This window comes from Streptomyces sp. NPDC059092 (assembly GCF_042756365.1).
GTDB lineage: Bacteria > Actinomycetota > Actinomycetes > Streptomycetales > Streptomycetaceae > Streptomyces.
The window spans coordinates 1-57,671 of the sequence record NZ_JBHZEJ010000045.1 but is presented as its reverse complement, the minus strand read 5'-3'; the positions used below and the strand labels follow the sequence as shown (position 1 = coordinate 57,671).

General features: G+C 70.9%; 40 protein-coding genes, 1 tRNA gene and 1 pseudogene (1 of these 42 running past the window's edge). 21 read left to right on the top strand and 21 right to left on the bottom strand.

Features of this window, described 5'->3' with window-relative positions:
* Positions 1-921: the 3' portion of a carbohydrate kinase family protein gene (locus tag ACFXPL_RS24220; protein ID WP_384923211.1), read on the top strand. Its footprint begins 12 nt before the window's first position; 921 of the gene's 933 nt are visible here — the last part of the coding sequence; the start codon falls outside the window, past its left edge; it ends in the stop codon at positions 919-921.
* Positions 922-938: 17 nt separating this feature from the next.
* On the opposite strand, the gene ACFXPL_RS24215 is transcribed toward ACFXPL_RS24220, so the two are convergent.
* Positions 939-1,583: a uridine kinase gene (locus tag ACFXPL_RS24215; RefSeq protein ID WP_384923208.1), complete on the bottom strand. Its 645-nt coding sequence runs from the start codon at positions 1,581-1,583 to the stop codon at positions 939-941.
* A gap of 116 nt (positions 1,584-1,699) precedes the next feature.
* On the bottom strand, positions 1,700-2,476 hold the full coding sequence (locus tag ACFXPL_RS24210; protein WP_384923205.1) for a winged helix-turn-helix transcriptional regulator: 777 nt from the start codon (positions 2,474-2,476) through the stop codon (positions 1,700-1,702).
* A 69-nt stretch (positions 2,477-2,545) separates the two neighbouring features.
* Here ACFXPL_RS24210 and ACFXPL_RS24205 point away from each other — a divergent pair, with 69 nt between their 5' ends.
* The gene (locus tag ACFXPL_RS24205; protein WP_384923202.1) at positions 2,546-3,757 is read left to right on the top strand and encodes a pyridoxal phosphate-dependent aminotransferase; all 1,212 of its coding nucleotides are present in this window, start codon (positions 2,546-2,548) and stop codon (positions 3,755-3,757) included.
* Between the two features lie 634 nt (positions 3,758-4,391).
* Here the strand turns inward: ACFXPL_RS24205 and ACFXPL_RS24200 are convergent.
* Positions 4,392-5,123: a hypothetical protein gene (locus ACFXPL_RS24200; RefSeq protein ID WP_384923199.1), complete on the bottom strand. Its 732-nt coding sequence runs from the start codon at positions 5,121-5,123 to the stop codon at positions 4,392-4,394.
* A gap of 204 nt (positions 5,124-5,327) precedes the next feature.
* On the opposite strand from ACFXPL_RS24200, the gene ACFXPL_RS24195 reads away from it, so the two are divergent.
* Entirely contained in the window at positions 5,328-6,485 is a 1,158-nt protein-coding gene (locus ACFXPL_RS24195) for a S1 family peptidase (RefSeq protein ID WP_384923196.1), read from the top strand.
* A 156-nt stretch (positions 6,486-6,641) separates the two neighbouring features.
* Positions 6,642-8,558: a translation initiation factor 2 gene (locus ACFXPL_RS24190; RefSeq protein WP_384923193.1), complete on the top strand. Its 1,917-nt coding sequence runs from the start codon at positions 6,642-6,644 to the stop codon at positions 8,556-8,558.
* A 16-nt stretch (positions 8,559-8,574) separates the two neighbouring features.
* On the opposite strand, the gene ACFXPL_RS24185 is transcribed toward ACFXPL_RS24190, so the two are convergent.
* The 5 genes from ACFXPL_RS24185 to ACFXPL_RS24165 all read right to left on the bottom strand — a co-directional run bounded on the left by ACFXPL_RS24185 (position 8,575) and on the right by ACFXPL_RS24165 (position 16,802).
* On the bottom strand, positions 8,575-10,719 hold the full coding sequence (locus ACFXPL_RS24185) for an NB-ARC domain-containing protein (protein ID WP_384923190.1): 2,145 nt from the start codon (positions 10,717-10,719) through the stop codon (positions 8,575-8,577).
* Positions 10,716-11,177, bottom strand: coding sequence for a hypothetical protein (locus ACFXPL_RS24180; protein WP_384923187.1), 462 nt, complete (start codon positions 11,175-11,177; stop codon positions 10,716-10,718). The genes ACFXPL_RS24185 and ACFXPL_RS24180 overlap by 4 nt, the downstream gene beginning before the upstream one ends.
* 66 nt (positions 11,178-11,243) lie before the next feature.
* A complete protein-coding gene (locus ACFXPL_RS24175) occupies positions 11,244-12,491 on the bottom strand; it encodes an SWIM zinc finger family protein (protein WP_384923184.1) in 1,248 nt (415 codons plus the stop codon).
* On the bottom strand, positions 12,488-15,472 hold the full coding sequence (locus ACFXPL_RS24170) for a DEAD/DEAH box helicase (protein WP_384923181.1): 2,985 nt from the start codon (positions 15,470-15,472) through the stop codon (positions 12,488-12,490). The genes ACFXPL_RS24175 and ACFXPL_RS24170 overlap by 4 nt, the downstream gene beginning before the upstream one ends.
* A 283-nt stretch (positions 15,473-15,755) precedes the next feature.
* Positions 15,756-16,802: a slipin family protein gene (locus ACFXPL_RS24165; RefSeq protein WP_384923178.1), complete on the bottom strand. Its 1,047-nt coding sequence runs from the start codon at positions 16,800-16,802 to the stop codon at positions 15,756-15,758.
* Positions 16,803-17,127: 325 nt separating this feature from the next.
* On the opposite strand from ACFXPL_RS24165, the gene ACFXPL_RS24160 reads away from it, so the two are divergent.
* Positions 17,128-17,469 (top strand): hypothetical protein, encoded by a 342-nt coding sequence (locus tag ACFXPL_RS24160; RefSeq protein WP_384923175.1) that lies wholly within the window; start codon positions 17,128-17,130, stop codon positions 17,467-17,469.
* A gap of 109 nt (positions 17,470-17,578) precedes the next feature.
* Positions 17,579-17,836: pseudogene (locus ACFXPL_RS24155) on the top strand (DUF6343 family protein); the annotation flags it as partial.
* A 165-nt stretch (positions 17,837-18,001) separates the two neighbouring features.
* On the opposite strand, the gene ACFXPL_RS24150 reads toward ACFXPL_RS24155, so the two are convergent.
* The 4 genes from ACFXPL_RS24150 to rpsA form a co-directional block, all read right to left on the bottom strand.
* The gene (locus ACFXPL_RS24150) at positions 18,002-18,376 is read right to left on the bottom strand and encodes a tetratricopeptide repeat protein (protein ID WP_384923172.1); all 375 of its coding nucleotides are present in this window, start codon (positions 18,374-18,376) and stop codon (positions 18,002-18,004) included.
* A gap of 106 nt (positions 18,377-18,482) precedes the next feature.
* Entirely contained in the window at positions 18,483-19,088 is a 606-nt protein-coding gene (coaE, locus tag ACFXPL_RS24145; RefSeq protein ID WP_384923169.1) for a dephospho-CoA kinase, read from the bottom strand.
* Positions 19,089-19,153: 65 nt separating this feature from the next.
* Positions 19,154-20,098, bottom strand: coding sequence for a PAC2 family protein (locus ACFXPL_RS24140; RefSeq protein ID WP_384923166.1), 945 nt, complete (start codon positions 20,096-20,098; stop codon positions 19,154-19,156).
* 376 nt (positions 20,099-20,474) lie between these two features.
* Positions 20,475-21,992: a 30S ribosomal protein S1 gene (rpsA, locus tag ACFXPL_RS24135; protein ID WP_384923163.1), complete on the bottom strand. Its 1,518-nt coding sequence runs from the start codon at positions 21,990-21,992 to the stop codon at positions 20,475-20,477.
* Between the two features lie 337 nt (positions 21,993-22,329).
* Here rpsA and ACFXPL_RS24130 point away from each other — a divergent pair, with 337 nt between their 5' ends.
* Together ACFXPL_RS24130 and hrpB are read left to right on the top strand one after the other, a co-directional pair.
* On the top strand, positions 22,330-23,196 hold the full coding sequence (locus tag ACFXPL_RS24130; protein WP_384923241.1) for a class I SAM-dependent methyltransferase: 867 nt from the start codon (positions 22,330-22,332) through the stop codon (positions 23,194-23,196).
* Positions 23,197-23,314: 118 nt separating this feature from the next.
* Positions 23,315-25,870 carry an ATP-dependent helicase HrpB gene (gene hrpB / locus ACFXPL_RS24125; RefSeq protein ID WP_384923160.1) on the top strand — a complete coding sequence of 852 codons (2,556 nt, stop codon included), beginning with the start codon at positions 23,315-23,317 and terminating at the stop codon, positions 25,868-25,870.
* 65 nt (positions 25,871-25,935) lie between these two features.
* Here hrpB and ACFXPL_RS24120 read toward each other — a convergent pair whose 3' ends face one another.
* Positions 25,936-27,687, bottom strand: coding sequence for a lytic murein transglycosylase (locus tag ACFXPL_RS24120; RefSeq protein WP_384923158.1), 1,752 nt, complete (start codon positions 27,685-27,687; stop codon positions 25,936-25,938).
* Between the two features lie 350 nt (positions 27,688-28,037).
* Positions 28,038-30,746, bottom strand: a complete 2,709-nt coding sequence (polA, locus tag ACFXPL_RS24115; protein ID WP_384923155.1) for a DNA polymerase I — start codon at positions 30,744-30,746, stop codon at positions 28,038-28,040.
* Between the two features lie 223 nt (positions 30,747-30,969).
* On the opposite strand from polA, the gene ACFXPL_RS24110 reads away from it, so the two are divergent.
* The 7 genes from ACFXPL_RS24110 (at position 30,970) to ACFXPL_RS24080 (ending at position 40,319) form a co-directional block, all read left to right on the top strand.
* Positions 30,970-33,249, top strand: coding sequence for an FdhF/YdeP family oxidoreductase (locus ACFXPL_RS24110; protein WP_384923152.1), 2,280 nt, complete (start codon positions 30,970-30,972; stop codon positions 33,247-33,249).
* 158 nt (positions 33,250-33,407) lie between these two features.
* The gene (locus tag ACFXPL_RS24105) at positions 33,408-33,902 is read left to right on the top strand and encodes a PaaI family thioesterase (protein WP_384923149.1); all 495 of its coding nucleotides are present in this window, start codon (positions 33,408-33,410) and stop codon (positions 33,900-33,902) included.
* A gap of 774 nt (positions 33,903-34,676) precedes the next feature.
* Positions 34,677-35,906, top strand: a complete 1,230-nt coding sequence (locus tag ACFXPL_RS24100) for a branched-chain amino acid ABC transporter substrate-binding protein (protein WP_384923146.1) — start codon at positions 34,677-34,679, stop codon at positions 35,904-35,906.
* 99 nt (positions 35,907-36,005) lie between these two features.
* On the top strand, positions 36,006-36,938 hold the full coding sequence (locus ACFXPL_RS24095; protein WP_384923143.1) for a branched-chain amino acid ABC transporter permease: 933 nt from the start codon (positions 36,006-36,008) through the stop codon (positions 36,936-36,938).
* A gap of 5 nt (positions 36,939-36,943) precedes the next feature.
* Positions 36,944-38,683: a branched-chain amino acid ABC transporter permease gene (locus tag ACFXPL_RS24090; protein ID WP_384923140.1), complete on the top strand. Its 1,740-nt coding sequence runs from the start codon at positions 36,944-36,946 to the stop codon at positions 38,681-38,683.
* A 5-nt stretch (positions 38,684-38,688) separates the two neighbouring features.
* Positions 38,689-39,606 (top strand): ABC transporter ATP-binding protein, encoded by a 918-nt coding sequence (locus ACFXPL_RS24085; RefSeq protein WP_384923238.1) that lies wholly within the window; start codon positions 38,689-38,691, stop codon positions 39,604-39,606.
* Positions 39,603-40,319 (top strand): ABC transporter ATP-binding protein, encoded by a 717-nt coding sequence (locus ACFXPL_RS24080; protein WP_384923137.1) that lies wholly within the window; start codon positions 39,603-39,605, stop codon positions 40,317-40,319. Before ACFXPL_RS24085 ends, ACFXPL_RS24080 begins: the two co-directional genes overlap by 4 nt.
* 73 nt (positions 40,320-40,392) lie before the next feature.
* Here ACFXPL_RS24080 and ACFXPL_RS24075 read toward each other — a convergent pair whose 3' ends face one another.
* Positions 40,393-41,046, bottom strand: coding sequence for an ANTAR domain-containing response regulator (locus ACFXPL_RS24075; protein WP_384923134.1), 654 nt, complete (start codon positions 41,044-41,046; stop codon positions 40,393-40,395).
* Between the two features lie 98 nt (positions 41,047-41,144).
* Between ACFXPL_RS24075 and ACFXPL_RS24070 the strand changes: the two genes are divergently transcribed.
* The 4 genes from ACFXPL_RS24070 (at position 41,145) to ACFXPL_RS24055 (ending at position 45,399) form a co-directional block, all read left to right on the top strand.
* Positions 41,145-41,219: transfer RNA gene (locus ACFXPL_RS24070), tRNA-Leu, on the top strand.
* A gap of 107 nt (positions 41,220-41,326) precedes the next feature.
* The gene (locus tag ACFXPL_RS24065; protein ID WP_384923131.1) at positions 41,327-42,106 is read left to right on the top strand and encodes a transcriptional regulator; all 780 of its coding nucleotides are present in this window, start codon (positions 41,327-41,329) and stop codon (positions 42,104-42,106) included.
* Positions 42,107-42,229: 123 nt separating this feature from the next.
* Entirely contained in the window at positions 42,230-44,248 is a 2,019-nt protein-coding gene (locus ACFXPL_RS24060; protein ID WP_384923235.1) for a LodA/GoxA family CTQ-dependent oxidase, read from the top strand.
* Positions 44,249-44,259: 11 nt separating this feature from the next.
* Positions 44,260-45,399, top strand: coding sequence for an NAD(P)/FAD-dependent oxidoreductase (locus tag ACFXPL_RS24055; RefSeq protein WP_384923128.1), 1,140 nt, complete (start codon positions 44,260-44,262; stop codon positions 45,397-45,399).
* A gap of 73 nt (positions 45,400-45,472) precedes the next feature.
* On the opposite strand, the gene pyk is transcribed toward ACFXPL_RS24055, so the two are convergent.
* Both pyk and ACFXPL_RS24045 read right to left on the bottom strand, forming a co-directional pair.
* Positions 45,473-46,906 (bottom strand): pyruvate kinase, encoded by a 1,434-nt coding sequence (pyk, locus tag ACFXPL_RS24050; protein ID WP_384923126.1) that lies wholly within the window; start codon positions 46,904-46,906, stop codon positions 45,473-45,475.
* A 137-nt stretch (positions 46,907-47,043) separates the two neighbouring features.
* The gene (locus tag ACFXPL_RS24045; RefSeq protein ID WP_384923123.1) at positions 47,044-47,760 is read right to left on the bottom strand and encodes an SIMPL domain-containing protein; all 717 of its coding nucleotides are present in this window, start codon (positions 47,758-47,760) and stop codon (positions 47,044-47,046) included.
* A 300-nt stretch (positions 47,761-48,060) separates the two neighbouring features.
* On the opposite strand from ACFXPL_RS24045, the gene ACFXPL_RS24040 reads away from it, so the two are divergent.
* Positions 48,061-49,872: a bifunctional metallophosphatase/5'-nucleotidase gene (locus tag ACFXPL_RS24040; RefSeq protein ID WP_384923120.1), complete on the top strand. Its 1,812-nt coding sequence runs from the start codon at positions 48,061-48,063 to the stop codon at positions 49,870-49,872.
* 22 nt (positions 49,873-49,894) lie between these two features.
* Here the strand turns inward: ACFXPL_RS24040 and ACFXPL_RS24035 are convergent, their stop codons facing one another.
* The 4 genes from ACFXPL_RS24035 to ACFXPL_RS24020 form a co-directional block, all read right to left on the bottom strand.
* A complete protein-coding gene (locus ACFXPL_RS24035; protein ID WP_384923117.1) occupies positions 49,895-51,322 on the bottom strand; it encodes a lysine N(6)-hydroxylase/L-ornithine N(5)-oxygenase family protein in 1,428 nt (475 codons plus the stop codon).
* 309 nt (positions 51,323-51,631) lie between these two features.
* Positions 51,632-54,283 (bottom strand): aminopeptidase N, encoded by a 2,652-nt coding sequence (pepN, locus tag ACFXPL_RS24030; RefSeq protein ID WP_384923114.1) that lies wholly within the window; start codon positions 54,281-54,283, stop codon positions 51,632-51,634.
* 87 nt (positions 54,284-54,370) lie between these two features.
* Positions 54,371-54,736, bottom strand: coding sequence for a chorismate mutase (locus ACFXPL_RS24025; protein ID WP_384923111.1), 366 nt, complete (start codon positions 54,734-54,736; stop codon positions 54,371-54,373).
* 45 nt (positions 54,737-54,781) lie between these two features.
* On the bottom strand, positions 54,782-55,663 hold the full coding sequence (locus tag ACFXPL_RS24020; RefSeq protein ID WP_384923108.1) for an AraC family transcriptional regulator: 882 nt from the start codon (positions 55,661-55,663) through the stop codon (positions 54,782-54,784).
* Positions 55,664-55,845: 182 nt separating this feature from the next.
* Here ACFXPL_RS24020 and ACFXPL_RS24015 point away from each other — a divergent pair, with 182 nt between their 5' ends.
* Positions 55,846-57,615, top strand: coding sequence for a beta-galactosidase family protein (locus ACFXPL_RS24015; protein ID WP_384923104.1), 1,770 nt, complete (start codon positions 55,846-55,848; stop codon positions 57,613-57,615).
* Positions 57,616-57,671: the final 56 nt, after the last annotated feature.

Here is a 57,671-nt window from a genome sequence, read left to right as displayed (position 1 = left end):
CACGACCGCCCGGGGGCGGCGCTGCTGGTGATCGGTGACGTGGTCACCGATGTGGTGGCGCGGCACCGCACCCCGCTCAACCACGGGACCGACACCACCGCCGAGATCCGTACGCTCCCGGGTGGCTCCGGGGCGAACGCCGCCTGCTGGGCGGCCCACTCCGGCTGCGCGGAGGTCCGGCTGCTGGCCGGGGTGGGCGCGGACGCCCGCGACTGGCACGCGGAACGGCTGCGGCGCGCGGGGGTACGGGCCCGCCTCGTCGTCGACGCGCGGGCGCCGACGGCCACGGTCGTCTGTCTGGTCGACGCGTCCGCCGAACGCACCCTGCTCACCGACAGCGGCGCCGCGCTGCGCCTGTCGCCCGCCGTCTGGTCGCCGGACCTGCTCGACGGGGTCGGCCGGCTGCATCTCTCCGGCTATCTGTTCTTCGCCGACACGAGCCGGCCGCTGGCTCTCACCGCGTTGGGCTCGGCGCTGGAACGTGGCGTTCCGGTGAGTGTGGACCCCGCCTCGGCCGGGTTCCTCAAGGAGCTGGGGGCGGATCGTTTCCTCGCGGCGGTCGAGGGCGCCGAGACCTTGCTCCCCAACGCGGACGAGGCCCGGCTGCTCACCGGTCTGCCGAACCCGGCGGACGCCGCGGCCGAGCTGAGCAGGCGGGTACCGGTCGCGGTGGTGACACTGGGTGGCGACGGGGCGCTCGTTGCCGAGCGGGGCGCGGTGACGGCCAGGGTCCCGGCGTTCCCGGCGCGGGCCGTGGACTCGACGGGGGCGGGGGACGCGTTCACCGGCGCGTTCCTGGCGGCGCGCCTCAGGGGAGCGAGCCCGGCGCGGGCGGCGGAGGCCGGCTGCCGGGCGGGCGCGCGGGCGGTGGAGATCCCGGGCGGGCGCCCGGAAACGGGGCGAGCGGAGCGAACGGAGTAAGCGGAGTCGCGCGCCGGTCACGCGGGGGCCAGACCGCTCCATGCCGGGTGGCGTGGGTCGTCGGCCCGTACGACCACATCGGCGGTCGCGGCCGGGTCCACCTCCGTCTCGTACCGTTCGTAGGCGGGGAGCGTCCAGCGCTCGTCCGGTTCCGTACGGCGCCGGAGCGCGCCCGGTGACAGCCGCAGATGCACCGTGAGGTCGAACGGGAACCAGTGCCCCAGCAGCAGGGGCCCGTGCACCACCAGCACCCCGCCCGGGGCGAGTTCGCGGCGCTGGGAGCGGGTCGCCCGGTCGGTGGCCGGGTCCCGGAGATCGGGCAGGACCCGCCCCGTGCCGCCGGGGTCCAGCGGTCCGAGCACCTCGCGCCAGATGGCGCCGGTGTCGAACCATCCGCTGTAGTACGTGTCGGGGTCCTCGCGCCCGTACTCGTACCGCAGCGACGCTGGGCGCAGGAAGCCGCCGGCGCCGACGACCAGCACCGAACGGCCGCGTACGCGCAGCGCTTGGGCGAGCGCGGCGGCCGACCGGTCCGGGCGGGCGGCCGGGGCGCCGTCGAAGGCGACGCGCAGCCAGGGGCCGCCGGCGGCCGGCGGGGTCTCCAGGAGCCGGTCGGCGACGGCCTCGGTCAGCCGTTCCCAGGTGATCGCTTCGAGTCGCACCGGTCCATCATCGTCCAGCCGCCGGGGAAGCGGAGCGGCGCGACGTCGACGTCACGCACCCGCCCCCTGGAGTCCGCCCGTCAGCACCCGGCCGCCGCGCCTCACTCCCTCCCCCCTCACGCCCCGCGCAGGACCTTCGCGAGGGTCCCCTCTCCCGTCACCTCGATCCGTCCGCCCCTCACCCCGTCCGCGACCGTCAGCGCACCCGTGCTCAGGGCGCGGCAGGTGTCGGCGTCCAGCGTGAGGCAGGCGTCAGGAGCCGGCGCGGGGCCGTCGCCGTACGCGGGTCGGCCGTACCCGGGTCGAGAGGCATCCCGTACCGCTTCGTCGTCCCCTAGGGCCTCTCGTTCGGATCTTGCCGGGCTCGCGGGGTCCAGCACCGCTCCCTGACGCGGCCAGATCCGAACGAAAGACCCTAGCCATACGTGGAACACGCCCTCGTCGAGCCGGACTTCCACCACTCCCGCGGCCCCCGCGGCGGCGACCGGCCCCGACAGCGCGCGCAGTAGTGGTACCGCGAACCAGTGCGCCCGTACCGCGTCCGTCGGGCGGCGCTCTTCCAGCGCCGGAGCGCCCCATTCCGCCAGCGCGGTGAGGACCGGTAGCAGTCCTCGTCCACGCTCCGTCAGTTCGTAGACGTACGCGGCGGCCGGCGGGGGCAGCCTGCGCCGCGTGGCCAGTTCGTCGCGTTCCATGTCCTTCAGCCGGGACGCGAGCACATCCGTGCTGACGCCGGGCAGATCCGCGTGCAGATCGGTGTAGCGGCGCGGACCCGCCAGCAGTTCACGGACGATCAGCAGAGTCCATCGGTCGCCCACGGCATCGAGGGCGCGGGCGGCGGCACAGTACTGGTCATAGCTTCGGCGACGTGGCATGCGACGCAGTCTAGACATGTCGTTGGACTTTCCAAGCTCGAACTTGGTAAAACCAAGTATCGCACTCAAGGTCGGGGAGGCCACCGCATGGAATTCCGGCAGTCGAGCAAGCTCAGTGAGGTCTGCTACGAGATCCGCGGCCCGGTGATCGAACACGCGGACGCGCTGGAGGAGGCGGGCCACAGCGTGCTGCGCCTCAACACCGGCAACCCCGCGCTCTTCGGGTTCGAGGCGCCGGACGAGATCCTCCAGGACATGATCCGGATGCTGCCGCAGGCGCACGGCTACACGGACTCGCGGGGCATCCTCTCCGCCCGTCGCGCCGTGGCCCAGCGCTACCAGGCCCTCGGGCTGAACGAGGTGACGGTCGACGACGTCTTCCTCGGCAACGGCGTCTCGGAGCTGGTCTCCATGGCCGTACAGGCGCTGCTGGAGAACGGCGACGAAGTCCTCATCCCCGCACCCGACTTCCCGCTCTGGACCGCCGTCACCACCCTGGCGGGCGGGCGGCCCGTGCACTACCTCTGCGACGAGTCGGCGGAGTGGTACCCGGATCTGGACGACATGGCGTCGAAGATCACCGACCGCACCAAGGCCGTGGTGATCATCAACCCCAACAACCCGACCGGCGCGGTCTATCCGCGGGAGATCGTCGAGGGCATCCTCGATCTCGCCCGCCGCCATCAGCTCATGGTGTTCGCCGACGAGATCTACGACCAGATCGTCTACGACGACGCGGTCCACCACACCGCCGCCTCCCTCGCCCCCGACCTGGTCGTCCTCACCTTCAGCGGGCTCTCGAAGACGTACCGCGTGGCCGGTTTCCGCTCCGGCTGGCTCCTCGTCACCGGCCCGAAGCAGCACGCGCGCAGCTATCTCGAAGGGCTCACGATGCTCGCCTCGATGCGCCTGTGCCCCAACGCGCCCGCCCAGTACGCCATTCAGGCCGCCCTCGGCGGCCGGCAGACCATCAAGGAGCTGACCGCGCCGGGCGGCAGGCTGTACGAGCAGCGCGACCGCGCGTGGGAGAAGCTCAACGAGATCCCCGGGGTGTCGTGCGTCCGGCCGAAGGGCGCGCTGTACGCGTTCCCCCGGCTCGACCCCAAGGTGCACAAGATCCACGACGACGAGCGGTTCGTCCTGGATCTGCTGCTGCGCGAGAAGATCCAGGTCGTCCAGGGGACGGGCTTCAACTGGCCGCGCCCCGACCACTTCCGGATCCTCACCCTCCCGTACGCGGACGATCTCGACGCCGCCATCAGCCGCATCGGACGCTTCCTGAGCGGATACCGCCAGTAAGGGGCTCGCGCGCATAGAGGGCGGGTTCACGGAATGCGGTGGGCTCGGCGAATACGGCGAATACCGCAGATTCGGCGAATACGGCGGATCGGCGGCATGTCACGGCTCAGCCGAATGCCACGGCTCGGCGGAATGCGGCGGCTCGGCGGAACGCGGCGGGAAAAGGAGCGGACCCGGGGGCATAGCCAACCTCCCGGGCCCTGAGATGCCACCCATCTGGCACGCCGGCACGTTTAAGGACCCAGGTCATTCATGAAGTCGCCGCGTCCTGCCTTTGGACCACCGCGCATCGAGCTGCGCAGGCCGGACTTGAACCGGCATTTCGACGTCAGGGGCCTGGGCCCGTTCGATCCGGCGATCGGCGGCGAATGCTGAGTCTGGAGCAATAGTCTGAGATTGATCGCGGTCTGCCTCTGCCCGTTGGGCTACCGCGGCCCGTCCATCCGTACGGATGTGCCGCGGGGAGGACTCGAACCTCCACTGGAACCGCGCCTTCACGACAAGCTTCAGCTTCAGCTTGCGCTCCTCGCGCACCCTGGCACACACCGGAAACGGGCTCAAGCCCGTGACCGACGGCCGGGGAATCTGGTGACTGCGTCCGCCGGATGGCCCGACGGAAATCACCCGGGCAACACTACCCGAACAGGTAGCCGAATACGGCGTCACCCACTCGTTCGTCGGTGACCTCGGCGCCGTTGGCCTCCTCGCGGGCGAACTTCACCGCCTGCTGAAGCTTCTCGACGCGGTCGAGCAGTTCGTTGACCCGGCGGGCCGGCAGCGCCCCGCTGAATTTCACCGTGGTCCAGTAACCGACCGGAATGTCCTCGTAGTACACCTCGACCTGCGCCGGGTGCTTCTCCGTGGCCTCCGCCTTCACATGGTTGCGCGGCACCTTCTTCGTACGGAGGGTGCGTACCGCCTCCGTCTTCCACGCGTCCGTGGACGGGTCCTGGCTCCAGGACTCCGCCGCGTCCAGCACCGGCAACTTGCGCACGAAGGTGTTGAGGTCGGCCAGTTGCTTCTCCAGGAAGAGCAGGTACGACACCGGCGCGTCGCTCACCAGCACCCGTCCGTCGACGGTGACATCGGCGCGCGCCGCACAGTTCGCCCAGTCCTTCGTGGCGGTCACGTCGAACAGGCGCGTCAGGGTCTTCGCGGTCTCGCGCAGCACGTCCTCGGCCTTGACCTGGACCCGGGTCGACTCGGGCGGAAGCTGCTCACCCTCCTCATCCTTCGTCTGGTACGTACGGGAGATCCCGGCCAGCAGCGCCGGTTTCTGGAGGCCGTGATGAGCCGCCGTCAGGTCCTGGTGAGCCTTGGACTTAACGCCCTTTTCCACCGCGATTATCTGATTGAGTTTCGCCACGTCGTCGACCCTAACAAGCCAACAACGCGCGATCGAAGAATTAAACGATCGCACGGGGAAACGATGGAACAGCTGCCGGGCGCACCAACCTTGGTATGGACCTGTCACGCATCCTCCGCTACGCTCCGGCTGGCATCGCCTGGAAGCGCTCTCAGGCGCTGCTGTTCCACCCCCACGCTGCTGGAACACAGAAGGGCAACTCCTTTGAGACGTACGACAGTTGTGCGCACCGGACTCTCCGCGCTCCTCATCCTCGGCACCTGGGTGACCGCCGGGGTCGCTCCCGCGGCCGCCACCCCCACCACGGCCTCCGACGCCAAGGCTCCCGCCTCCTCGGGCATGCTCACGGCGATGCAGAAGGACTTCGGCCTGACGAAGAGCCAGGCCGTGGCACGACTGGCCGCGGAGAAGACCGCGGCCGCCGTCGAGACCAAGGCGAAGCGCGCGGCGGGAGCGTCGTACGGCGGCTCCTGGTTCAACGCGGACAGCGGCACGCTGACCGTCGCCGTCACCGACGCGGCCAAGGCCGACGCGATACGGGCGACCGGAGCGACCGTACGCCTGGTCAAGCACAGCGAGCGGCAGCTCGACGCGGCGAAGGACCGGATCGACGCGTTCGCCGACGACGCGCCGGCCGGTGTCAGCAGTTGGCGCGTCGACACCAAGACCAACCAGGTCGTGGTGGACGTCGTGGCCGCGCGGAAGAACGACAACGATGTCCGCGCCTTCGTGGCCCAGGCCCGCGAGGCCGGCCCCGTCACGATCGCCGAGACCGCCGAGGCCCCGACGACCTTCGCGGCGGGCACGGTCGGCGGCGACCCGTACTACACGGGCAACGTCCGCTGTTCCATCGGCTTCTCGGTGCAGGGCGGCTTCGTCACCGCCGGGCACTGCGGCTCGGCCGGCGCCCAGGTCAGGGGCTGGGACAACTCGTACATCGGCAACTTCCAGGGCTCGACCTTCCCCGGCAACGACTACGCGTGGGTGAACGTCGGCAGCGGCTGGTGGACCGTTCCGGTCGTCCTCGGCTGGGGCACCGTCTCCGACCAGCTCGTGCGCGGCTCCAACGAGGCCGCGATCGGCGCCTCGATCTGCCGCTCCGGCTCCACGACGCACTGGCGCTGCGGCAACGTCCAGGCCAAGAACGTCACGGTCAACTACTCCCAGGGCGCCGTGTACTCCATGACGCAGACCAGCGTCTGCGCCGAGGGCGGCGACTCGGGCGGCTCCTACATCAGCGGTGACCAGGCCCAGGGTGTCACCTCGGGCGGTTCGGGCAACTGCACCAGCGGCGGTACGACGTTCTTCCAGCCGCTGAAGCCGATCCTCAACCGCTACGGCCTCACCCTGCACACCGCCTGACCGGAAGTCCGCCGCACGGACGCGGCTTCGGACACGGCATAGGACACGGAAGCCTGTCGCACGGACCGGGCCGGGAAGACCGCCCCGGCCACCGGCGGCAGGCTTTCCGGCGTGCTCCGAGGTGCGGGTGAGGCGCCGGAGGTAGAGTCTCCGACCATGCCGTCGTGCCGTCCCGGGCCCGGGGACCCCTCACAGCCCCCGGAGAGCGCCGTATCCGCGCACTCCGCACAGAGCGCGGGCACCGAACGAGGCAGCAGCGGTGCGGACGGCGCCACCGACAGCGGTCATGGTGCGGACGCCGGCAGCGGTCACGGTGCGGAGGGTGGTACGGCCCGGGCCCTGCGGACCGTTCTGTACGCCGTGCGCTCCGCCACCGCGCTCAACCGGCTGCTCGACACCCTCCCCGCCTTCGCCGGGGACCACCGCGTCCGCCCGGTCTTCACGCTCGTCCCCGGCTCCGACTTCAGTACGGACGCCCTCGCCGCGCTCGACGGGGCGGGTGCCCGGACGATCCCCTGGCCCGAGGCCGTGCGCGGCGGACACGACCTGGTAGTGGCGGCGAGCCCCAACGGACCGCTGCACGAGCTGCCAGGACCGCTGGTGCTGCTGCCGCACGGCGCCGGGTTCAACAAGCGGCTCCCCCACACCTCGACGGACGACTCGGCGTCCGGACTCCACACACGCCAGCTCCTGCGCGGCGGCACACCGCTCGCCGCCCTGCACGCCCTCGCGCACCCCGACCAGTTGGCCCGGCTCGCCCGCGAGGCACCGGCCGCGGCGCGCCGGGCCGTCGTGGTCGGGGATCCGACGCTCGACCGCATCCTGGCTTCCCGCACGCGCCGCGAGCGGTACCGGGACGCGCTCGGCACCGGTGGCCGGCGGCTGGTGGCCGTGGTGTCGACGTGGGGGCCCGAGTCGCTGCTCGCCCGCCGGCCCGGGCTGCCCCGGCTGCTGACCGCCGAGCTGCCGTACGACGCCTACCAGGTGGCCCTCGTCCTGCATCCCAATGTCCACAGCAGGCTGGGCGGTTTCACCCTGCGGCAGCAGCTGGCGCCCGCGCTCGCCGCCGGACTGCTGGTGGCGCGCCCCCACGAGGAGTGGGCCGCCGTGCTCAGCGCCGCGGACTGCGTACTGACCGACCACGGCTCGTCCGCGCTCTACCCGGCGGCCCTGGACCTGCCGTTGATCGGCTGCTACGACGGCGGTACGGAGCTGCTGGCGGCCAGTCCGATGGCCGGGCTCCTCGCCCGGGTACCGCGACTGGCGCCGGACGAACCGCCGGCCGCGGCGATCGACGCGGCCGTCACCGGCCACCGTACGGGGGACACAGGGGCTTTGGCTGCTGCCGCCTTTGACCAGCGGGAACGTTCGCTGGAACACCTCCGTACCCGCTGCTACGCGCTCCTCGGACTGGAACCGCCCCCCGGCCGTATCGTCCCCCGCCCGCTGTCCGTTCCCCGGATCACGGCGCAGCGTCCGACCGCGCTCGCGGTACGGGTCGACGTACGGGGGAACGTGGTGTCCGTGGCCCGGCATCCGCTGGACAGCGGCCCGCACGACGGCCATGTGGCCGCGGAGGACGGGATGTCCACGCTCGACGAGATGCGGAGCGCCGGGCTCATCCACCGGCGCCCTCGGGCCGCGACGCCTGACGCGGACCGTACGCGGGACACGGTGTGGCCGCGGGACAGCGTGTGGACGGCGGCCGGCTGGACGGCCCGTGCCCTGGACCGCCATCCCGCGTGCCGGACAGCGGCGGCCGTCCTGGCCCACGACCGCTGCGTCCTGCGCCACCGCGAACCGGCCGTTCCCCGGGCCGTTCCCGGAGCCCTTTCCGGGGCCGGGCCCTCCGTGCTTCTCGCGGTGCGTATCACCGCGGACACCTCGCGGGGCGAGCCCTGGGTACGGCCCGACCCCGCGGCCGTGGTCTCCTGCGTGCACGGCTGGCTGGAGGCGAACCCGGGCCTGGCCACCGCCGCCCTGCCGGTGACCCTCGACTGCGTGGTGGGCGGCCGGCGGGCAACGGCCCTGCTGACACGGGCGACGGACGAGGACACCCGCGCCGAACTGTGACCCGCCGGGCCCGGCCTCAGGTCCCGAGTTCAGGTCCCGGCTCCGCGCCCGCCCGGACGCGCAGTTCCTCGGCGCTGCTCCGGTGTTCGCGCGCCGTCTCCCGGTCGCCGGTCTCCACCGCGAGCGCGGCCAGCTCTTCGTGCAGTACGGCCTGGTCGTACGTGGACTTCCGCCGCCGCTCCTGTGTCAGCGCCTCCTCGTACGCGGCGACGGCTTGCTCGGGCCGGCCCGCGTCCCGGTGCGTACGGCCCAGCTCGGCCGCCGTCCGGCCGATCATGCGGGTGTGGTCCTGCTCCCGCGCCAGGCCGAGCGTGGTCTCCAGCTCCGCCCCGGCCTCGTCCGGCCGGCCGGCGGCCCGCAGCGTCCGGCCGAGCAGGAAGCCCTGGAGCAGCACACCGTAGGGGTTGCCGACCGCGTCATGGATGGCGCGGGACCGCTCGAAGTTCGACACGGCCTCGTCGGGCCTTCGCCGCGACGCGAGGAACTTGCCCCGGAACTCCAGTGCGGAGGCGTGCAGTTTTGTACCGGGAACGACCGATTCCGCCGACCGCAGCGCCTGGTGCGTCTCCGTGTCGGCCTCGTCGGGCCGGTCGGCCTTCCAGAGCGCCTGCGCGAGTTGGCAGCGCATCCGGATCAGCGCCTTGGCGGCGTCGGCCGACCCGTCGCGCCGCGCGGCGTCGCGGCCCGTCTCGAAGGCGCGGATCGCGTCCGCGTGATTGTGGTGGTCCTCGTAGTGCTTCCACAACGGATCGCAGAGGGACCAGGCGTGTGTGTCCTCCCCCAGGTCGCTCGCGGTCCGCACGAGTCCGTACAGGGCCTTGCGTTCCGTATCGAGCCAGGACCGGGCCTCCGCCCCGCTCGCGAACGGTATGTCGGGGGCGTACGCAAGCGCGGGGACGGGCTCGGCCACGCGCATCCTGGCGGGAGCGATCATCCGGTCGGCTCTCTCCGCCTGCCTGCGGTACCAGGCCACGAGCCGACGCAGGCCCTCCTCCGTCTCGGCCGGATCACCGTGCCGGTCCGCACGGCGGGTGGCGTGAGCGCGCAGGAGGTCGTGCAGCCGCTTACGGCCGGGGCGTGGGGAATCCGCCAGCAGGGACGCGTTCGCCAGGAGGTCGAGCGCGTCCTCCGCGTCGTCGCGCCCGGTGCCGAGCAGGGCCATGGCGGCTTCGAGGGTGATGTCGTAGCCGGAATACCGCGGCATGAGCCGGTAGAGCCGCTGGGCGGCTGCCACGTCCAGCGCGTCGTAGGCGGCGTTCCAGACGGCTTCGACCACGGACAGCCCTTTCTCGTGGAGGTCCGCCGTGAGGTCCGCGACGATGCGCTCCACCCGCCTGCTGGGATGCTCACGCAGGAGTCCGCCCGCGGTGTGCAAGGCGATGGGAAAGCCCGCGCAGAGCTGTTCGAGTTGGTTCACCGCGTGCGGGGAAACCTGACGTCCCGTGTTCCGGACGTACTCTCCGAGTACGTCGAGGGCGGGCTCCCGCAGCAGCGGCTCCAGCACGAGACCAACCGTCCTGGGCCCCTCCAGAGCGTGCAGTCGTCGCTGGCTGACGACCAGGACCACCGACCGGGCGGAGACCGGCAGCAGAGTGGTGATCTCGTCGGCGGACCACACGTTGTCGAGGACGAGCACCGTGCGGGCCCCGCCGGTCACCGTCTTGTACATGCCGACCAGTTCGCGGTACTCGGCCGGCAACCAGCTCTCCCGGGTACCGAGCCGACGGAGCAGGTGCTTGAGTACGGCTTCGACGTCGACGGAGCCGGCCGTGCGCCATTCGTCCAGATCAACGTAGGTGGACCAGGGGAACCGGCTCTTCAGCTCATGGGCGAGATGAACGGCCAGGGCGGTCTTGCCGATGCCGCTGATCCCACTGAGCGTGACGATCAGGGGGTGTGCGGGCCCGGAGGGCTCGTCGCGGTCGAGCGCCCGCAGCACATGGCCGGACTCGGCGTCCCTGTTCTTGAACGCCGCCTCCCCCAGCGGGAGCTGATGCCCCGTCGGCGAGGAGGACGGGAGTGGCTTGCCGCCCTCTTCCCCGCCGTGGAAGTGGAAGTGCTGCGACGTGTAGCTGCCGATCTCGCCCGCCTGGACGACGGGGCCGTGCTGCGTACCGCCGTTGACGCTGTTGCCCCAGCGGCCCCCGCCGTCACCTGTCATGGCGCGCCGCCCCGGCCGCCGGAACCGAAGTACCGGCCGCCGACCCTGTGGATCGTGTCGACCTTGCCTGCCTGGATAACCGGCTCATTGAACGTGCCGCCGCTGATCTCGTTGTAATTGTCGCCGACCTGCTGGGCGGGGACCTCCGGGGACAACTCGTCCAGCAGCGCTCGCAGTTCGGCCGCCGCCTGCGGGTCCGCGCGCAGGGTGCGGCGCAGTCGGCCGCGCCATTCCGCGCGGAGGTCATCGACGGCTTCCGTGTCGTCCTCCCGCTGGGCCACGGTCAGTTCGGCCCGGGTCACCTCCAGATCAGCGCCGACGGACTCCGCGGAGCCCCACCCTCTCGCGGCGAAGAAACGCGCCACCCGGTCGCGCGCCCCGCTCCAGCCGTCCGTCGCCATCTGCTGGACGAGCGCCGTCGCGCCGGCCGTCGCCAGTGCCACCAACTCGGCTTCCACCGGTCCCCCTTCAACCATGACGAATTGTGTCCGCTTACGAAGTACGGGAGTGAACGAGCTTACCCGTCACCGTCCCAGCAGGGCGGAGAGCGCGCCCACCGGATCGGTGTCGGGGGTGCCGCGCGGCCACCAGTCCTCCCGGCCACGGTCCGACTCGTAGCCGTACCAGAGGCCGTCACGGCCGAAGCGGAGTTGCAGTGCTTCCGTGGAGAGGTGGTTGCGCAGGGGGCGGAAGTGCGGGAAGTCGGCGGCTATGAGGGCGGGGCGGGCCCGGTCGAAGGGGCCGGCGGGCGGGTCCCAGGGCTCTTCCAGTACGGCCAGCCCCGACAGGCCGCCCTGACGCCAGGCGGCGACGGCTCGGGCCAGGTCGGTGGGGGCGCGGTGGAGTGCGGCGGCCAGGTCCCGGTAGAGGGCGCGGGTGGAGGCCGTCAGCCCGGAGCCGGGGTGGGCGGCGGCCAGGCGCACCGCGTCCTGCCAGGGGGTGAGGGCGCCGACGGGGTCGAGTCCCGTGGTGAGGAAGGTGTGGGCACGGGTCGCGGCCTCGGTGGCGAGGAGGTCGAGGGCGAGCGGGTCGGGAGCGCCGGGCGAGTGCGGGTAGACGGGCGGGCGGCCGGGGTGCGCGGGGACGGGGAACGGCGGCGGGAGCGGGGGCAGCGTGCGCGGGGCGAGGGCTGTCCGCGCGTCGACCGCGGGCATCGGCGGTGCGGTCGTGGTCCGTTCGGCCGCGGACCGGGTGGCGTTGCGGCGGGTCAGATCGGCGAGGACCTCCTGTTCGCCGCGGCCCCGGAGCAGGAAGAGGACGAACGGGTCCTCGTCGAGGAGCCGGGCCGTCTGGTAGCAGAGGGCCGCCGCGTGTTTGCAGGGGTAACCGTCGTCGGGGCAGGAGCAGTCGGGGGTGAGGTCACCCGCGGCGGGCAGCAGATCGGCGGAGGCCGCGAGGGTGTGCGGCATGGCCTTGTCGAGCAGGGCTGCGATGTGGTCCGGGCGGGCCGCGGCGGCGTCGAGAAGGTCCTCCCAGCCGGTGTCGTCGAGGGTGCGCAGACGGATCTCCGTACGGTACGGGCGCCGTCGGGAGCCGTGGACGTAGGCCATGACGCGGCCGGGGGTGACGGTGATCGCGTCGACATGGCCGCTGCCCGCGTACGTACGGCCCCGCTGGAGGCGCGCGGTGTCGAGGGCGGTGTCCTCCATGGACTCCACCCAGGCGTTGCCCCACCAGGTTTCGGCGAAGTCCCCGGTGTTACCGGGGCGAGGCGGCAGGGCGGGGAACGTCCGGCGGCGGTCGTCGTGCCGGGGTGCGCGGGGGGCGGTCATGACGGCCTCCGCAGGGAGACCAGATCGCCCAGCTCACGGTCGGTCAGCTCGGTGAGGGCCGTCTCCCCGGAGCCGAGGACGGCGTCGGCCAGGGCCTTCTTGGAGGCGAGCATCTCGGCGATCCGGTCCTCCACCGTGCCCTCGGCGATGAGCCGGTGGACCTGTACGGGCTGGGTCTGCCCGATGCGGTAGGCGCGGTCGGTGGCCTGCTCCTCCACCGCCGGGTTCCACCAGCGGTCGTAGTGGACGACATGGCCGGCCCTGGTCAGGTTGAGCCCCGTGCCCGCGGCCTTCAGCGAGAGGACGAAGACGGGCACCTCACCGGACTGGAACCGGTCGACCATGCGCTCGCGCTCCGCGACCGGTGTGCCGCCGTGGAGCAACTGGGACGGGATCGCGCGGGCCGCGAGATGGGCGGAGAGCAGCCGCGCCATCGACACGTACTGGGTGAAGATCAGGACCGAGCCGTCCTCCGTGAGGATCGTGTCGAGCAGTTCGTCGAGCAGGGCGAGCTTGCCGGAGCGGCCGGCCAGCCGGGCCGCGTCCTCCTTCAGGAACTGCGCGGGGTGGTTGCAGATCTGTTTGAGGGAGGTGAGCAGCTTCATCACCAGGCCGCGGCGGGCGATGCCCTCGGACTCCTCGATGGCCGCCATCGTCTCGCGTACGACCGCCTCGTACAGCGACGCCTGCTCCCGCGTGAGGGGGACGGGGTGGTCGCTCTCGGTCTTGGGCGGCAGCTCGGGCACGATCCCCGGGTCGGACTTCTTCCTGCGCAGCAGGAACGGCCTGACCAGGCGGGCCAGTCGCTCCACCGCTTCCTCGTTGCCGGCGTCCTTGATGTCGGCGCTCTTCGCGTTCTCCACATTCTCGACGATCCGCGCGTGGCGGGCCCGGAACGCCTTGAGGGGGCCGAGCAGCCCCGGAGTGGTCCAGTCGAGGAGGGCCCACAGCTCGGAGAGGTTGTTCTCCACGGGCGTGCCGGTCAGCGCGACCCTGGCGGGCGTGGGGATCGTGCGGAGCGCCTTGGCGGTGGACGAGAAGGGGTTCTTGACGTGCTGCGCCTCGTCGGCGACGACCATCCCCCAGGGGTGCACGGCGAGGGTCTCGGCGCTGCCGCGCATCGTGCCGTACGTGGTGAGGACGAAGCCGTCCGTCACCTCGTCCAGGGTGCGTCCCACTCCGTGGAAGCGGTGCACGGGGACGCCGGGGGCGAAGCGGGTGATCTCGCGCTGCCAGTTGCCGAGGAGCGAGGCGGGGCAGACGACCAGGGTCGGGGCGGGGCGGGCGCGGTGCAGATGGAGCGCGATGACCGTGACGGTCTTGCCGAGGCCCATGTCGTCCGCGAGGCAGCCGCCGAGGCCGAGCGAGGTCATCAGGTCCAGCCAGGCCAGGCCGCGCAGTTGGTAGTCGCGCAGGGTGGCGGCGAGCGCCGTGGGCTGGGGGACCGTCCCCGGGCCCGAGAGCAGCCGGTCGCGCAGCGCCGCCAGCGCGCCCGTCGGAACGGCCTCCACCGTCTCGCCGTCCACCTCGGCCGTGCCGGTGAGGGCGACGGCCAGCGCGTCGACGGGCTCCAGCAGGCCCAGCTCCCGCTTGCGCGCCTTGCGTACGAGCGCGGGATCGATGACGACCCACTGGTCGCGCAGGCGGACGATCGGCCGGTGCGACTCGGCGAGGGTGTTCATCTCCTGCTCGGAGAGCGGGTCGCCGTCGAGCGCCAACTGCCAGTTGAACTTGAGCAGTTCGGCACTGTCGAAGAACGGGGTGCCGTCGGTGGCCGAACCGGGCGCGGGGCGGACGACCGCGGCCGCCGTGAGCGTACGCGCCAGCTCCCGGGGCCAGTGCACCGCGACACCCGCTTCCGCGAGGCGGACCGCCCCGGGGCCGAGCAGCTCGTACAGCTCGTCCTCGGAGAGCGGCAACGCGTCGGGGACGTCGCGCTCCAGAAGCCGGGCGAGCGGCGTCCAGACCCGGGCGGCGCGGCGCAGCGCGAGCATGGCGTCGATACGGGCACGCGGTCCGAAGCTCTCGGCGCCGTCTCCCGCCCAGAGTCCGGTCGCGTCGATGACCAGCGTCGGGTCGGCCAGGCTGTGGATCTGGACGAGCGCCGCCCCGGCCCGGCGTACACGGCCGGCAGCGGTGTCGTGATCGGCGGTGGTTGCCTGGCCGGTCCGGCCCTGGGCGGTCCCCGCCGTGTCGGGCTCCGTGGCGGGCGCGGCCTCCGGGCGGTCGTGGTCGAACAGCTCGTACGCCGAGAGATCGAGGCGCAGCGAGACCCGCACCCCCGCGTCCATGCCGGCCGCCGCCTCGGCCGCCCAGGTCCTGGCACCCGGCAGATGCTGCGCGGCCCGCGCGGCGAACGGCGCCCCCGCCGCGTACGCCGCCGCCGGGGTACGCGGCAGGGAGTCGGCCACCGCGTCGAGGAAGGCACGGACGAGCGCTTCGGGTTCGGGCAGCAGGAACGGTCCGCCGCCGGGAAGCGGTACGGGGTGCGCCTCTGGCGGCATGGCCGCGGCGATGGCCCGCAACTGCGCGATGTCGTCGGCGTCGAGCGGGCCGGCCCGCCAGGCGTCGTGGTCGGAGGCGGTGAGTCCGGGGAGCAGCCGGCCACGCGCGGCCAACTGGAGCGCGTGCAGCGCCGCGGCGCCCCAGCAGGCCGACGCCGGGTGGGCGGTCCTGTCGCGCCGGGCGCGGACCAGCAGAGGGACCGCGTCGGCGACGGACATCAGCACCACGGGCACCGTGACCGCGCGGACACCGGCACCACCGACCTCGTCCCCGCCGTCACCATCCCCGCCATCACCATCCCCGGCGCCCTCGTTCCCTGCGCCCTCGTCGCGCCGTAGGACCGTCAGCTCGTCCCCCGGCTCCTCGGGCAGCTCCCCCTCGGGCGCCCAGAAGGCGACCCGGCCCTCACGCGGCAGCCCCGCGGGCAGGAAAACGGCCGCGTGGCGCACCAGCGCCGCGGTCCCGTACACGGTCATGGTCCTTCCCCTCCCGCTCCGCATCGGCCAGGATCCGATGACTCCACGAGTCTAGGCGGGGGGTCTGACACTGCCTCTCGTCAGAGCCTTTTCGCAGGTCAGCACCGCCCGTCCCAGAGTTCGCGCACGGGCACGGAGGCCACGCCGGGGCCACCGCCGAACACCATCGTCGTACGGGTGCCGCGGTCGCACGGTTCCCAGCCCGGGGCACCGGTCCGCGCGAACGCCACCCACGCCGGGTGCGTCGCGCCCGCGAGGCCGCTCGGCGGCCATGCCCCGCCGGTCAGACGTGCGGCTGGACGTGGGGCCTGGCCGGCGAAGACGGATCGGGAGAGGCGAGCCGCTCCCTCAGCGGGTCCGGCTCCAGCTCCGGCTCCGGTTCATCGGCCGATTCCGGACCTGGTCGCGGCCCCAGCTGCACGTCCCGCTCCGGTTCCGGCGCCTCGACGGACCGGTACGGCTCGGGGGAAGGAGCCGGATCCTGCCCGTGAGACGCCGGCGTCTCAGCGGCCGCGGGTGCGGATGCCTGGGCCACGCCGGAGACCGCCTTCACCGCCTGTGCTGCCTCGCCGGGCGTGGCGCGCTCCAGGAAGCGCAGCAGTTCGACGGGGAAGGGCAGGACGAGGGTGGAGTTCTTCTCCGCGGCGACGGCCACGACCGTCTGGAGCAGCCGGAGCTGCAGCGCCGCAGGCTGTCCGGACATCTGTTCGGCGGCCTCGGCGAGCTTCTTGGACGCCTGGAGCTCCGCGTCCGCGTTGATGACCCGCGCCCGCCGCTCCCGGTCGGCCTCCGCCTGACGTGCCATCGACCGCTTCATCGTCTCCGGCAGCGACACGTCCTTGATCTCGACCCGGTCGATCTGTACGCCCCAGCCGATCGACGGGCTGTCGATCATCAGTTCCAGGCCCTGGTTGAGCTTCTCCCTGTTCGACAGCAGGTCGTCCAGGTCGCTCTTGCCGATGATGGAGCGGAGCGAGGTCTGCGCCATCTGCGAGACCGCGAACCGGTAGTCCTCGACCCGGATCACCGCGTCGGCCGCGTCGACCACCTTGAAATAGATCACGGCGTCCACGCGCACGGTGACGTTGTCCCGCGTGATGCCGTCCTGGGCGGGCACCGGCATCGTCACGATCTGCATGTTGACCTTGTGGAGCTTGTCCACGAAGGGGACGACCGTGGTGAACCCGGGGCCCCTGACCCCTTCTCGCAGCCGGCCGAGGCGCAGGACCACGCCCCGCTCGTACTGCTTGACGACACGGGCCGCCGCCATGGCGTACAGCCCGCACGCGCAGATGACGGCTATGACCGCGATGACCAGTTCCTCGACCATGATGGGCCCCCTGACGCCAGACGCCGGACCGAGGTGCTGATTACCACGGTATGCCTTGTATGACCGGTGGTCGAGACACGCGGAGCAGGAAGATACCGGCGCGTAGCCCGACCGGCCGCGCTCGTGGTGCCGCGGCGGCGCCCATCCGGCAGGGTGACCAGCACATGCCCGCTTCCCGCCCGCATCCCGCCCGTTTCGCGACTTCCTCCCGCCCGCATCCCACCCCCCCCTTCCGCCCTCTTCCGCTCTCCCTCCGCTCTCCCTCCGCTCTCCCTCCGCTCTCCCTCCGCTCTCCCTCCGCAGCTTCCGAGACGAGGACCCGCCCATGTCCGTGACCGATCACCGGCGCCTCGGCATCGCCGCCGGGACCGCGCTCCTGACCCTCGCCGTCGCGGGCTGTTCCGGTCTCGGCCGGGCCGCGGTGGGCACCATCACGTACGACACCGGCCGCAAGCTCCAAGTCCAGGTGACCACCCCATCGGTCACCGGCTGTCACAAGCTGAAGCCTGTCGGTGCCGTGTTGATCAGGAACCGCACCGTGCTCGATCTCGTCGCGTATCCGACGGCCGACTGCACCGGCAAGAACACGACATACATCGCCACGACACTGTCCGATGTGATCGCCCCGGGCGCCGGGCCGTGGCGCAGCTACTCGATCGTGCACTGAGGTCCGGGCGCTGCGGCCCAGGAGCCGAGGCCCGGGCGCCGAAGACGTTCGCCGGTACGGGTTCCCGGGTACACCAGGGGTGAGGCCCGTAACGGGAGGTGTGAGAGGCATGCGCACCGGTAGTGAGCCCGTCACCGCGCGTAGCGCGCTGCGGATGCGGTTCTGGCTGAGCCTGTGGGGGCTGGTCTGGACGGCCGCCGGGACAGCGGCTTTCGTCGTGGCCGGGAGACCCGGGTGGGCGGCGGCCTGCGGCGTGCTGGTGCTGATCGTCGCGATCGATCTGACCGTGGTCCTGATACGGATCCGGCAGGGGGCGCGCTTCCAGCCGGGCCGGGATGTCCCTCCGTATCCGCCGGACCGCGGCCCCTACCCGCTGCTCACACAGGACCGGGAACGCGACCGGGACCTGGAGCGTCACCGGATGCGCCGACGGCACCGCATCGGCCATCACACCACGTGACCTCTGCGACCGGGCTGTTCCAGACCCGCCTGCTCCAGGGATCGCCTGCTCCAGGGCCTGTCTCGAAAGCCCCTAGCTGTCCGAAGCGTTCGAGTCGAAGCGCGCCGCCTGCAGATACTCCGGCTTGGGGTCGAGTGCGGCGGCGAGTCTGAAGTGCCGCTTCGCCTGCTCCGGCCGCCCCGACCGCTCGAACGTACGCGCGAGCGCGAAGTGCGCGAACGCGTTGTCCGGCTCCCGCTCCAGGACGAGTTCGAACTCCAGCTCGGCGGGGCGCAGTTGGGCGGCGGCGAAGAAGGCGCGAGCGCGCAGCAGCCGGGCCGCGGTGTTCTCCGGGTGGGACGCGATCACCGAGTCCAGCAGTTTGACCGCCCCGCGCGGATCACGCGCGGCGAGGAGCTGCTCCGCCGCGCGGTAGTCGATGATGTGGGTCTCCGGGCTCTCTGGCACGTTCGCATCCTTCCCTGACTTCGCGCTCTCAACGCCGCACACGGCGACGCTATTCCTCACACCATGTCCCCGGGCCCCGGCGCCCGCTCCCCTGTCCGTACCGGGGTCAGCCGTGCGCCGCGGCGCGTTCCTTCGCGGTCCGCCACACCGTGCGGACCTGAGGCTCCAACCGCTCCAGCGGGCCGTCGTTGTCGATGACGACGTCGGCGACGGCGCGGCGCGCCGCGCGGGTGGCCTGCGCCGCCATCCGCTCGCGCGCCTCGCGCTCCGTCATCCCACGCAGCCGTACGAGCCGGTCGAGCTGGGTCTCGGGGGTGGCGTCGACGACCACGACGAGGTCGTACAGCGCCGCCATGCCGTTCTCGACGAGCAGCGGTACGTCATGGACCACGATCGCGTCCGCGCCCGCCGCCGCCTCCAACTCGGCCGAGCGCGCCCGCACCAGTGGGTGCACGATCGCGTTCAGCGCCCGCAGCCGCTCGGGGTCGCCGAAGACGATCCGTCCGAGTCCCGGCCGGTCGAGGGCGCCGTCGGGAGTGCGGACGTCCGGGCCGAACTCGGCGATCACGGCTGTCAGCCCCGGCGTTCCGGGCGCCACCACCTCCCGGGCGATCCGGTCGGAGTCGATCAGTACTGCTCCGAATCCGGTCAGCAGACGGGAGACCTCACTCTTTCCCGAACCGATTCCGCCGGTAAGTCCCAACCTCAGCATGGAGTCAGCCTAGGGCCTCATGAGAGACCGCAGGCCGACTCCCCCGGCCAGGCGGGGGCGGGGCGTTACGCGCCGCCGTCGCCCTCCCGCTCCGCGAGGAACTTCTCGAACTCGCGCCCGATCTCATCGGCCGACGGCAACTCCGCCGGTTCGGCGACCAGGCTGCCCCGGGTCTCGGCGCCCGCCATCGCGTCGAACTGGTGCTCAAGGCCCTGCACCATCGTGACCAGTTCCTCGTCGCCCTCGCCGAGCTGCCGCTCGATCTCGGTCTGGGTGCGCTGCGCCTCCGTGCGCAGGGAGTGTGCGACGCTCGGCAGCACCAGCCCCGTCGCGGCCGTGATCGCCTCCAGGGCGGTCAGCGCCGCGTCCGGGTACGAGGACCTGGCGACGTAGTGCGGGACGTGCGCGGCGACGCCGAGCACGTCGTGCTCCGACTCCATCAGCCGGTACTCGACCAGCGACTCGGCGCTGCCCGGCACCTGTGCCTCGTCGAACGGGCCGCGGTGACCCGGCATGAGGTCGGTGCGGTTGCCGTGCGGGGTGATGCCGACGGGACGCGTGTGCGGCACGCCCATCGGGATGCCGTGGAAGTTGACCGACAGCCGGACGCCGAGGCGTTCGACGATCTGCCGTACGGCCACGGCGAAGCGCTCCCACTCCACGTCCGGTTCGGGGCCCGACAGCAGGAGGAACGGGGCGCCCGTGGCGTCCTGGACCAGTCGCACGTCGAGCGTGGGCGTCTCGTAATCCGTCCAGCGGTCCCGCCGGAACGTCAGGAGCGGGCGCCGCGCCCGGTAGTCGACCAGCCTGTCGTGGTCGAAACGGGCCACCACCTGGTGGGGCAGCGACTCCAGCAGGTTCTCGACGATCTGGTCGCCGGTCTCCCCCGCGTCGATGTAGCCGTCGAAGTGGTACAGCATGACCAGGCCCGCCGACTCCTGCGCCAGCGCCATGTCGACGACGGCGAGGCCCTTGGGCTCCCACTCGTACAAACCCTGCGGATCAAGCACGGTTACCGCTCCTCCTCGTGTTCATAACGAAGAACGCGTCATGGGGCGCAGGCATTCCCCACGTCCCACCCACCTAACCCATCCGACCCGCCTCGCCGCGACGACCGTCCTGTCGGCCTTCTCCTCGAAGAAGGACGCGTGGCCACGGGTGTTGACGTCGCGGTGGCCGAACACCTCTCCGGGCAGGCCCGGTTCACGGCCGGATCCGGTGCGCCACGGTCCGCCGGACGGTCGGGGCGCGGTCCGTCAGTCCGCCGGACGGTCGGGGCGCGGTCCGCCGGACGACCCCGTGCGGACACGCGTAAGGCCCGCTCCCCCGAGGGGAACGGGCCTTACGTTCAAGCGGTCCTGCTACCTACAGCACAGTGCCGGAGCGTCAGCTCTGGCCGCCGGCCAGCTTCTCGCGCAGCGCAGCCAGGGCCTCGTCCGACGCCAGGGCGCCGGAGTTGTCCGCCGACTCCGAGGAGTACGAGCCACCGCCGCCGCCACCGGAGGCGGCCGGAGCGTTGCCCCCGCCGGCGGGCGCGGCAGCACCCTCGGCAGCGGCAGCCTCGTCGGCCTCGCGGGACTTGATGACCTGGGCCTGGTGCTGCTCGAAGCGCGACTGCGCCTCGGCGTACTGGCCCTCCCACGCCTCGCGCTGGGTCTCGAAGCCCTCGAGCCAGTCGTTGGTCTCGGGGTCGAAGCCCTCGGGGTAGATGTAGTTGCCCTGGTCGTCGTAGGACGCGGCCATGCCGTAGAGCGTCGGGTCGAACTCGACCGAGGCCGGGTCGCTGCCGAAGGACTCGTTGGCCTGCTTCAGCGAGAGGCTGATGCGGCGGCGCTCCAGGTCGATGTCGATGACCTTGACGAAGATCTCGTCGTTGACCTGGACGACCTGCTCCGGAATCTCCACGTGGCGCTCGGCCAGCTCGGAGATGTGGACCAGACCCTCGATGCCCTCGTCGACGCGGACGAACGCGCCGAAGGGAACGAGCTTGGTGACCTTGCCGGGAACGACCTGGCCGATCTGGTGCGTCCGGGCGAACTGCTGCCACGGGTCTTCCTGCGTCGCCTTGAGCGACAGGGAGACACGCTCGCGGTCCATGTCCACGTCGAGAACCTCGACGGTGACTTCCTGGCCGACCTCGACAACCTCGGAGGGGTGGTCGATGTGCTTCCAGGACAGCTCGGAGACGTGCACGAGACCGTCGACGCCGCCGAGGTCCACGAACGCACCGAAGTTGACGATCGAGGAGACGACGCCGGAGCGGACCTGGCCCTTCTGCAGGGTCGTGAGGAAGGTCTGACGGACCTCGCTCTGGGTCTGCTCCAGCCAGGCACGGCGGGACAGGACCACGTTGTTGCGGTTCTTGTCCAGCTCGATGATCTTGGCCTCGAGCTCCTTGCCCACGTAGGGCTGGAGGTCGCGGACGCGGCGCATCTCGACGAGGGAGGCCGGCAGGAAGCCACGGAGGCCGATGTCGAGGATGAGTCCACCCTTGACGACCTCGATGACGGTGCCGGTGACGATCCCGTCCTCTTCCTTGATCTTCTCGATCGTGCCCCAGGCGCGCTCGTACTGCGCACGCTTCTTGGACAGGATGAGACGGCCTTCCTTGTCCTCCTTCTGGAGAACCAGGGCCTCGATCTCATCGCCCACGGCGACGACCTCATTGGGGTCGACGTCGTGCTTGATGGAAAGCTCGCGGGACGGGATGACGCCTTCGGTCTTGTAACCGATGTCGAGCAGGACCTCGTCCCGGTCGACCTTCACGATGACGCCGTCGACGATGTCGCCGTCGTTGAAGTACTTGATCGTCTCGTCGATCGCGGCGAGGAAAGCTTCCTCGTTACCGATGTCGTTGACCGCAACCTGCGGGGTGGTGGCGGTGGTCTCGGTGCTGCTCGTCATGTGGGAAAGGGCTCCGGTGCGGACAGTGAGTCGTAGGTACTGCTACGCCGGGAGCCCGTATCGGCACCTGCAAGTACCCGGACAGCCAAGGGAGCGCCGTCCCCGAAAAACCAGGGAAAGCGCCTCGCCGACCGAGGAAAACCCACTTACAGAGTGCGAGCGCGGCTGCTACGTCTGAGGCGCGCAAGCCCGCAGCGCAACCTTTAGCATACGGGGGCAGCGGGGCACGGTCAATGCGCGAAGGCGCACACCCGGGGCGGAACGTCCCATACCCGGCACAAACTGCGTTTGATGAGGCCACAAGGGCCTCCGCCCGCACCCTACGACGACGGACATGATGATCCAAGAGCAGCGAGAACAGGCCGAGCAGGCAGCGGCGCACGGCACCGGCGCGCCGGAGCCCGAATCCGAGGCGACCCGCCGCGACTCCGGCGAGACGGAGAGCAGCCGCGCCAACCGGGGCTGGTGGGACAGGAACGCCGACGACTACCAGGTCGAGCACGGCAGCTTCCTCGGCGACGACCGCTTCGTCTGGTGCCCCGAGGGGCTCGACGAGGTGGAGGCCGAGCTGCTGGGCCCGGCCGAGGGGCTGCGCGGCCGGGACGTCCTGGAGATCGGGGCGGGCGCCGCGCAGTGCTCGCGCTGGCTGGCGGCGCAGGGCGCGCGTCCGGTGGCGCTGGACCTCTCGCACCGCCAGCTCCAGCACGCGCTGCGCATCGCGGAGGGGCGCGCCCTCACCTTCCCGCTGGTGCAGGCGGACGCGGGGACGCTGCCCTTCCGGGACGGCTCCTTCGACCTGGCCTGCTCGGCGTACGGCGCGATCCCCTTCGTGGCGGACCCGGTGAAGGTGTTCCGCGAGGTACGGCGGGTCCTGCGGCCGGGCGGGCGCTGGGTCTTCTCGGTGACGCACCCGGTGCGCTGGGCGTTCCCCGACGAGCCGGGGCCCGAGGGCCTGACCGCGGGGGCGTCGTACTTCGACCGCACCCCGTACGTGGAGCAGGACGACGCGGGGAACGCGGTCTACGTGGAGCACCACAGGACCCTCGGCGACCGGGTACGGGACGTGGTGAGCGGCGGTTTCCGGCTGGTCGACGTGGTGGAGCCGCAGTGGCCGGTGTGGAACACGCAGGAGTGGGGCGGCTGGTCCCCGCTGCGCGGCGCGCTGATCCCGGGGACGGCGATCTTCGTCTGCGAGCGCGACTGAGGTACGCGACGGTACGCGGCCGGGGTACGCGACTGAAGTACGCGCCGGTACGCGGCTGAGATACCCGGCCGAGGTACGCGCCGGTACGTGGCGGGCGGCTCCGTACGACACTGGGCGGGTGATCCGCGACGACATCCTCGGCAGCCTGCCCGTACGTACCGCCGTCCCCGCGCTGGAGCGCGCCCTCGACGCGCACGGCTGCGCGGTGCTGTGCGCGCCACCGGGCACGGGCAAGACGACGCTGGTGCCGCTGGTCCTGGCCGGGCTGCTCGGGCGGGGCCCGGTACGCCGCGTGATCGTCGCGGAGCCGCGGCGGATCGCGGCGCGCGCGGCGGCCCGCCGGATGGCGTGGCTGCTGGGCGAGCGGGTCGGGGAGCGCGTGGGTTTCACCGTGCGCGGGGAGCGCGCGGTGGGGCGCGACACGGTGGTGGAGGTGGTGACCACCGGGGTGCTGCTGCAACGCCTCCAGCGTGACCAGGAGCTGGCCGGGGTCGACGCGGTGATCCTCGACGAGTGCCATGAGCGTCATCTCGACGCGGACACCGCGGCGGCCTTCCTGCTGGACGTACGGGCGGCGCTCAGGCCCGAGCTGCGGCTGGTGGCGGCGTCGGCGACCACCGACGCGGCGGGGTGGGCGCGGCTGCTCGGGGACGCGCCGGTGGTGACGGCGACCGGTGTGTCGTATCCGGTGGAGACGGTGTGGGCGCCGCCCCCGGGGTCGGTGCGGCCGCCGCACGGGATGCGGGTCGATCCGGCGCTGCTGGCACATGTGGCGTCGGTGGTGCGCCGGGCGCTGGCCGAGCGCGTCGGCGACGTGCTGTGCTTCCTGCCGGGGGTGGGCGAGATCGGCCGGGTGGCCGGGCTGCTCGGAGAGTGCGGCGCCGAGGTGCTGCAGGTGCACGGCCGGGCGCCCGCCGCCGTGCAGGACGCGGTGCTGGCGGGCTCGTCGGCGGGCCGCCGGGTGGTGCTGGCCACGGCGGTGGCCGAGTCGAGCCTGACGGTGCCGGGGGTACGGGTCGTCGTGGACGCCGGGCTGGCGCGCGAGCCCCGTACGGATCACGCGCGGGGGCTGAGCGCGCTGACGACGGTACGGGTGTCACAGGCGGGCGCCGGGCAGCGCGCGGGGCGGGCCGGGCGTGAGGCGCCCGGAACGGTCTACCGCTGCTGGTCCGAGGCCGAGGACGGCCGGCTGGCGCGCTTCCCCTCCCCCGAGATCAAGGTCGCGGATCTGGCGGCCTTCGCGCTCCAGGCGGCGTGCTGGGGAGACCCGTCGGCGGCGGGTCTCGCGCTGCTGGACGCGCCGCCCGCCGGGGCGCTGGCGGCGGCGCGCTCCGTGCTGGCCGCGATCGGCGCGGTGGACGGGGACGGCCGGGCCACGGAGCGGGGTGTGCGGATGGCGGGGCTCGGCCTGCACCCCCGGCTCGCGCGGGCGCTCCTGGACGGCGCGCGGCAGGTGGGCGCGCGCCGGGCGGCGGAGGTGGTGGCGCTGCTGAGCGAGGAGCCGCCGCGGGCGTACGGGGACGACCTGGCGGCGGCGTGGCGTACAGCGCGCGGCGGCGGGGGCGGAGCCGGGAGCGGTGGGACGGACGGAAGGCCCGGCGGGGACGCGTACGCCGCGCGCTGGCGCCAGGAGGTGCGGCGGCTGTCCTCCTCCGTAGGAGGCGGGCAGCCCCGACGAGCGGGAGGCGGGGCCGGCTCCGACGACGCCGCGGCCGGGCTGGTCACCGCGCTCGCCTTCCCGGAGCGGGTCGCCCGCGCGCGGGGCGAGGGGGCGTTCCTCATGGTCTCGGGGACGGGGGCCGAACTGGGTCAGGGGTCGGGGCTGCGGAGCGCGGGCTGGCTGGCGGTGGCGGTCGCCGACCGGCCCGCCACCGCGGCGTCGGCGCGGGTGCGGCTGGCCGTCGTCATCGACGAGGACACCGCGCGGGAGGCGGCCGGTCACGTCTACGCCGAGGGCGAGGAGGTCCGCTGGGAGGGCGGCGAGGTGGTCGCCAGGCGGGTGGCGCGGCTGGGCGCGGTGGAACTGTCCGTACGCCCGTTGCGGCAGCCGGACCCCGGTCTCGTACGGCAGGCGCTGCTGGCCGGTCTGGAGCGGGAGGGGCTGGGGCTGCTGCGCTGGACGCGCGACGCCGAGGCGTTGCGCGAGCGGCTGGGGTTCCTCCACCGGGAGCTGGGCGGCGGCTGGCCGGACGTCTCGGACGGGGCGCTGCTGGCGAGGGCGGACGCGTGGCTGGAGCCTGAACTGTCCCGGGCCCGGCGCCGCGCGGATCTGGGGCGGCTGGACGCGGGGCAGGCGCTGCGGCGGCTGCTGCCGTGGTCGACCGGGGAGGCGGCGCGTCTGGACGAGCTGGCGCCGGAGCGGATCGAGGTGCCGAGCGGTTCGCGGGTACGGGTGGAGTACGGGGGGCCGCAGCCGGTGCTGGCGGTGAAGCTCCAGGAGTTGTTCGGGCTGCGGGACACGCCCCGGGTCGCCGGGGAGGCGGGCGTTCCGGTGCTGGTGCACCTGCTCTCGCCGGCGGGGCGGCCCGCGGCGGTGACGGCGGACCTGGCGTCGTTCTGGCAGGACGGCTACCGGGCGGTGCGGGCGGAGCTGCGGGGCCGCTATCCGCGCCACCCCTGGCCGGAGGACCCGTCGACGGCGGTGGCGACGCGCCGCCTCAACAGCCGGCGCTGACCCGGGAACGGGCTGGGGCCGGCGTGCGGAGGAGTCCGCTCACCGGCCCCGGCCCGTGCGGTGGTTCAGGCGACCGTCAGCTCGACGATCAGGGTGGCGCCGCCCTCGGTCCCGATTCGGAGCAGGAACGTGCCGGCCGTGTCGCCCGCGAAGATCTTCGGGAGCTGGAGGACACCGTCGGCGTCGGTCGTCAGCTCCGTCAGGGTGCGCAGCGGGTTGCCGTCGGCGTCCTTGAAGTAGGGGCTGTCGGTGGGGGCGGTGTCGTCGGTCGCGGAGGTGACGAAGGCGGCGGTCGCGGCCACGCTCGGGGCGGCGGCTCCCTGGTAGGTCGCCTTGACCTCGACCGGGGCGGCGAACTCGGCGCCGGGCGCGGCGGTCAGCGCCGTGTCGGCGGTCCTGGCCAGCCCGTCGGCCTTCCGGGCCGTCACGGTCGCCGTGTGGTCGACGCCCGCGATGTCCTCGTTGCCGACGACGGTGGCGCGGATCGTGAACGTGCCGGTCCGCTCACCAGCCCGGACGGCCGGTGCGGCCGCAGAACCGTTTTCGCCGGTGACGACGGTCAGCCTGGCCGTGCCGAGCGGGAAGCGGGCGTCGGTGTCGCCGACGATCTCGAACCGTACGGACACGCCGGCGACGGGCTTGCCCGCCGCGTCCGTGGCGCGCACCGAGGCGCTTTCGGTGAACCGGCTGCCCGCCACCGCGGTGGTCTTGGCCGTGCCGGTCCTCACGAGCGTCTTGACGACGGGCTTGGGGGCGGGTGTGCCGGGGGTTCCGCTGTCGCCCGGGGAGGGAGTGGTGGTGCCGCCGCCGGGGGGTGTCGGCTCGGGGCTGCCGGGCTCGGTCGCCGGCGGCTTCGAAGGGGCCGTGCCGCCGGGCGTGTTCGGGGTGGCAGGCTTGCTCGGCTTCGTCGCGGCGGGCTTCGGGGTGACGGTGCTGGGCGCCGGGATCGGAGTCCGGGTCGGGGTGGGGCTCGGCCGCGTGGTCGTGGGGCTGCCGGGGCCGCTGCCGACGGGCAGCACACCCTGGCCGTCCGGGACCTCGTGGCTGCCGTTCTTGTAGTACCGGAACCAGGTCAGGACCGTGTTCAGGTACTCCCGCGACTGGTTGTAGCCGAGGATCGCCCGGTGGAGATCGTCCTCGACGGAGAGATCGCGGTCCCCCGCGCAGAGGTAGTAGGCCGCCGCGAGCGCCGCGTCGTAGATGTTGTTGGGGTCCTTGCGGCCGTCGCCGTTGCCGTCCTGGCCCCAGGTCGCCCAGGTGGACGGGATGAACTGCATGGGGCCGACGGCGCGGTCGTGCGTGGCGTCCCCGTCGTACTGGCCGTTGTCGGTGTCGGAGATGTTGGCGAAGCCGACGCCGTTGAGGACCGGGCCGAGGATGGGCGCGGTCGTGGTGCCGTTGGCGTCGACCTGGCCGCCGCGCGCCTGGCCCGACTCGACCTTCCCGATGGCGGCGAGGAGTTGCCACGGCAGGTTGCAGCCGGGCTTGTCCTCCGTGAGGGTCTGTTCCGCCCTCTTGTACGCGGCCAGAACCGTGGCCGGTATGCCCGCTTCCGCCGGACCCGTGGCCGGCAGGTCTATCGAGGTGCCCGGCTTGTCCGGGGTGGTGAGCGGCGGAAGCTCGGTGTAGTACGGGGAGTTGCCGGTGACCGCGGTGTCGGGGGACGGCGTCGCGTCGGCGGCCTGGGACCCGCTCGTACCCGTGTCCGTGGGGATGGCGCCGGGCGCCTGGGACGCGGAGAGGGCCGCGATGGCGGCGGCGGCCACGGCGGTGGTGGTCGCGCCTCTGCGCAGTCTGCTGCCGAATAGCGCTGGCATGGGTCGGGCCCCTCCCCGTGGACGGCTGTTCGCGCTCCCCGCGCGAGGACTCAGGCGACCCTATGTCAACTCCTGGCCCCAGCACACCGGTCGGTCGGCCGTTTTCACCAGTTCGCCACCTCGGCGTCGCCCAGTTGCCCGTACCGCCCGCGACCGCTTGTGCCCACTTTCCCCTTCCGTCCTCTCCGCCCCCTCTGTCCCCGTCTGTGCGGCCGGCCCCGCCGCCCGTCGTCGGAACGCCGGTGAGGGCGCACGCGGCGACGGGCGGCGGGGCCGGGAAGAAGCGGGGACGGGGAAGCGGTGGCGGGTCGGGGAACGGTGCGGCCGGGACGCGGAGGCGGCGCTTCGGGTCAGTGCGCCGCGGACTCCCAGTCGGTGCCCACACCGATCGACACGTCCAGCGGCGCGCGCAGCTCGACCGCGCTCGGCATCTCGCGGCGCAGCAGCTCCTCCACCCGCTCCCGCTCGCCCGGGGCGATCTCCAGGACGATTTCGTCATGGACCTGGAGGAGCATCCGGGAGGTGAGGCCCGCCTGCTCCATCGCCCGGTCGACCTTGAGCATCGCGACCTTCACGATGTCCGCCGCGGTGCCCTGGATGGGCGCGTTGAGCGCCATCCGCTCGGCCATCTCACGGCGCTGGCGGTTGTCGCTGTTCAGGTCGGGGAGATAGCGGCGCCGGCCCAGCATCGTCTCTGTGTAGCCCGTTGCCCTGGCCTCCACGACCGCGCGGTGCAGATAGTCCCGTACCCCGCCGAAACGCTCGAAGAACGTGTCCATCAGGCCACGCGCCTCGGCGGCCTCGATGGTGAGCTGCTGGGAGAGGCCGAACGCCGAGAGACCGTACGCAAGTCCGTACGACATCGCCTTGATCTTGCGGCGCATCTCCGGGTCGACCGCGGACTTCTCCACCCCGAACACCTGGGAGGCGACGGTGGTGTGCAGGTCCTCACCGGAGGTGAACGCCTCGATCAGACCCGCGTCCTCGGAGAGGTGGGCCATCACCCGCAGCTCGATCTGGCTGTAGTCCGCCGTCATCAGCGACTCGTAGCCCTCACCGACGACGAAGCCGCGACGGATCGCCCGGCCCTCGTCGGTACGGACCGGAATGTTCTGGAGGTTGGGGTCGGTGGAGGAGAGCCTGCCGGTGGCGGCCACGGTCTGGTTGAACGTGGTGTGGATCCGGCCGTCGGCCGCGATCGTCTTGATCAGCCCCTCGACCGTGACCCGCAGCTTCGCCTGCTCCCGGTGGCGCAGCATGATCACCGGCAGCTCGTGCTCCGTCTGAGCGGCGAGCCAGGCCAGCGCGTCGGCGTCCGTGGTGTAACCGGTCTTGGTCTTCTTGGTCTTGGGCAGGCCCAGCTCACCGAAGAGGACTTCCTGGAGCTGCTTGGGCGAGCCCAGGTTGAACTCGTGGCCGACAGCGGCGTGCGCCTCCTTGACGGCCTGCTGCACGGCGCCCGCGAACTGCTGCTCCATGGCCTCCAGATGCGCCCGGTCCGCGGCGATGCCGTGCCGCTCAAGACGGGCCAGCAGGACGGAGGTGGGCAGCTCGACCTCGTCGAGCAGTTCGGTGGCACCCACCTCGCCAAGACGCTCGGTGAACGCGCCGCCCAGATCGAGGACCGCGCGGGCCTGCGCCATCAGCGCGTCGGCCTCCGCCTGCTCGTCCGTACCGAAGGCGAGCTGCCCGTCCGAGGCCGCGGGGGCCAGCTCGCGGCCCAGGTACTCGACCGCGAGGGCGTCCAGCGCGAAGGAGCGGCGGCCCGGCTTGACCAGATAGGCGGCCAGGGCCGTGTCCATCGTGACACCGCCGACCCGCCAGCCGTGCTCGGGCGCGACCCGCATCACACCCTTCGCGTTGTGCATCACCTTCGGGCGGTCGGCCGCGTCGAGCCACGCGGCGAAGGCCCGCTCGTCGGCCTCGTCGAGCTGCGTCGGGTCGAACCAGGCCGCCGCACCGCCCGCCGCGGCGAGCGCGACCTCGGTGACGCTGCCCGTGCCCAGCGCCCACGTGTCGGCGGTGGCGACACCCAGCGGCTCCTCACCGTGGGCCGCCAGCCAGGGGGCCAGCTCGCCGGAGCCCAGCACCGCACCGTCCAGCTCGACACCCGCGGCGGGCGCCGGGGCCTCGTCCTCCGCGGCCCCCGGGTCCACGGCGAGCAGCCGCTCGCGCAGGCTCGGGTTACGGATCTCCAGCACGTCGAGGACGCCCTTGAGCGCCTCACGGTCGTACGGAGCGCGCTCCAGGTCCCCCGGGGCCTTGGACAGCTCGACGTCACGGACCATCTCCGTGAGCCGGCGGTTGAGCTTGACGGACTCCAGGTGGTCGCGGAAGTTCTGCCCCGCCTTGCCCTTGACCTCCTCGGCACGCTCCACCAGCGCGTCGAACGAACCGAACTGGTTGATCCACTTCGCCGCGGTCTTCTCACCGACCCCCGGAATACCGGGAAGATTGTCGGACGGGTCGCCGCGCAGGGCCGCGAAATCCGGATACTGCGCGGGCGTCAGCCCGTACTTCTCCTGGACCTTCTCCGGAGTGAACCGCGTCAGCTCCGAGACGCCCTTCGTCGGATACAGCACCGTCGTGTGCTCACTGATGAGCTGGAACGAGTCCCGGTCACCCGTGACGATCAGCACCTCGAAGCCCGCCGCCTCCGCCTGCGTGGCCAGCGTCGCGATGACATCGTCCGCCTCGAAGCCGTCGATCGCGAACCGGTCCGCGCGCATCGCGTCCAGCAGCTCACCGATCAGCTCGACCTGCCCCTTGAACTCGTCGGGCGTCTTCGAACGGTTCGCCTTGTACTCCGGGAACTCCTCGGACCGCCACGTCTTGCGGGACACGTCGAACGCCACCGCGAAATGCGTGGGCGCCTCGTCACGCAACGTGTTCGCCAGCATCGACGCGAAGCCGTAGATGGCATTGGTCGGCTGACCCGTCGCGGTCGTGAAATTCTCCGCGGGCAGCGCGAAGAACGCCCGGTACGCCAAGGAGTGCCCGTCCATGAGGAGCAGGCGTGGACGGTTGTCTGCGGTCTTCTTCGATGCTGTCTCAGCCACGGGTCCGATCCTGCCACGCCCCACTGACAATCCCGACCGGCCCCACCCGCCACCCCGCACCAGGACCGCCCCCCGAGCCGCCCGCGCACCGCCCCGGACCACCGCGAACCCACCACCGGCAACCGGCTGCCGCACCACCTCCGGGGCCTCGGCCCACGGTTGTCGGTGGCCCGTGACAGGATCGGACCCGTACGCGAAAAACCCACGCCCGAGGGAGAGCGCGATGGCCAGCAAGCCGCCCACAGGTGATCCGGTCCAGGACGCGCCCCGGATCGCGCCGCCCAAACACGCGGCGGCGGGACTCCCCGCCATCGGACACACCCTCCGCATCGCCCAGCAGCAGATGGGTGTGCGGCGCACCGCGCAGACCCTCCTCAAGGTCAACCAGAAGAACGGCTTCGACTGCCCCGGCTGCGCCTGGCCCGAAGGCGACCACCGGCACACCGCGGAATTCTGCGAGAACGGCGCGAAGGCCGTCGCCGAAGAGGCCACCCTGCGCCGCGTCACCCCCGACTTCTTCGCCGCACACCCCGTCGCCGACCTCGCCACCCGCAGCGGCTACTGGCTGGGACAGCAAGGCCGGATCACCCAGCCGATGCTCCTCGACCGGGACCCCGAGGGCCACGCCGCCGACCACTACACACCGGTGAGCTGGGAACGGGCCTTCGCGATCATCGCCGAGGAACTGACCGCGCTCGGCTCCCCCGACGAGGCCCTCTTCTACACCTCGGGCCGCACCAGCAACGAAGCGGCGTTCCTGCTCCAGCTCTTCGCCCGCGAGTTCGGCACGAACAACCTGCCGGACTGCTCCAACATGTGCCACGAATCCTCCGGCTCCGCCCTCTCGGAGACCATCGGCATCGGCAAGGGCAGCGTCTCCCTCGAAGACATGCACCAGGCCGACCTGATCATCGTCGCCGGACAGAACCCGGGCACCAACCACCCCCGGATGCTCTCCGCCCTGGAGAAGGCCAAAGCCGCCGGCGCGAAAATCATCTCGGTGAACCCACTGCCCGAAGCCGGCACCGAACGGTTCAAGAACCCGCAGACCCCCCAGGGCATGCTCAAGGGCGCCGCCCTCAACGACCTCTTCCTCCAGATCCGCATCGGCGGCGACCAGGCCCTCTTCCGCCTGCTCAACAAACTCGTCCTGGAGACCCCCGGCGCCGTCGACGAGGCATTCGTCCGCGAACACACCCACGGGTACGAGGAGTTCACCGCCGCCGCACGAGAAGCCGACTGGGACCAGACCCTGGCCGCCACCGGCCTGACCCGCCCCGAGATCGAACAGGCCCTCGCCCTCGTCCTCGCCTCGAAGCGCACCATCGTCTGCTGGGCCATGGGCCTCACCCAGCACAAACACTCCGTGCCCACCATCCGCGAGGTCGTCAACTTCCTCCTGCTGCGCGGCAACATCGGCCGCCCCGGAGCCGGCGTCTGCCCCGTACGCGGCCACTCCAACGTGCAGGGCGACCGCACCATGGGCATCTTCGAACGGCCCGCCCCGGCCTTCCTCGACGCCCTCGACCGCGAGTTCGGCATCACCTCCCCGCGCCACCACGGCTACGACGTCGTACGGTCCATAGAGGCGCTCCGCGACGGCGAGGCCAAGGTCTTCTTCGCGATGGGCGGCAACTTCGTCGCCGCCACCCCCGACACCCTCGTCACCGAAGCCGCCATGCGCCGCGCGAGCCTCACCGTCCACGTCTCGACCAAACTCAACCGCTCCCACGCCGTCACCGGCGCCCGCGCCCTGATCCTGCCCACCCTCGGCCGCACCGACAAGGACTTCCAGGCCGGCGTCCGGCAGATCGTCACCGTCGAGGACTCCATGGGCATGGTGCACGCCTCACGCGGCAACCTGCCGCCCGCGAGCCCCCACCTGCTCTCCGAACCGGCCATCGTCGCCCGCCTCGCCCGCGCCACCCTCGGCCCCAAGTCCCTCACCCCGTGGGAGGACTTCGAGAAGGACTACGCCACCATCCGCGACCGGATCGCCCGCGTCGTCCCCGGCTTCGAGGACTTCAACGCCCGCGTCGCCCACCCCGGCGGCTTCGCCCTCCCGCACGCCCCGCGCGACGAGCGCCGCTTCCCGACCGCCACCGGCAAGGCCAACTTCACCGCCGCCCCCGTGGAGTACCCGAAGCTGCCCGCAGGCCGGCTGCTGCTCCAGACCCTGCGCTCCCACGACCAGTACAACACCACCATCTACGGCCTCGACGACCGCTACCGCGGCATCAAGGGCGGCCGCAGGATCGTCATGGTCAACCCCGAGGACGCCGCCGAACTGGGCCTCGCCGACGGCTCGTACACCGACCTGGTCAGCGAATGGACCGACGGCGTGGAGCGCCGCGCCCCCGGCTTCCGCGTCGTCCACTACCCCACCGCCCGCGGCTGCGCCGCCGCGTACTACCCGGAGACCAACGTGCTGGTCCCGCTGGGCGCCACCGCCGACACGAGCAACACCCCGGCGAGCAAGTCCGTGGTCGTGCGCTTCGAGTAAAAGCCACCCGGGTCCTGTCCGGCGCGATGCCGCCCGCCCGGGCAGGACCCGGACGGGGCCCGCCGGAGAGGCCCTAAGCGTTCGCTCAGCCATCTGGTACACAGGACGGTGCACGCCGCACACACAAGCGAACACCGCAGCCGATCGGAGCCTGGCCCATGGGTGAGCAGACCCCTGTGAAGTTCCCGCAGGACGTCCTCGACGAATACGCCGCGCTGGGCGTCGATCTGACCGCACTCTTCTCCGCCGGGCACCTCGGCGACCGGATGGGGGTCCAGATCGTCGAAGCGTCCGCCGAGCGCGTCGTCGGCACCATGCCCGTCGAGGGCAACACCCAGCCGTACGGCCTGCTCCACGGCGGCGCCTCCGCCGTACTCGCCGAAACCCTCGGCTCGATCGGCTCGATGCTGCACGGCGGCCCCCGCAAGATCGCCGTCGGCGTCGACCTCAACTGCACCCACCACCGCGGCGCGCGCAGCGGCCTGGTCACCGGCGTCGCCACCCCCGTCCACCGCGGCCGCTCCACCGCGACGTACGACATCGTCATCACCGACGAACACGGCAAGCGGGTCTGCACCGCCCGGCTGACCTGCCTGCTCCGCGACGCGGCGGACGGACCCGCCGGAGCCACCGGAGCCACCGCGCCGCGATAGTCACCACGGCCCTCTTGTACGGACCGGCAGCACCACCTACCTTGCCCCCATGGTCTCGGGCGGACGGCGCGGATCCGGCGCGGGCGGGCAGAACACCCCCGCACGGATCCCGCCCGTCCGCGCGCCCGCAACCACCCCGCCGACCGCCCGTGCCGCGCCGATCGCGGCCCCCGCGCCGACCGGCCGCACAAGCGGAGGCAACAGCTCCGCAATCACGGCGCTCTCCGCCCGTAACGCCCCCGCACCGCGCCGCCCCACGTCCGCCGGACCACGTACAGCACGAAACGGCGCCAACAGCGTTACAGGGAACGGGTACCGGCCCCCGTAACCTCCCCCAGGCCTCATCGAACACGCGCGCGACCGTCCCCACTCGACATCACCCTGTGTAACAACCAGGTGAACGAGGATCCACCCGCTGCCCGCGAGGAACGCCCGGCTGCCCGTTTCCCTCCCCACCTGTGCCCGATCAGACCGTCAGCACCAAAAAGCACCCAAGTCCCTTAGCGGAACTGCGGGTTCTCACGATGTGGTCGAAATTCGGAGCGCACCGAAGCTCCACATACGCACGGAATGCACCCACCTGGTGTTCGTCCCGGCATAACAAGACAGTCACATCCTGACCTCACCGCTCCCCACCTCCCTCACCTCGGCTTAGAGTCACGCCCAGTCACCGCGCCGCCGGTGTGAGCATCAGCTCATATGTACGCACCAGTACAGTCCGGCGAACGCAACGGCACCTCAGCAGAGGAGGCCGCGCCAGGGAGAGGACTCACCGTGCGACACCGTTCCTTGCTCATGCTCACCACCGTGATCACCACGGGTGCGCTCACACTCACCGCTTGCGGCTCCCGCGACGACAGCAAGGGCAACAGCGGTAGCGACAAGACCACTGTCGTCATCGGTGTCGACGCGCCGCTCACCGGCTCGCTCTCCGCCCTCGGCCAGGGCATCAAGAACTCCGTCGACCTCGCCGTCAAGACCGCGAACAAGAACAACGAGGTCCCCGGCGTCGAGTTCAAGATCGAAGCCCTCGACGACCAGGCCGTCCCGGCCTCCGGTCAGGCCAACGCCACCAAGCTCGTCGGCGACAAGAACGTACTCGGCGCCGTCGGCCCGCTGAACTCCGGCGTCGCCCAGTCGATGCAGGGCGTCTTCAACACCGCCAAGCTCGTCCAGGTGTCGCCCGCCAACACCAACCCCGCACTCACCCAGGGCGACAACTGGGCCAAGGGCGACCTCAAGCGCCCCTTCGCCTCGTACTTCCGCACCGCAGCCACGGACGTCGTCCAGGGCAAGTTCGCCGCGCAGTACTACTACAACGACGCCAAGAAGCGGAAGGTCTTCGTCGTCGACGACAAGCAGACCTACGGCGCCGGCCTCGCGGCGATCTTCGCGCAGGAGTTCAAGCGCCTCGGCGGCAAGGTCGTCGGCACCGACCACGTCACCGTCAAGGAGACCGACTTCTCCGCCACCGCCGACAAGGTCAAGTCGACCGGCGCCGACTCCGTCTACTTCGGCGGCCAGTACCCCGAAGGCGGCCTGCTCTCCGACCAGATCAAGAAGACGGGCGCCAAGGTCCCCACCATGGGCGGCGACGGCATCTACGACCCGAACTTCATCTCCGCCTCCGGTGAGTCCAACGACGGCGACTTCGCCACCTCCATCGGCTACCCCGTGGAGAAGCTGGCCACCGCCAAGCAGTTCATCACCGACTACAGCGCCGGCGGCTACAAGGACCCGTACGGCGCCTACGGCGGCTACTCCTACGACGCCGCCTGGACCATCATCCAGGCCGTCAAGGCCGTCGTCGCCGACAACGACGGCAAGGTCCCGGACGACGCCCGCGAGAAGGTCCTCGAAGCCACCGGCAAGGTCTCCTTCGACGGCGTGACCGGCAAGGTCTCCTTCGACGAGTACGGCGACACCACCAACAAGCAGCTCACCGTCTACGAGGTCAAGAGCGGCGCCTGGAAGGACGTCAAGAGCGCCACGTTCCAGGACTGACCGCTCCGCAAGACCCCCACACACACGACCGAACCGCGCGAGGGCGCAACAGCGCCCTCGCGCGGTGTCATATCCGACACGCTCATCGGAGGCCCTGCGGTGAACGAACTGCCGCAACAGCTCGCCAACGGCCTTGCCCTCGGTGCCCTCTACGGCTTGATCGCCATCGGGTACACCATGGTTTACGGCATCGTGCAGCTCATCAACTTCGCCCACGGCGAGATCTTCATGATCGGGGGCTTCGGCGCCCTCACCACCTACACCTGGCTCCCCAGCGGAACCTCCCTGGTGGTGGCGGTACCCCTCATGATCGCAGGCGGCGCCCTCGCCTCGGTGGCCGTCGCCACCGCGGCCGAACGCTTCGCCTACCGCCCCCTGCGAGGCGCCCCACGGCTGGCACCGCTCATCACCGCGATCGGCCTCTCCATCGCCCTCCAGCAGCTCATCTGGGCGTTCTACCCCGACGCCAAGAAGGCCATCAGCTTCCCGGAATTCAAGGGCGAGTCCTTCCACATCACGGACAACCTCTACATCCAGCGCGCCGACGCCTTCCTCTTCGTCCTCGCCCCCCTGTGCATGCTCGCCCTCGGCCTCTTCGTCTCCAAGAGCCGCAGCGGACGCGCCATGCAGGCCACCTCCCAGGACCGCGACACCGCGAAGCTCATGGGCATCAACACCGACCGCATCATCGTCATGGCCTTCGCGATCGGCGCCGCCTTCGCCGCCGTCGCCGCCGTCGCCTACGGACTCGACAAGGGCCAGATCAACTTCGAGATGGGCTTCCTCCTCGGACTCAAGGCGTTCACCGCCGCGGTCCTGGGCGGCATCGGCAACATCTACGGAGCCATGGTCGGCGGAGTCGTCCTCGGCCTCGCCGAAGCCATGTCGATCGCGTACATCGAAGAAATCCCCGGGATGCAACAGCTCGGCGGCGGCGCATGGGCCAACGTCTGGGCCTTCGTCCTCCTCATCGTCGTCCTCCTCGTCAGGCCACAAGGCCTGCTCGGTGAGCGCGTCGCGGATCGGGCGTGACACCGATGACCAACACGACTGACACCACCACCAAGGCCCCCACCACAGCGGCGGCCGACGCCAAGCGCACCACCCAACTGCGCGGGCTCGCCCTCATCGGCGGCATCGCCACCGTGGCGAGCACCTTCCTCTCCTGGACCTACACCACCGAGTTCCCCGGCGACCTCACCGTCTACGGCTACCCCGGCGGCCTCCAGCTCCTCACCCTCACCGCCGGCATCCTGACCGCACTCTTCGCGCTCTCGGCACTCGGCATCAAGGGCCTCACCTGGCTCACCCCCACCGGCTCCACCAAAGCACTCCAGTTGCTCGCCCTCGGCGCCTTCGCCACCACCTGGTTCACGGTCATCGCCATCGCCGTCGAACTCGGCGGACTCGTCAACCTCGACCCCGGCGGCTTCGTCGCCGCCGTCGCCACCGTCATCCCCGTCGTCGCCGCCTTCCTGCTGCCCGACGACACCCGCCAGGCCAGGCGGCCCAAGGAACTCCCCTCCTGGGCAGAGATCCTGATCATCGTCGCCGTCTTCGCCCTCGGCCTCTCCGTCTTCACCTACGGCATCGACACCGAGTACGCCGAACTCTTCACCGGCTACCTGCTCACCGTCGGATTCACCGCCACCGCCCTCTTCAAAGCCGGCCTCATCGCGCGGATCAACGGCCTCACCGCCAAATACCGCCTGATCGCCGTCTCGGCCGCGTTCGTCGCCGCCGCCGCGTTCCCCTTCACCCAGAGCACCGACCAGTTCACCCTCATCGCGGTCAACATCCTCATCTTCGCGACCGTCGCCCTCGGACTGAACATCGTCGTCGGCCTCGCCGGACTCCTCGACCTCGGATACGTCGCCTTCCTCGGCGTCGGCGCCTACACAGCCGCCCTCGTCTCCGGAACCACCGCCTCCGTCTTCGACGTCCACTTCCCCTTCTGGGCCGCCGTCCTCACCGGCGCCGCCGTCTCCCTGATCTTCGGCGTCCTCATCGGCGCACCCACCCTGCGACTGCGCGGCGACTACCTCGCCATCGTCACCCTCGGCTTCGGAGAGATCTTCCGCATCGCCGTCGGCAACCTCGACGGCGTCTCAGGCCCCCGCATCACCAACGGCCCCAACGGCGTACCGAACATCCCCGACCTCAACTTCTTCGGGTACAACTTCGGCGAATCCCACACCGTCCTCGGCTTCGAACTCGGTGCCTACGCCAACTACTACCTGCTGATGCTCCTCGCCATGATCCTCGTGGTGATCGTCTTCAGCCGCGCCGGCGACTCCCGCATCGGACGCGCCTGGGTCGCCATCCGCGAGGACGAGACCGCCGCCACCGCCATGGGCATCAACGGCTTCCGCGTCAAACTCATCGCCTTCGCCCTCGGCGCCACCCTCGCCGGCCTCGCCGGCACCGTACAAGCACACGTCCAGCACACCGTCGTCCCCGAGATGTACGTGTTCGCCGGACCCGTGCCGCCCAACTCCGCGTTCCTCCTCGCCGCCGTCATCCTCGGCGGCATGGGCACCATCACCGGCCCCCTCATCGGCGCCTCCCTGCTCTACCTGATCCCCGCCAAGCTCCAGTTCCTCCAGGACTACCAGCTCCTCGGCTTCGGCATCGCCCTCATCCTGCTCATGCGCTTCCGCCCCGAAGGCCTCATCGCCAACCGGCGCGCGCAACTCCAATTCCACGAGACGGACCAGCTCGACGTACCGGACGACACCACCGGCCCGAGCACCGGCGTCGCCAAGGCGGGGGCGTGAACGACATGACGACCGCGACCACAACCAGCAGCGTCCTCAACGCCACCGGCGTCACCATGCGCTTCGGCGGCCTCACCGCCGTACGCAACGTCGACCTCCACGTCGACGCCGGTGAGATCGTCGGCCTCATCGGCCCCAACGGCGCAGGCAAAACCACCTTCTTCAACTGCCTCACCGGCCTGTACATACCGACCGAGGGCACCGTCACCTACAAGGGCACCGTCCTCCCGCCCAAGCCCCACCTCGTCACCAACGCGGGCATCGCCCGCACCTTCCAGAACATCCGGCTCTTCGCCAACATGACCGTCCTGGAAAACGTCCTCGTCGGACGCCACACCCGCACCAAAGAAGGACTCTGGTCCGCACTCCTGCGAGGCCCCGGCTTCAGGAAAGCCGAAGCCGCCTCCCACGAACGCGCCATGGAACTCCTCGAATTCATCGGCCTCCAGCACAAGGCCGACCATCTCGCCCGCAACCTCCCCTACGGCGAACAGCGCAAGCTCGAAATCGCCCGCGCCCTCGCCGCGGAACCCGGCCTGCTCCTCCTCGACGAGCCCACCGCCGGCATGAACCCCCAGGAAACCCGGGTCACCGAAGAACTCATCTTCGCCATCCGGGACCAGGGCATCGCCGTCCTCGTCATCGAGCACGACATGCGGTTCATCTTCAACCTGTGCGACCGCGTCGCCTGCCTCGTCCAGGGCGAAAAACTCGTCGAAGGCACCCCCTCGGCCGTCCAGGGCGACGAACGCGTCATCGCCGCCTACCTCGGCACCCCCTTCGAAGGCGCCCCCGGCGGCGAAGAAGTCGCCGCCGTCGAAGCCGCGGAAGCAGCCGCCGAAGCCGCGGAAACGGACACCCCCCGCGACACCAGCACCACCGGCACCACCGGCACCACCGGCACGGAAGGAGACGCGAAATGACCGCGCTTCTGGAGGTCGAAGACCTCAAAGTCGCCTACGGCAAGATCGAAGCCGTCAAAGGCATCTCCTTCAGCGTCGAAGCCGGCGAGATCGTCACCCTCATCGGCACCAACGGCGCCGGCAAAACCACCACCCTGCGCACCCTCTCCGGACTCCTCAAGCCCTCCGGCGGCCGGATCGTCTTCGACGGAAAACCCCTCAACACCGTCCCCGCCCACAAGATCGTCGCCCTCGGACTCGCCCACTCCCCCGAAGGCCGCCACATCTTCCCCCGGCTCACCATCACGGAAAACCTCCAGCTCGGAGCGTTCCTCCGCACAGACAAAGCCGGCATCGAAAAAGACATCCAGCGCGCCTACGACCTCTTCCCCATCCTGGGCGAACGACGGAAGCAGGCAGCCGGCACCCTCTCCGGCGGCGAACAGCAGATGCTCGCCATGGGACGCGCCCTCATGTCCCAGCCCAAACTGCTCATGCTCGACGAACCCTCCATGGGCCTCTCCCCGATCATGATGCAGAAGATCATGGAAACCATCGTGGAGCTCAAGTCACAGGGCACCACCATCCTGCTCGTCGAGCAGAACGCCCAAGCCGCGCTCTCCCTCGCCGACCAGGGCCACGTCATGGAAATCGGCAAAATCGTCCTGTCCGGCACAGGCGACTCCCTGCTCCACGACGAATCCGTACGCAAGGCCTACCTCGGCGAAGACTGACCCCGCCGCCGTACGCGAAAGAGGGCCCGCCCCCGGCCGACAGCCGGGAGCGGGCCCTCTCCGCGCAAGAGGCCTACAGCCCCTTCCCCGACTTCTTCTCCGCCGCGTCCTCGATAACCGCCTCAGCCACCTGCTGCATCGACATCCGACGATCCATCGACGTCTTCTGAATCCACCGAAACGCCGCCGGCTCCGTCAGCCCGTACTGCGTCTGAAGCACCGACTTCGCCCGGTCCACCAGCTTCCGCGTCTCCAGCCGCACCGTCAGATCCGCGACCTCACGCTCCAGCGTCCGCAGCTCCGTGAACCGCGACACCGCCATCTCGATGGCCGGCACCACATCACTCTTGCTGAACGGCTTCACCAGATACGCCATCGCCCCGGCATCCCGCGCCCGCTCCACCAGATCACGCTGCGAGAACGCGGTCAGCATCAGCACCGGCGCGATCGACTCCTCCGCGATCTTCTCCGCCGCGGAGATCCCGTCCAGAACGGGCATCTTCACATCGAGGATCACCAGATCAGGCCGATGCTCCCGCGCCAGCGCGACAGCCTGCTCCCCGTCACCGGCCTCACCGACGACCGAGTACCCCTCCTCCTCCAGCATCTCTTTGAGATCCAGACGGATCAGGGCCTCGTCCTCAGCGATGACGACACGCGTCGTCAGCGGCGGGACATGCGACTTGTCGTCATCGTCGACGGGCTGGGGCGACTCGGGGGCGGTCACGGGGGCTCCTCGTTCCAGACAGATGCTGCTCCCCATGAGCCTACCGAGCTGCGGTAAGGTAGGCCCAGGCGGGGGACCTGATTCCCTTGCATTCTCAGGCCCCAGTACTCCAATTGGTTAGAGAGGCCGCTCTCAAACAGCGGACAGTGTGGGTTCGAATCCCACCTGGGGCACTTTCCTTCCATTCCAAGGTCACGCCGCCTCTCTCCGCAGTCACTTGATCGTGTGGTTTTCCGCCGTTCCGAGGCCAGGGACTCCAGCGCCGATCACGATCGTTCTCATGTACAATCTTCGGACGCGACAGCGAGCGCTGGCCCTTCTGGGTCAGGGGCTCAGCTTCAACGGTGTCAGCAAGCAGACCGGCATATCGCGGTCGGCAATTCGCTCATGGCTCACCCGCGCAGAGCCGCTGCCGCGCATGCTCGAACCTGACATGTGTCCACGGTGCCTGCCCGTGCCGGGCACGCCCACCGCCCCCGCAGCGTATGCCTATCTGCTGGGTCTCTACCTCGGCGACGGCTGTATCAGCCCGCACCCCCACGGTGGCTACTACCTGCGTATCGCGTGCGCTGACGCCTGGCCCGGCCTCATCAGGGCGTGCGAAGAGGCCATGGGGGACGTACGCCTCGGCAGCCGTGTGCATATCCTCCAGAAGCAGGGATGCGTCATGGTCACCTGTTACGGACGCCACTGGCCGTGCCTGTTCCCTCAGCACGGCCCGGGCAGGAAACACGACCGGCGCATCGCCCTCGAACCCTGGCAACAGAAGATCGTGGACGCGTACCCGTGGGAGTTCATCCGGGGGCTCGTCCATTCCGACGGCTGCCGGAACATGAACTGGACCACTCGTGTCGTACGCGGTGAGAAAAAGCGGTACGAATACCCGCGCTACTGGTTCACCAACGTCTCCACCGACATCCTGCGGCTCTACACCGACACCCTCGACAAGGTCGGCGTCGAGTGGCGGCACTGCACCCGCGCGGGCAAGCCGTACAACATCTCCGTCGCCAAGCGCGCATCCGTCGCCCTCATGGACGCCCACATAGGCCCCAAGTACTGAGCGAGACCACGGAGCGGCCTTGGCCTGATCGCGTGAAGCTGCGTGCTCGCCCGGGGCGTCAATGTCGAAAATACTATCGCCGCATTAATGGTGGCCTTCGGAGAAGAAGACCGGAGGCCCTCGATGGACCAGAACATCGCGCAGGTGAAGATCCACCCGGCTGTCGGGGTCGCCCGCGTCGGTAACAGTGCCACGGAGTTCTTCGTCGGCCCGGAGTCGCCCGACCGGATCCCTGAGCAGCCCGGGTTCTACAAGGACGCGGCCGGGGCGGTCAAGAGGCAGGCGGCGCGTTTTCGGCTGTACGGGTACAACGCGGCCGGGGAGGTCGTGCGGGAGCTCAAGCTGAACGAGGGGGGCGTGTCGGAGGTCTCGTGGACCGTGCACCTCGCCAACAAGAAGGCGGCGTGGTACCAGTTCCATGTGCCGCTCGACATTGTCGAGGGGAAGGGTCTGGCGCCCGCCCAGTACGGCCTGCGGAACGCCGGCGTCGTCGGGGCCGACCGGAAGAAGCTGGTCAACGATCCCGGAAGCCGGACCGTCCTCGGGTCCACGGTCGGAACCCAGAGGTTCGACTCCGGGAAGATCATGGGCAAGGCGGTCTACCTCGGGGAGATCTCCGCCCAGCCGGACGGTCGGCTGCTGGTGCTCGGCGGCATGGGGACGTCCAAGTCCTACGCGAACCAGCCGGCGACGGGCGTGGCCAACAACGACACCTGGTACGACGACACCTCCGACGGCCCGGTGACGGCGACCGTCACCCTTCAGGGCCGTACGCTCACGGCGACGCCGGCCTGGGTCGTGGTCGGTCCTCCGGACTACGCGCCGAATGTGAAAAGCGTCCGCACCCTTTACGACCTGCTCCATGACGTGTTCTTCGGTGGTGCGCAGCCCCCGCCGCCGGTTTCGTTCGCGGACGACATCGAACCCATCCTTCGGCGGTTCTGCGATCTCCAGTGGGTCAATCATGGTTTCGCCTCCCAGTACGGCTGGAACGGGCCGCACGACTTCCTCGCTCCGGCGATGCTGGACCGGCTCGCCGACGCGTCAGAGCGGTCACGGGAACTGCGCCGTCAGGTGTACACCGCCTTGCGTAATTACGACCGGGACGGGACCTCTCCGGTGCCGTGGCCGTGGGTCTACGGGGACGCGATGGCCACGGCCGCGCATCCGTCCGTACGGCACTATCTGCTGCTGTCCCCGACTCAGGACCGGATGATGGGGCGCTGGGCGGACGGGGTGTTCACGCCTGGCACCCGGCCGACGGCGTATCCCGAGGTCGATGACGCCCCGGTCGCGGAGCAGCCGGGGCTGCTGGACCGTGCGGCGTTGGAGCACTGTGCGGCGGACGCCTTCCATCCGGGCTGTGAGGTGACCTGGCCGATCCGGCACAGCACCATGTATACGGAGCCGTTCCGGATCCGGCATCGCGGTGTGGGCGTGCCGGAGCCTGATTACGGTGTGTCGCTCACCCCGGAGAAGGCGCTCGCGGTGAATGGCCCGTTGTATGCGCAGGGGCCTGGGGATCTCACGCGGTGGATGGCGGCTCCTTGGCAGACGGATGCGGCGCGCTGTCGTTCCGGTTACGAGGTTCTGGGCAATCTGGGTCCTCGGTACAGTCCGTATCTGCCGACGTTCTGGCCTGCTCACGTGCCGAATCATGTGCTCAAGGAGGATGACTTCGCGATCGTCAATTCGGCGCCGGAGCCGGGTGGCGATGTGGCGAGGTCGACTGCTTTCGAGCGGCGTGCGGTCTGGTTGCGGGGGCTGGTGGGTACGGTCACGGAGCAGACCAATCAGATGATCACGGACTGGCCGAAGTTCGGCTTCGTCGAGGAGCGTGCGTACACGGTGGGCGATGGGGTGTTCCCTGAGAGGATTTCGGTGGAATCGCGTCCTGCGGCGCCGTTCGACATGTCGCCGGATACGCGCAATCTGGTCAATCTTCAGGTGCCTCAGGCCGCTTTCCCTCACTTGTCGGCGGCTGCGGGTACGTGGGCGGCGGAGGGGCCGGGTGCGGAGGCCGTGGAGGGCGCGCTGGTGAATCAGGCGGTTCTTCGGGCTGTGGCGGAGACGCGGTTCAGTGAGGAGGAGATCTCCGCCGGTTATGACGAGAGGCTCGACCCGTTCCACGAGGGGTTGTGAGGCGCGCGCCGGTGTCCGGCTGTTCTCCGCGGGGTCGGTTCGGTGCCGGGTATGACGTGGTGGTGGCGGGTGGCGGGCCGGCGGGGTGTGCGGCGGCGCTCGTGCTGGCTCGGGCGGGCCGGAGGGTGTTGTTGGTGGATGCCGGTGGTGGTCCGCCGAAGGTGGGTGAGGCGCTGGTGTCGGCCGGTGCGGTGTTGCTCGACGATCTCGGGGCCGGTGGTGGGGTGCTGGGTTCGGGGCATCTGCCTTGTTACGCGAATTTGTCGGCCTGGGGTTCGGACGAGTTGCGGGTGGTGGATTTCATCAATGATCCGCGTGGTCATGGGTGGCATCTCGATCGGAGGGTGTTCGACGGGCGGCTGCGGGATGCCGTTCGTGCGGCGGGGGCCGAGGTCGCGGAGGGCGTCGCGGTGCGCCGGCCGGTGCGGCGGCCGGATGGCGGGTGGGTCTCGGTTCTGCGGGGTCCTGGTGGTGATCGTGTTGTGCGTTGTCGTTGGCTGGTCGATGCCACGGGGCGGGGCGCCGGGGTCGCCGTCCGGTGTGGTGCCCGGCGGCGGGTGTGCGATGGGCTGGTTGCCCTGTGTCTGGTCCTGGGGCCGGCTCCGGGCGCTGTGGAGGGCTGTTCGCTGGTCGAGTCCGACGAGGACGGCTGGTGGTACACGGCGCCGTTGCCCGGGGGGCGTCGGCTGGTCGCCTGTTTCACCGATGCGGATCTGCCCTCGGCCGCTGTTCGTACGGCGGAGGAGTTGCGGCCGCGTCTGCTGGCGACGCGCCATGTGTGGCGGCGGGCGCGGCCTCATGGTTTCGTTCCGTCGACGGTGCTGCGCAGGGCGCCGGCGCACGGCGCGTTCCTGGACCGGGTGTGCGGGGACGGGTGGGTCGCGGCCGGGGACGCGGCCGTGTCTTTCGATCCGCTCTCCTCGCAGGGTGTTCTGACCGCCCTGTACACGGGGATGGGCGCCGGGCGGGCTGTTGATGCCTGGCTGGGCGGGGAGGTGGCGGCCTTGGGTGGTTACGAGGACGGGGTACGGCGGGCGCGTGCCGCGTATGTCCGTGGTCACCGGGTGATTCACGCGCAGGAGAGGCGTTGGGCGGATCGGGCCTTCTGGGCCCGTCGGCTGGTGGCGGCTCGGGGTGGCGTGGCGCTGTGAGTGCGGGTGCGTACGGGCCGGGTGGTGCTGGTCGGCTTGGGGGCGGGTGGGGCGGGTCGTTCCGGCGCTGGTGTTATTTCGGGTTGTCGTTCTCGCCGATGTGGTGGACGCGGACGAGGTTGGTGGAGCCTGCCAGGCCGGGTGGGGAGCCTGCGGTGATGACGACGGTGTCGCCCTTGCGGCAGCGGCCGATGCGGAGGAGTTCTTCGTCGACCTGGGCGACCATCGCGTCGGTGGAGTCCACGTGTGGGCCGAGGAAGGTTTCCACTCCCCAGGTGAGGTTGAGCTGGGAGCGTGTGGCGGGGTCGGGGGTGAAGGCGAGGAGGGGGATCGGGGAGCGGTAGCGGGAGAGGCGTTTGACGGTGTCGCCGGACTGGGTGAAGGCGACGAGGAATTTCGCTTCGAGGAAGTCGCCCATCTCGGCTGCCGCGCGGGCGACGGCGCCGCCTTGGGTGCGGGGTTTGTTGTGGTCGGTGAGGGGTGGGAGGCCTTGGGCGAGGAGGTCCTCCTCGGCGGCTTCGACGATGCGGCTCATCGTTCTGACGGTCTCGACGGGGTATTTTCCGACGCTGGTCTCGCCGGAGAGCATCACGGCGTCGGTGCCGTCGATGACGGCGTTCGCGACGTCGGAGGCTTCGGCGCGGGTGGGGCGGGAGTTGTCGATCATCGAGTCGAGCATCTGGGTGGCGACGATGACGGGTTTGGCGTTGCGTCGGGCCAGTTTGATGGCGCGTTTCTGGACCATCGGTACTTGTTCGAGGGGCATTTCGACGCCGAGGTCGCCGCGGGCGATCATGATGCCGTCGAAGGCGGCGATGATGTCGTCGATGTTCTCGACGGCTTGGGGTTTTTCGACTTTGGCGATGACGGGGAGTCGGTGGTGTTCTTCGTCCATGACGCGGTGGACGTCGTCGATGTCGGCGCCGGTGCGTACGAAGGAGAGGGCGATGAGGTCGGCGCCGAGGTGGAGTGCCCAGCGGAGGTCGTCGATGTCCTTGTCGGAGAGTGCGGGGATGGAGACGGTGACGCCGGGGAGGTTGAGGCCTTTGTGGTCGGAGACCATGCCGCCTTCGATGACGCGGGTGTGGACGCGGGGTCCGTCGACGGAGGTGACTTCGAGGGTGACTTTGCCGTCGTCCACGAGGATGCGTTCGCCGGTGGTGACGTCGGTGGCGAGGCCTTCGTAGGTGGTGGAGCAGGTGTGGCGGTCGCCTTCGTGGGGTTCGGTGGTGATGGTGAATGTGTCGTCGCGTTCAAGGAGTACGGGGCCTTCGTGGAAGCGGCCGAGGCGGATCTTCGGGCCTTGAAGGTCGGCGAGGATGCCGATGCTGCGGCCTGTTTCTTCGGCGGCTTTCCGTACGTGCTGGTAGCGCTCCTCGTGTTCGGCGTGGGTGCCGTGGCTGAGGTTGAGGCGGGCGATGTCCATTCCGGCTTCGACCAGTGCTTTGATCTGGTGGTAGGAGTCGGTGGCGGGCCCCAGGGTGCAGACGATCTTCGCTCGGCGCATATATCGAGCGTAGAGCTTACCCGCCGGTAGGGACTTGGGTCTGTATGGCTGCTCAACAACCTTTGCGTGAAAGGTTGTTGGCAGGGATTTCGTTGTGCGCGGGGGCGCTCCGATGAGCGCTTTCGGGGTGGCCGGGTTCAGGAGTTGAGGTCGGGCGGGGTCATGGTGAAGCGCGCGTTCACCTGGGCGTGGACGGTCTGGCGCTGGGGTTCGAGGTCGAGCGCGGGTGTGGTCTCCGCGGCGCCGGCGTTTCCGTAGGCGACGCTGCGCATCGCTCCGGGGGCGGGCATTCCGTATGCGCTGCTGGTCTCGGCTCCGATGTCGGCGAGCTCGACGAGGGCGGCGAGGCGGGCTCCGAGTGCTTCCGCGTATTCCCGGGCGCGCTGGACGGCTTCCCGTACGGCTTGGCGGCGGGCTTGGCCGTGGGCCGGGGAGTCGGGGCGCAGGGACCACCAGGGGCCGGAGACGCTGGTGAGTTCGAGGTCGGCGATGCGGGTGGTGAGTTCGCCGAGGGCGGTGAAGTCGGTGAGTTCGACGGTGAGGTGGACGCGGCCGTGGTAGGCGCGGACGCGTTCGCCGCGGCCGTGTCTGGTCAGTTCGGGGGTGATGGAGAAGGCGCCGGTCTCCAGTTTTTCGACGGCGTCGCCGTAGCTTTTGACGAGTTCGAGGACCCGGGCGTTGCGGCGGGTGAGGTCGTCGAGGGCGGTGTGCCGGTCGGTGCCGCGGGCGCCGATGGTGATGGAGATGCGGGCGATCTCGGGGTCGACCTCAAGTTGTGCTTCGCCACGGACGGCGACGCGGGGTGTTTCGGGGGTGCCGTAGGAGGGGGTGGGGGTCGGGGTGTCGGTGGTCATGGGGGGCGGCTCCCTCGTGTGTGCGGCGGTGGCCGTTATGGCCGAGCGGCCGACCGGGCGGCAGGACGGTGGTGCTGTGCTGGTGGCTGCTGGGTTGCTGTGGCTACTCTCGCATCCCGGTCTGGCACTCTCCGTGTGAGAGCGGGGCGCGACGGTGAGTGCGACGGGGTGCGACCTCTGGCGGTCACCTGATCGAAACCGTCAGGGGGTGTTGCGGTGTGGTGGTTCTGAGCCAGAATCTACGCGCGTTGTGCAATGAATCGTTGCGCAACGGCGCAATGGATCGAGGGAGAACAAGAGATGCCGCTGAACCGTAGGACGCTCCTGGGCAGTGCGGCCGTCGCCGGTGCCGGAGCGGCGCTGGCCGCCGGGGGCACGGCTCCGGCGCAGGCCGCCGGGCATGGTCAGGGTTCCGCTCACGGACGTCCGCCGAAGCGGTACTCGTTCACGGTGATGGGGACGACCGACCTGCACGGGAACGTCTTCAACTGGGATTACTTCACGGACAAGGAATTCGACGACGCCGCGCACAACGATGTCGGTCTGGCGAAGATCTCGACGCTGGTCGATCAGATCCGTGAGGAGAAGGGCCGGCACAACACGCTGCTGATCGACGCGGGTGACACCATCCAGGGCACCCAGCTCTCGTACTACTACGCGAAGATCGACCCGATCACCGCGAAGCGTGGTCCGGTGCATCCGATGGCGCAGGCGATGAACGCGATCGGTTACGACGCCGCGGCGCTCGGCAATCACGAGTTCAACTACGGCATTCCGGTGCTGCGTAAGTTCGAGGAGCAGGTGCGTTTTCCGCTGCTCGGGGCGAACGCGCTGGACGCGAAGACGCTGAAGCCTGCCTTCGCGCCGTATGTGATCAAGAAGCTGCGGACGCCGCACGGCCGTGAGGTGCGGGTGGCGATTCTCGGGCTGACCAATCCGGGGATCGCGATCTGGGACAAGGCGAACGTCCAGGGGAAGATGACGTTCCCGGGTCTGGAGGAGCAGGCGGCGAAGTGGGTTCCGAAGCTGCGTTCGATGGGCGCGGACGTGGTGATCGTGTCGGCGCACTCGGGGTCGGACGGTTCGTCGTCGTACGGTGACCAGCTTCCGTACGTGGAGAACGCGGCGGGTCTGGTGGCCGAGCGGGTGCCGGGCATCGACGCGATTCTGGTGGGGCACGCGCATGCGGAGATCCCGGAGCGCCGGGTGGTCAACAAGGAGACCGGTAAGGACGTGGTGCTGTCCGAGCCGCTCAAGTGGGGTCAGCGGCTGACGCTCTTCGACTTCGCGCTGGTGTGGGAGCGGGGGCGCTGGACGGTCGAGAGGGTCACCTCGAAGGTCCTCAACTCGAACACGGTCGCGGAGGACAAGAAGATCACGCGGCTGCTGTCGGACGAGCACCGCAAGGTCGTCGCGTACGTCAACCAGGTGATCGGTACGTCGACGGCGGCGATGTCCACGACGGACGCGCCGTGGAAGGACGAGCCGATCATCGACCTGATCAACCATGTCCAGGCGGAGACGGTGAAGGCGGCGCTGGCGGGCGGCGCGTGGGCGGCGCTGCCGGTGCTGTCCCAGGCGTCGTGTTTCTCGCGTACGGCGGGGATCCCGGCCGGTGAGGTGACGATCAAGGACGCGGCGGGCCTGTACCCGTTCGAGAACACGCTGGAGGCGCGGCTGATGACCGGCGCGCAGCTTCTGGCGTATCTGGAGTACTCGGCGAAGTACTACGTGCGGACGGCGGCGGGTGCGGCGGTGGACACGTCGAAGCTGACGAACGCGGACGGTACGCCGGACTACAACTACGACGTGGTGTCGGGGCTGACGTACGAGATAGACATCGCGAAGCCGGCGGGTTCGCGGATCGTGGACGCGCGGTTCGAGGGGAAGCCGGTGGATCCGGCGGCGAAGTTCGTGCTGGCGGTGAACAACTACCGGGCGAGTGGTGGCGGGAACTTCCCGCATGTGGCCGGGGCGCAGCAGCTCTGGTCGGATTCGGACGAGATCCGTAACACGATCATCGGCTGGGTGAAGGCGAAGGGGACGGTCGATCCGTCGGCGTTCGCGTCGGTGGACTGGAAGCTGACGCGGGACGGTGTGCCGGTGTTCTGAGCCGTCGGCCGTTCTGGCGGGTTCAGCGGACTTCGATGAGCGGGACCAGGATCCTCGGTGCGGGCACTACGGGGGTCCGGTCCTGTCCGCTGAATCCGAAGGTGGTGAAGGCGGTGCGCGGGGGCAGGGTGTAGGGCTCTGTCCCGGTGAGTTGGCCCATGAGGTGGTTGAGGATGGTCGCGCTGCGCCAGGCGGCGAGTCCGAGGTCGGGTGCGCCGACGCCGTGGGTGTGCCGTTCGGCGTTCTGTACGTAGGCGGAGCCGCTGACGCTCGGGTCGAGTACGAGCCGGTGGTGGGCGTCGACGCGGGGGCGTCCCGAGTCGTCCCGGCTCATGAACGGTTCGAGCCCGGCGAGGAGCCGGTCGGGGGAGCGTTCGCGGTAGCCGGTGGCGAGGACGACGGCGTTGGTGGTGAGGCGGGTGCGGGTGGCCTGCCTGCGGTGTTCCACGTGGAGTTCGAGTTGGGTGGTGCCGACGCGGCCCGCGGTGCGGATCTGGACGCCGGGGGTGAGGAGGGCGTCGGGCCAGCCGCCGTGGAGGGTGCGGCGGTACAGCTCGTCGTGGATGGCGGCGATGGTCTCCGGGCCGATGCCTTTGTGGAGCTGCCATTGGTTGGGGAGGAGGTCGTCGCGGGCGTTTTCGGGCAGGGCGTGGAAGTAGCGGGTGTAGTCGGGCGTGAACTGTTCGAGGCCGAGTTTCGAGTACTCCATGGGTGCGAAGGCTTCGGTGCGGGTCAGCCAGTGGATCCGTTCGGCTCCGGCGGGGCGGGCGCGCAGCAGGTCGAGGAAGACTTCGGCGCCGGACTGTCCTGAGCCGATGACGGTGATGTGTCCTGCGGCGAGGAGCCGGTCGCGCTGGTCGAGGTAGTCGGCGGAGTGGACGACGGGCACGGCGGGGGCGTCGACGAGGGGCCTGAGCGGGTCGGGTACGTACGGTTCGGTGCCGATGCCGAGGGCGATGTGGCGGGTGTAGGCGCGGCCGAGGGCTTCGACCTCGCCGTCGGGGTCGAGTTGGGTGAAGTCGACTTCGAAGAGGTCGCGTTCGCCGTTCCAGCGGATGGCGTCGACCTGGTGGCCGAAGTGGAGTCCGGGGAGTTGTTCGCTGACCCAGCGGCAGTAGGCGTCGTACTCGGCGCGCTGGATGTGGAAGCGCTCGGCGAAGTAGAAGGGGTAGAGCCGGTCGGCGGCCTTGAGGTGGTTGAGGAACGACCAGGGGCTGGCGGGGTCGGCGAGGGTGACCAGGTCGGCGAGGAACGGGACTTGGAGGGTGGCGCCGTCGATGAGCAGGCCGGGGTGCCAGTGGAAGGCGGGGCTCTGGTCGAAGAAGGCGGTGGCGAGGGGGGTGGGGCCCTGGATGCCGTCGGCGAGGGCGGCGAGGGAGAGGTTGAACGGGCCGATGCCGATGCCCACCAGGTCGTGGGGGTGGGCGAGGCCGGCGGGGTGGGCGGTCATCGACGTGTGCTGCCTTCCACGAGTGGTGGTGTCTGGGAAGCACAACGAGGCGATGCTGTCAGGGGTATCGGGAGGTTCGGCGCCGGTCGCCGGAAAGGCTGAATAGCGCTCCGGGTCGGGCCGGTCGGCCGGGGTGCCGCCGGGGCCCACCGGCCCACCGGGCCGCCGAGGCCCACCCAGCCGCTGGGCTGCCGAGGCCCACCCAGCCGCCGGGGCGCCGGGGCGCCGGGGCGCCGGGGACCGTCAACGCCCGCCGGGGCCCCTCGCACACGGCGGGCGGGCCCCGGCGGATGCCGCCGTGGAGGCGGTTCAGCCTGTGCGGACCCGCAGCGCGCGGCCGAGGTCGTCGAGCTGGTCGATCAGTTTGCGGCGCAGGGACGGGATCATCTCCGTACGGTCCAGGCAGTCCTGGCCGAGGCGCAGCGATGCCTCGTCGACGGCGTACGCGGGGAAGGCGTAGCGGCCCGCGGCGTCGGCGATGGCGGGGCCGCGGCGGCCGGCGAGGGCGATGGCCTCGGGGTAGAAGCGGGGGACGTACTCCCGTACGAGGTCGGCCTGTTCGGGTTGCCAGAAGCCCTTGGCCGTGGCGGTGAAGAGGTAGTTGGACAGTTCGTCGGTGGCGTCGAAGAGCCGGGCCCAGGCGCGGGCCTTGGCCTCCGGGTCGGGGAGGGCGGCGCGGCAGTGGGCGGCGCCTTCCTGGCCGGTGGCGCTGGGGTCGCGGTCGAGTTCGGCGTCGATGGTGGCGGTGTCGACGGCGCCGAGGACGGCGAGGCGGGTGAGGACGCGCCAGCGCAGTTCGGGGTCGAGTTCGGGGCCGCCGGGGACGCTGCCGGAGTCGAGCCAGTCCTGGAGGGGGTCGGGCTGGGTGGCGGCGTCGATGAAGTGGCGTACGGCGGTGAGGCGCAGGCCGGGGTGGTTGCCGTCCTCGGTGCGGCGGATGAGGTCGCGGCAGAGGGCGGTGAGGGTGGCGAGCGCCGCGGGCCGCTGTTCGGGGGTGAGGTAGCGGTCGGTGATCTGGGTGGCGGCGAAGGCGAGGACGCCTTCGGCGAGGGCGACGTCGGTTTCGTGGGGCAGGTGGGTGCGGGCGGCGTCGAGGTAGGCGGTGGGGGCGAGTTCCCCGTCGCGGACCATGTCGCGGGCGGCGTTCCACAGGACGGTGCGGGTGAGGGGTTCGGGGATGCCGGAGAGGGTGCGCAGCGCGGTGTCCCAGGAGGGCGCGTCGAGGCGGATCTTGGCGTAGGTGCAGTCGCCGTCGTTGAGGAGGACGAGGGCGGGCCTGCGGCCGGGGAGGGTGAGGGGTTCGGTGAGGGGGAGGTCGAGTTCGAAGCGTTCGCGGGGGACGAGGCGGGTGGGGCCGGTGCCGTCGTCGGGGGCGGTGTCGTAGGTGCCGACGGTGAGGCGGTGGGGGCGGCTGCCGTCGCGGTCGACGTCGAGGGTCCACCGGGTGGTGTGGTCGGTGATCCGGGGGGTGAGGGTGTCGACTCCGGTGGTACGGAGCCACTGTTCGGCCCAGGCGTGGACGTCGCGGTCGGTGGCGTGGGCGAGGGAGTCGATGAAGTCGGCGAGGGTGGCGTTGCCGAACTTGTGGCGGGCGAAGTGGGTGTTGATGCCGGCGAGGAAGTCTTTTTCGCCGAGCCAGGCGACGAGTTGGCGGAGGGCGGAGGCGCCCTTGGCGTAGGAGATGCCGTCGAAGTTGAGGAGGGCGGAGGCGGTGTCGGGGACGGCGGCGGGGTCGGGGGCGACGGGGTGGGTGGAGGGGCGCTGGTCGGCGTCGTAGCCCCAGCCCTTGCGCCAGATGCCGAAGTCGACCCAGGTGTCGGTGAAGCGGGTGGCTTCCGTGAGGGTCTGGTAGCCCATGTACTCGGCGAAGGACTCGTTGAGCCAGATGTCGTCCCACCAGGTGAGGGTGACGAGGTCGCCGAACCACATGTGGGCCATTTCGTGGGCGATGACCATGGCGCGGGTCTGGCGTTCGTTGTCGGTGACGGCGGAGCGGTAGACGAATTCGTCGCGGAAGGTGACGAGGCCGGGGTTCTCCATGGCGCCCGCGTTGAACTCGGGGACGAAGGCCTGGTCGTAGGAGTCGAAGGGGTACGGCTCCTCGAACTTCTCGTGGTAGCGGTCGTAGCAGGCGCGGGTGATCTCGAAGATCTCGTCGGCGTCGGTGTCGAGGTGGGGGGCGAGGGAGCGGCGGCAGTGGATCCCGAAGGGGAGGCCGGCGTGTTCGGTGCGGATGGTGTGCCAGGGGCCGGCGGCGACGGCGACGAGGTAGGTGGAGATGCGGGGTGTGGGGGCGAGGGTCCAGCGGGCGGCGCCGCCCTGCTCCGTACCGCCGTGTCCTGCGCCGGCCTGCCCCTTGCCGGCCTTCCCGACGCCGCCCTGCCCCTTGCCGGCTTTCCCGGCGCCGCGCCGCTCCGTGCCGTCCTGCCCTTGGCCGATCCGCTCCGTACCGATCCGCTCCGTACCGATCCGCTCGGCGATTCCGTTGCCGAGGACGGTCCACCGCTCCGGCGCGGTGACGGTCAGCTCGAAGACGGCCTTGAGGTCGGGCTGGTCGAAGGCGGCGAAGACGCGCTGTACGTCCTCCATGAAGAGCTGGGTGTAGACGTACGTCTCGCCGTCGGTGGGGTCGGTGAAGCGGTGCATGCCCTCGCCGGTACGGGAGTACCGCATCGCGGCGTCGACGCGCAGCTCGTGCGCGCCCGCGGTGAGCCCGGTGAGCGCGAGCCGGTTCCCGTCGAGGGCGGCGGGGTCCAGGCTCGCGCCGTCGAGGGTGACGGTGCGCAGGGTGGCGGGCTTCAGCTCGACGAAGGTGTCTCCGGCCGCCCGGGCCGTGAACTGTATGACGGTGCTGGAGTCGAAGGTGTCCTCGCCGGCGGTCAGATCGAGGGCGATCGTGTACCGCTGGACGTCGAGGAGCCGGGCTCGGGTCTGCGCTTCGTCGCGCGTCAGTACGGGCATGAAGCCATGCTGCCCGATGGGCCGGGGGCCGCGCAGCAGGGTTCTTTGCGCTGTGAGCGCACGGCCCCCCGCCGGGTCCCCCGTGTCTCAGGAGTGGTCGCCGCGGTTCTCGCCGGCGATCGTCTCGTGGTGGCGGATCACCTCGGCGATGACGAAATTGAGCAGTTTCTCGGCGAAGGCGGGGTCGAGACGGGCGCTCTCGGCGAGCTGGCGGAGCCGGGTGATCTGGCGGGCCTCGCGGGCCGGGTCGGCCGGGGGGAGCTGGTGTTCGGCCTTGAGGTGGCCGACCTGCTGGGTGCATTTGAAGCGCTCGGCGAGCATGTGTACGACGGCGGCGTCGATGTTGTCGATGCTCTCGCGGAGCCGGGTCAGTTCGGACCGCACCGCCGGGTCGATGGCGCTACCGCCGCCGCTGCCGTCGCCGGGGGTGGTGCCGGGGTCGCTCGTGGTCATGGTCCGGCAGCTTAGACGGAGCGGGGCGCCGGGGCCTCGGGGTGGTCAGCATGCGGGATCCCGTCCTCCGGGCGTCCCGTCGCCTCCGCCTTCTCCGGTGCCCGGCACCGTACGGCTCTGCTGCTCCCGGAAGCGTACGGGCGCGATTCCGACCCGGCGGGTGAACAGCCGGGAGAAGTAGGCGGGGTCGTCGTAGCCGACCCGGCGGGCGACGGCGGCGACGGGCAGTTCGGTGGCGACGAGGAGTTCCTTGGCGTGGCCGAGGCGGATCCCCAGCAGGTAGTCCTTGGGGCTGCGTCCGGAGGCCCGGCGTACGGCGGTGCGCAGGGCGGCCGGGGTCATCCCGTGGCGGGCCGCGTGGTCGGCGACGGTGAGCGGCCGGCAGGCGTCGCGGGCGAGTGCCTGGAGTACGGGGTCGCCCTCGGCGTCGGCGTCGGCGCGGGCTCGGCGCAGGGCGACGAGCAGTTCGTGGACGGCGGCGCCGGTCTCGACTTCGAGGAGGGGGTTGCCGTGGCGGGCGGCGCGGGCGATCCGGGCGACGGCGGCGCGGGGGGCGGTCGCGTCGGCGAGGGGGACGACGGGCCGGTCCGGTTCGATGTAGCCGAGTTCGGTGTACGTGGTGGTGGCGGGTCCGGTGAAGTCGACGAAGCTCTCGTCCCAGCCGCCCTGCCGGTCGGGGCCGTAGTGGTGGGCGGTGCCGGGGGTGAGCCAGAGCAGCGCGGGCGCGGTGACGGTGGTGCGGCGGCCGTCGGCGGAGCGGAACCAGCCGCTGCCGGTGCTGATGACGACGGCGACGTGGTGGTCGAGGGTGCGGGGGCCGACGACGGGGATGGCACCCTGCTGGAGTCCGACACCGAGGCAGACGAGGCCGAGCCCGTGGTGGACGGGTCCGGGGCTGAAGAACCGCATCCAGGTGTGGTACGTCATCCGCTCCCCCGGCCCCCTCGGCCCCGCTGTTCCGTGCCCTGCCCCGCCGTTCCGTCCAATCAGTGCTGATCTTTGTCCATGGACCGTGCGCCCGCCACCGGGGAGGGTGGGACCAGCAGGCATGACGGCGGGTCCGACGCGGGTACGACGGCGGACAACCAGAACGGACGGTGGCTGAGCCGATGACCGGATTCACGGTGGGGAACGAGCACTTCGAGGTGGACGGCCGTCCGGTGCGGCTGCTGTCCGGCGCGCTGCACTACTTCCGCGTCCATGAGGAGCACTGGGCGCACCGGCTGGGGATGCTGCGCGCGATGGGTCTCAACTGTGTGGAGACGTACGTCCCGTGGAATCTCCACGAGCCGGAGCCCGGCCGGTTCCACGACGTGGGGGCGCTCGGCCGGTTCCTGGACGCGGCGCACGCGGCGGGGCTGTGGGCGATCGTGCGGCCGGGTCCGTACATCTGCGCGGAATGGGAGAACGGCGGGCTGCCGCACTGGCTGACGGGGCCGCTTGGCGCGCGGGTGCGGACCAGGGATCCGGAGTTCCTGGGGGCGGTGGAGCGCTGGTACGGGGAGCTGCTGCCGGGGGTGGCGGCGCGGGAGTTCGGCCGGGGCGGTCCGGTGATCATGGTGCAGGTGGAGAACGAGTACGGGAGTTACGGCACCGATCAGGTGTATCTGGAGCGGCTGACGGAGCTGACGCGGGCGGGCGGGATCACGGTGCCGCTCGTCACCTCGGACGGTCCTGAGGAGCACATGCTGACGGGCGGCATGGTCCCGGGGCTGCTCGCGACGGTGAACTTCGGTTCGGGGGCGGGCACGGCCTTCAAGACGCTGCGCCGTTACCGTCCGCAAGGCCCTTTGATGTGCATGGAGTTCTGGTGCGGCTGGTTCGAGCACTGGGGCGGGAAGCCGGTGGTTCGGGATCCGGCGGACGCGGCGGGCGCGTTGCGGGAGATCCTGGAGGCCGGGGCGTCCGTCAATGTGTACATGGCGCACGGCGGGACGAACTTCGCGGGGTGGGCGGGGGCGAACCGGGCCGGTGAGCTGAACGACGGGGCGCTGGAGCCGGATGTGACGTCGTACGACTACGACGCGCCGATCGACGAGGCGGGCCGTCCGACGGAGAAGTTCCGGCTGTTCCGCGAGGTGTTCGCGGAGTATCAGGAGGGTCCGCTGCCGGAGATCCCGCAGGCGCCGCCGGTGCTGGCCGCGCCGGTGACGGCGGAGTTCACGGGGTGGGCGCCGCTGGACGCGGTCGTGGAGGCGCTCGGCGGCCCGGAGTCGGAGTGGGCGCTGCCGCCGACGTTCGAGGAGCTGGGCGTGGACCGGGGGCTGGTCCGCTACCGGGTGGACGTCCCGGGGCCGCGTACGCCGCAGCGGCTGACGCTGGCCGGGTTGCGCGATCTGGCGGTGGTGTACGTGGACGGCGTACGGGCCCGGGCGGGCGCGTCGAGCGACGGGGCGCCGGCGCTGACGGAGCCGGTGGCCGGGCCGGCGTCCGTGGAGATCTGGGTGGAGTCGCTGGCGCGGATCAACTACGGGCCGCGTCTGGGCGAGTCGAAGGGCATCACGGGCGGGGTGCTGCACGAGCGGCAGTATCTGCACGGGGTACGGGCGCGGGGGCTGCGGCTCGACGCGTTCGACGACGCGGAGGCGGTGGCCCGGATCCCGTACGGGACGGTGCCGGAGGGGCTGCCGGACGGGGCGGGGGACCGCGGTCTTTACCGGGCCGCGTTCACGGTGGAGGGTGCGGGTGACGCCCGGTTGACGCTGCCGTCCTGGACGCGGGGCTTTGTCTGGGTGAACGGTTTCTGCCTGGGCCGCTACTGGTCCGCCGGGCCGCAGGAGTCGCTGTACGTGCCGGGGCCGGTGCTGCGCGAGGGCGTCAACGAGCTGTGGGTGCTGGAGCTGGACGCCGCGGGCGGGCCCAGGGTCCAGCTCGCCTGAGACACGGATGAGGGGGGCGTGGTAAGCGACGGCGCGGGCGGGACCACACCCCCCAC

What these genes read in the sequence shown, in the direction of transcription:
- ACFXPL_RS24025 (WP_384923111.1), bottom strand. Translation starts at nt 54,736, where the DNA reads ATGACCACGAGCGACCCCGGCACCACCCCCGGCGACGGCAGCGGCGGC.
- ACFXPL_RS24160 (WP_384923175.1), top strand. Translation starts at nt 17,128, where the DNA reads ATGTCCGTGACCGATCACCGGCGCCTCGGCATCGCCGCCGGGACCGCG.
- ACFXPL_RS24105 (WP_384923149.1), top strand. Translation starts at nt 33,408, where the DNA reads ATGGGTGAGCAGACCCCTGTGAAGTTCCCGCAGGACGTCCTCGACGAA.
- ACFXPL_RS24015 (WP_384923104.1), top strand. Translation starts at nt 55,846, where the DNA reads ATGACCGGATTCACGGTGGGGAACGAGCACTTCGAGGTGGACGGCCGT.
- ACFXPL_RS24040 (WP_384923120.1), top strand. Translation starts at nt 48,061, where the DNA reads ATGCCGCTGAACCGTAGGACGCTCCTGGGCAGTGCGGCCGTCGCCGGT.
- coaE (WP_384923169.1), bottom strand. Translation starts at nt 19,088, where the DNA reads ATGCTGAGGTTGGGACTTACCGGCGGAATCGGTTCGGGAAAGAGTGAG.
- ACFXPL_RS24120 (WP_384923158.1), bottom strand. Translation starts at nt 27,687, where the DNA reads ATGCCAGCGCTATTCGGCAGCAGACTGCGCAGAGGCGCGACCACCACC.
- ACFXPL_RS24020 (WP_384923108.1), bottom strand. Translation starts at nt 55,663, where the DNA reads ATGACGTACCACACCTGGATGCGGTTCTTCAGCCCCGGACCCGTCCAC.
- ACFXPL_RS24170 (WP_384923181.1), bottom strand. Translation starts at nt 15,472, where the DNA reads ATGACCGTGTACGGGACCGCGGCGCTGGTGCGCCACGCGGCCGTTTTC.
- ACFXPL_RS24165 (WP_384923178.1), bottom strand. Translation starts at nt 16,802, where the DNA reads ATGGTCGAGGAACTGGTCATCGCGGTCATAGCCGTCATCTGCGCGTGC.
- pyk (WP_384923126.1), bottom strand. Translation starts at nt 46,906, where the DNA reads ATGCGCCGAGCGAAGATCGTCTGCACCCTGGGGCCCGCCACCGACTCC.
- ACFXPL_RS24205 (WP_384923202.1), top strand. Translation starts at nt 2,546, where the DNA reads ATGGAATTCCGGCAGTCGAGCAAGCTCAGTGAGGTCTGCTACGAGATC.
- ACFXPL_RS24110 (WP_384923152.1), top strand. Translation starts at nt 30,970, where the DNA reads ATGGCCAGCAAGCCGCCCACAGGTGATCCGGTCCAGGACGCGCCCCGG.
- ACFXPL_RS24090 (WP_384923140.1), top strand. Translation starts at nt 36,944, where the DNA reads ATGACCAACACGACTGACACCACCACCAAGGCCCCCACCACAGCGGCG.
- ACFXPL_RS24035 (WP_384923117.1), bottom strand. Translation starts at nt 51,322, where the DNA reads ATGACCGCCCACCCCGCCGGCCTCGCCCACCCCCACGACCTGGTGGGC.
- ACFXPL_RS24065 (WP_384923131.1), top strand. Translation starts at nt 41,327, where the DNA reads ATGTACAATCTTCGGACGCGACAGCGAGCGCTGGCCCTTCTGGGTCAG.
- ACFXPL_RS24085 (WP_384923238.1), top strand. Translation starts at nt 38,689, where the DNA reads ATGACGACCGCGACCACAACCAGCAGCGTCCTCAACGCCACCGGCGTC.
- rpsA (WP_384923163.1), bottom strand. Translation starts at nt 21,992, where the DNA reads ATGACGAGCAGCACCGAGACCACCGCCACCACCCCGCAGGTTGCGGTC.
- ACFXPL_RS24210 (WP_384923205.1), bottom strand. Translation starts at nt 2,476, where the DNA reads ATGTCTAGACTGCGTCGCATGCCACGTCGCCGAAGCTATGACCAGTAC.
- ACFXPL_RS24080 (WP_384923137.1), top strand. Translation starts at nt 39,603, where the DNA reads ATGACCGCGCTTCTGGAGGTCGAAGACCTCAAAGTCGCCTACGGCAAG.
- ACFXPL_RS24045 (WP_384923123.1), bottom strand. Translation starts at nt 47,760, where the DNA reads ATGACCACCGACACCCCGACCCCCACCCCCTCCTACGGCACCCCCGAA.
- pepN (WP_384923114.1), bottom strand. Translation starts at nt 54,283, where the DNA reads ATGCCCGTACTGACGCGCGACGAAGCGCAGACCCGAGCCCGGCTCCTC.
- ACFXPL_RS24190 (WP_384923193.1), top strand. Translation starts at nt 6,642, where the DNA reads ATGCCGTCGTGCCGTCCCGGGCCCGGGGACCCCTCACAGCCCCCGGAG.
- ACFXPL_RS24175 (WP_384923184.1), bottom strand. Translation starts at nt 12,491, where the DNA reads ATGACCGCCCCCCGCGCACCCCGGCACGACGACCGCCGCCGGACGTTC.
- ACFXPL_RS24130 (WP_384923241.1), top strand. Translation starts at nt 22,330, where the DNA reads ATGATCCAAGAGCAGCGAGAACAGGCCGAGCAGGCAGCGGCGCACGGC.
- ACFXPL_RS24185 (WP_384923190.1), bottom strand. Translation starts at nt 10,719, where the DNA reads ATGACAGGTGACGGCGGGGGCCGCTGGGGCAACAGCGTCAACGGCGGT.
- ACFXPL_RS24060 (WP_384923235.1), top strand. Translation starts at nt 42,230, where the DNA reads ATGGACCAGAACATCGCGCAGGTGAAGATCCACCCGGCTGTCGGGGTC.